We start from the raw sequence: 56641 nt of genomic DNA, 5'->3' as shown, positions 1-56641 counted from the left end.
GCCACCAGCGAGCGGAAGACCGCCATGAGGATCACCAGGCACAGCAGCACGACGATCCCCACGTAGAGCGGGATGGAGCCCTGCAGCCGGTCGGCGACCTCGATGTTGGCCACCGTCTGACCGGTCAGGCCCACAGACTCCAGGCCATGCTCATCGGCCAGGGCCCCGCGCTCGTCGAGGAGCCGATCCACCAGATCGGCCGTGGCGATGGCCTCCGGCCCGTGCTCCGGCACGATCTGGATCAGGCGCATCTCGCCGGCCTCGTCGGAGGCCGCGGGGACGGCTCGCGCGACGCTCTCCCGAGCATCCAGGTCCTCCGCGACGTCCAGTGCCCGCTCACGCTGCTCGACGTCGTCGAGCCCCTCGGGCAGGGTGATCAGGGCCAGCAGCGGACCGTTCTCACCGGCTCCGAAGGACTCCCGCACTTCGTCGTAGGCCACCTGTGCCGTGGTCCCCTCCGGCTCCGAGCCGCCGTCGGGCAGTCCCAGCCGCAGATCGGCCGCGGGCACGGCCAGAGCACCGACCAGCACCAGCGGCACCAGGATCGCCGCCCACGGGTGGCGGGTCACCACACGGCCCCACCCCCGGTCCATGATCCGCTCCTGGGCGGACTCGGAGAGCCGGCTGCGCTCGGCGGCGGTGAGGCGGTTCTGCTCGGGAGTCGGCAGCGGTGATCCGACGTCCTCAGCCATGAGGCTGCCGGGACGCCGTCGGCGCGGCAGCAGGCGCAGACCGAGCAGCGCGGCCAGGGCGGGACCCAGGGTGAGGACTGCGGCCACCACCACGGTCACGGCCAGCGAGGCGGCCAGCCCCATCACGGTGAGGAACGGGATCCCGGTGACGGCGAGCGCGCCCAGGGCGATCACATTGGTCACCCCGGCGAAGAAGATCGCCGATCCGGCGGTTCCCGCGGCCAGCCGGATCGAGTCGGGGACGTCCATGCCCTGCAGCAGATTCTGTCGATGCCGGTAGAGCAGCAGCAGCGTGTAGTCGATGCCGAGGCTCAGACCCAGCATCAGGGCGAGGACGGGGTCCGTCTCGGTGAGGTCCACCACGGCGGAGAGGGCGAAGATCAGCGCCACCGAGATCCCCACTCCGAGCATCGCCAGGAGCACCGGCAGCCCGGCGGCGACGACGGTGCCCAGAGTGATCAGCAGCACCAGACCGGCGAAGGCGATGCCGAGCGCCTCACTGGTCCCGAGGATCCCGGAGACGTCCTGGACGAGTTCGAGGCTGAAGTCGGCGTCGACGCCGTCGGGCAGCCCGTCCTCCACCGCGTCGATGACCCGCTGCTGCTGGTCCGCATCGATGGTGAAGGCGTCGTCGACCAGCTGGACGTTCATCATCGCCGCGGTGCCGTCCTCGGAGACGGTGCGGGCCCCGTCGCCGAGTTCGGTCTCCCGTTCGGCGAGGTCGGTCTCCTCCACGCCGTCGGCGTGTTCGGCCCAGCCGTCGTCGAGCTCCTCCTGCTGCTCGTCCAGCTCCTCGCGCTGTTCGTCGAGCTGGTCCTGCCCGGCGTCGATCTCCTCCTGGGCGGAGACGACCTGGGGCGCATCGTCGCCGATCTGCTCGGCGAGCTGATCCACCTCCTGCTGCTGAGCGTCGAGGTCGTCCTGGGCCTCCTCGAGCTCCTCGCGACCGGCGTCGAGCTGTTCCTGCCCGTCCTCCAGCTCGGCCGCGGAGTTCTCCAACTCCTCACGAGCCTCGGAGATCTCCTCCTCGGCGGAGTCGATGTCCTCCTGCTGGACGAAGGGATCCTCAGCGCTGCGGACCTCGTCGAGGGTCTCCAGCTCATCGGTCAGGGCGGAGACGCCCTCCCGCTGCTCGGAGGTGAAGCTCTCATCGTCCTCGGAGGTCAGCACGACCAGCGCGCCTGCGCCGTCGAACTCTTCGATGCCCTCACCGAGGCGATCCATGACCTGTTCGTACTCGGCCTCGGGGATCTCGTAGCCGGCGTCCGGCTCCTCCGAGAACAGCGCCGCGGCGGAGACGGCACCGATGAGGAGTACGAGCCAGAGGGCGACGACGGTCTTGGCGCGCCGGGCGCAGAGCGCGCCGAGGCGGGCGAGCCATCGGGACATGCGGCTACCTCGCGGGGACGACGGTGGGACGATCTCCCCAGCCTACCGAGACGCGACGTCCCGGATCGCCCGACGACGTCCGACGCCCCGGTGCGCCGTCATCGGGAGTAGATCTCGACGGCCTCGTCCAGCGTGAGGATGTCGGACTCGTCGACCTCATCCGGGATCTCCGCGGAGTCCCAGTCGCTGAGGGTGCCTTCGGCGGTCCCGTCGTCGAGCGCGACCGTGAACTCCAGCAGCACCGGCTCGTCCTCGTCGGCCCGGACCACCAGCTCATCGGTGCCGTCGGAGTAGACCCAGACTGCCTCGCCGTCGCGCTCGTCGGCCTCTCCCTCGAGCCCGGAGCCCACACTGGTCGTCAGCGAGCGCACATCGGTCAGGAACATGTCGATGCTGATCTCGGCGTGCACCACTTCGGAGTAGTCGACGTACCGGCCGGCCAGGTCGTCGGCGAACTGGTCGGGATCGACTCCCTGCGCCCGCAGGCCCTCGGCCGAGGCTTCGAGGTCGTCCTCACCGGAGACCAGCAGGTGGTCGTCCTGCAGCAGATAGGTGGTCTCGCTGGAGCCGGCCTTCTCCTCGAACACGGCCCGACCGTCGAGGGCGCCGACGATCCGCTGGCTGATGTCATCACCGGGGTCGATGTCCAGGTCCTGCCGGAACTCCTCATCGGAGTGCTGCTCGCCGCTGAAGGGCAGCGTCATGTCGATGTCGACGCTCTCGGCGGACTCCATCGTCGTCCACATGTCGGCGCTGACCTCGTACCATTCGGGCACCTCGCCGTCCGCGCCGCCGCCGTCGGCCTCGGCGGTATCGGTCTCCGTCGGCTCGTCCTCCGTCGGCTCGTCCTCCGTCGGCTCGTCCTCCGCAGGCTCGTCCTCGGAGTCCTCCGTCGTCGCGTCCTGGTCGGGCTCGACGGCTTCGTCCTCCTCCGAGTCCGAACCGCCCCCGTCCAGGTCCACGCACCCGGTCAGGGCCAGGGCGACGACTCCGGCGACTCCGGCCGCCCTCACCGCCCGGCCACCGCTGCGACATCCGTCCATCACTCGCTCCCCCGCATCCGTTCCTCGTCCGACATCCCCCGACGGAGGCCCGTCTCGGCCACCGTACGCCCACCGGTGCTCACATGCTCATGTGCTCGATCAGCAGCTGCTCCAGGTCCGACTGGTCGATGGTGTCCGAGGGGGCCTCGGGCAGCTCGGTGTCGTTCCAGTCCGAGAAGTTCGCCGAGGAACCGTCATAGGTCACCGAGAGCATGTACGGCTCCTCCTCGTCGGCCGCGACGACGATCTCGACCTCGTCGTCGCCCTCCTCACCGTTGCTGTAGACATGAGCCTCGACTCCGTCACGGTCCTCGTTGGTGCCCTCCAGGTCATCGGTGCGGTCCTCCAGGTCCGAGCGGATCTCCTCGAAGGAGTCGCGGATCTCGAACGGCTCGCCGGAGGACGGCGCCTCGAACCATCTGCCGTCCAGCTCTGAGGCCAGCGCCTCCGTGTCGAACTCCATACCGGCCATGTCCTGGGTGCCGGTCTCCATGGCGTCGGTGATGATCGTGGCTTCGGTGTAGGCGGTCTCGTCCACCTGGACGGCGTCGATCTCCATGGAGTCGCCCATGGTGATGGTCATCGCGACGGCGGAGCCGTCCACGGCCCCCCGGATATCGGCGGTGACCTCGTCGCCCTCCTCGAGGCCCAGGTCTCCCAGGGCGGCTTCGGCGTCGGATTCGTCCAGTGCGCTCTCACCGATGAGTCCCCCGCCGTCGAGGGTCACCGACTCGGCCTCGTCCATGGCCGACCACATGTCCTCCTCGATCTCGGAGAACTCCGGGGTGCTCTCGCCGCAGGCGGTGAGGGCGAGCGCGGCGACGCCGAGCAGACCGACCCCCTTGGCGATGCCGGTGATGCTGATGTGCTGAGCTTCCATATTCCTGTCGTCCTCTCGATGTGAGTCCTGCGACGGATGCCGCTGCGCCAGCATCATCTCAGGGTTCGGCCGTTTCACGCGGCAGCGGCGCACTGTCGATCAGTGCCTGGGTGACTTCGTCCATGGTCAGGGAGTCCTCAGGGGCTTCGACCGGCTCGGTCTCGTCCCAGTCGGTGAGGGTGAGGCTCGTGTCTCCGTCGTCGACGCCCACAAGATGCGGCTCGTCGTCGGCCGAGACCACGTAGGTGGTTCCGCCGTCGGCCGAGGTGTACACCCAGACCTCCTCACCGTCCTGCTGTTCGGCCTCACCGGTGATGTCCTCCACGTCCTCGAAGAGGGTGTCCCGCCACTGCTCCAGCAGGCTCTGGGGCGAGAGCGAGGCCATCTCCTCGGCCGAGCCGAGGTCGATCCACCGGCCGGCCAGGACCTCGTCGATGACGCTCTGGTCGACGAACTCGGCGTTCTCGTGGCTCGAGCTCAGGGCGGTGATGTGGGCGAAGTCCTCGCCCTTGAGATAGGTGCGGCCGCCGACGGTGATCACCGTCAGATCGAGGTCCTCGCCGATGCGGATGTGGGACTCCGAAGCGCTGCCGTCCAGGGTGCCGGCCACGGAGAGCTCAGCGGGGGTGTCCTCGTCGACGTCCTCGACCACCTCGGCGAAGTAGTCGTCGAGCTGCGAGTCCCCCAGCGGGCTGGTCCCGGAGATAGTCACCGACTCGGCCTCGAGCATGGTCTCCCAGAGGTGGTCCTCGATCTCGGCGAGCTCAGGGGCCTCCCCCTCGGCCAGCCCGGCGGTGAGGTCCTCGGACGCCTCGGAACCGTCGACTGCGCCCTCGGCGTCGTCCGCGTCGTCGCCACCCGACTCCCCGTCGTCGTCGGCCTCTTCGGCGGCGTCATCCGCAGCGGTGGGCGACTGCGTGCCGTCGTCGGGATCTGAGCCGGACTCCTCCTCCGGATCGAAGAGGCCGCAGCCGCTGAGCAGCAGGGCTGCGAGCCCCAGGCAGAGGGCGCCGCGCCGCACGAACGGTCCGAGGGCACACGTCCGCTGCCCCGACCGGTGTCTCACATCGCTCATCGTCGCTCCTCCCCGACCCGTGTGGGGTGGTGGGCACCTCCCACGATTCAGCGTCCCGCCGGGACAGACTCTTCGTCGCCCCACGGATCGCCGCCCCCATCGCCGAAACCGTCCCCGAAGCTGTCGCCGGCGCCGCGCATCAGGATCTCCTCCAGCTCCCATTCGGAGACGACCTCCGACGGAGCCTCGGGGACCTCCTGCGCGTCCCACCCGGACAGTTCGAGTCGGACCTCATCATAGTCGGCTCGGCTCAGCAGCGGCTCCCCCTGCGCCGCGAAGCTGATGTCATAGCCTGTGCCGGAGTAGTCATAGACGTAGCCTCCCGCAGTCATCCGCAGCTCCCCGGGGATCTCCGAGGGGTCCTCTCCGTCGAGCTCCTCGTGGACCCCCTCGACGAGTCCCTCCAGGGAGAACCCGTCGAAGGTCGATCGGACGAAGACGTCCTGGACCCAGCGGCCGTCGAGCTCGTCCTCGATCTGACCCAGGTCGACGTCGGAGGGGTCGGTCAGCGGGTCCTCCTCCAGAGCGGACTCGACCAGCGTGAGGACTGTGGAGGGACTCATGTAGTTCGATCCGTCGACCACACGGGCCTCGACGACCTCGTCGTCGTCGACGGACACCCTCCAGTCGGAGGCCGAGGCGTCGACCGCACCGGCGACGGCGAACTCCACCGATGCGGCGTCGTCCAGCAGGGGATCCTGCCACTCCTGGAGGTCCCCGCCGCCTTCGACGACGACGTCGGCCCGGAAGGTCTCCCGGTCCGACATGGCCTCCTCCGCCTCGTCGAGCATCGTGCCCAGGTCGGGAACGTCCTCAGGACCCCAGCGCGGCGGTCCCGCGTCGCCGTAGACGGGGTCGTCCAGGGCCACGCACCCGCTGAGCACGGCCGGAGCGAGGAGCACCGCACCCGCCGCGGCGCCGCCGCGGCCGAGCTCCGGCATGCCCCTCATCGTCCCCACGGTCAGCCCTGGTGCGCGTCACGGTGGGCGTCACGGTGGGCGTCGCGGAGTCCGTGGTAGATCTCGGCGTTGCGGCGCAGGCCCTCGACCTCCTCCTCGGTGAGCTCCCGGCGCACCTTGGCCGGCACGCCGGCGACCAGTGAGCGAGGGGGGATCTCAGTGCCTTCGAGCACCAGCGCCCCCGCCGCCACGAGGCTCTGCTCCCCGACGACGGCGCCGTTCATGACCGTGGCGCTCATGCCGATCAGGCAGCCGTCACCGACGGTGGCCCCGTGCACCACCGCACCGTGTCCCACCGAGACTCCGACGCCCAGGGTGCAGGGGACGCCCTCGTCGGCGTGGAGGACGACGTTGTCCTGCAGGTTGGTTCCGGCCCCGACCCGGATGGCGTCGGTGTCGCCGCGGGCCGAGACGCCGTAGAAGGCCGAGGCTCCGTCGGCGAGCTCCACGTCTCCGGAGATCGACGCCGTCGGGGCGAGGAACACCCCCTCACCGATGCGCGGCGTCCGGTCCTGGACGGTGATGATGTGTGCCACTGTGTGTCCTCTCGTCGACGGTCCGGGCTCAGTAGCCGTGGGCCGGGTCTGCGATGCCGATCGGTGTGCGCCCCTCGCGGAGAAGCCGGTGATTGGTGAGGATCCGCTCGCGCAGCAGCGGGATCACCATCGCCGAGGTGTCTGCGGTGTGGGGAGTGATCAGGCAGTTCTCCTGAGCCCACAGCGGGCTGTCCTCGGGCAGGGGCTCCGGTGTGGTGACGTCGAGCCCGGCACCGCGCAGCCGACCCGAGCGCAGGGCCTCCAGCAGCGCGTCCTGGTCGATCAGGGCTCCGCGGCCGACGTTGGCCACGACCGCGCCCTCGTTGAGCAGCCCGAGCTGTCGGGCCCCGATCATGTGCCGGGTGTCCTCGGTGACCGCGGCGGCGAGGGCGAGCACGTCGGCACCGTCGAGGACCTCGTCGAGACGGTCCCGGGTCACCGTCTCATCGGCGTCCTCCAGGGGCGCGGCGGTGCGGCGGACGACGGTGACGTGGGTGTCGAAGGCCTTGTAGAGCCGCACGATCTCGGCGGCCACCCCTCCGGCCCCGACGACGACGCAGCGCAGGCCGTTGAGCGAGATCCCGCCCTCCTCGCCCCAGCTGGTGGCCCGGGCGCGCTCCTTGAGGTGACGCAGCGCGGCCAGGGTCAGGACCAGTCCGTGCTCCCCCACCGGGGCCGCGTAGGCTCCCTTGGCGGAGGTCCAGGTGATCTGCGGGTGCTCGGCCATCGTCGCCGAGTAGGCCTCGATCCCGGCGCTGGGCAGCTGCACCCATTCGACCTGGGGGTTGCGGCGCAGGACGTCGTCGAGGTTCAGGTCGGCGAACATCTTGGTCAGCACGATGCCGGTGGGGTCCTGGTCCACTCCGACGAGCTCGGCGCCCTGGGCGAGGAGACCGTCGACGAGCCTGTCCTCCCCGTCGGGAAGCAGGTGGATGCGGTTCGTCATATCTCCTCCGTGGCGTATTCGGCGGCTCGAGCTGGCCACCATCCTACGAGACCACGCAGACCGCCGCCCCCGCCGGCGACCTCCACGAGACTGTGGACGACACCTGCGGGGGCGGCGGGGCGAGCGTGCCCTCGGGGTTCAGCGCTTGAGGTCCTCCAGGACCGCGTTGAGCGTCGCCGAGGGACGCATGACCTCGGCGGCCTTGGCGTCGTCGGGACGGTAGTAGCCGCCGATGTCGACCGACCGACCCTGCACGGCCAGCAGCTCCTCGACGATCTTCTCCTCACCGTCGGTCAGCGCCTTCGACACCGGACCGAAGACCTCGGCCAGGTCGGCGTCCTCGCTCTGCTCGGCCAGCTCCTGCGCCCAGTAGAGCGCGAGGTAGAAGTGCGAGCCGCGATTGTCGATGCTGCCCAGCTTCCGGCCCGGCGAGCGGTTCTCCATCAGGAAGGTCGCCGTCGCGCGGTCCAGGGCCGACGCCAGCACCTTCGCCCGGGGAGCCTCCGCCTGCTCGGCGTACTTCTCCAGGGAGGGGACCAGGGCGAAGAACTCCCCCAGGGAGTCCCACCGCAGGTAGTCCTCCTCCACCAGCTGCTGGACGTGCTTCGGCGCGGAGCCGCCGGCACCGGTCTCGAAGAGCCCGCCGCCGTTGATCAGCGGCACGATGGAGAGCATCTTCGCCGAGGTGCCGAGCTCCAGGATCGGGAACAGGTCGGTGAGGTAGTCGCGCAGCACGTTTCCGGTCACCGAGATGGTGTCCTCGCCGCGGCGCATCCGCTCCACAGCGTGCTTCGTCGCCTCCACCGGGGGCTTGATGAGCAGCTCCAGCCCCTCGGTGTCGTGGTCCTTCAGGTAGGTCTCGACCTTGGCGATCAGGTTGGCGTCGTGGGAGCGCTCCGAGTCCAGCCAGAAGACCGCCGGTGCGCCGGTCTCCCGGGCGCGGGAGACCGCCAGCTTGACCCAGTCGCGGATCGGCTCGTCCTTGGTCTGGCATGCGCGCCAGATGTCACCGGACTCGACCTGGTGCTCCATGAGCACCGTGCCGGAGGAGTCGACGACCTGCACGGTGCCGTCCTCGGGGATCTGGAAGGTCTTGTCGTGGGAGCCGTACTCCTCGGCCTTCTTGGCCATCAGTCCGACGTTGGGCACCGTGCCCAGGGTCGTCGGATCGTAGGCGCCGTGGGCCCGGCAGTCGTCGATGACGGCCTGGTAGACGCCGGCGTAGGAGGAGTCCGGGATGACGGCGAGCGTGTCGTCCTCCTCGTCGGAGGGACCCCAGAGCTGTCCGCCGTTTCGGATCATCGCCGGCATCGAGGCGTCGATGATCACGTCGGAGGGCACGTGCAGCCCGGTGATGCCCTTGTGGGAGTTGACCATGGACAGGCGCGGGCCGTCCTCCTGGGCACGGCGGATCTCGGCGACGATCCCGTCGTGGACCTCGTCGCCCAGCTCCTCCGCCCCCTTGAGGATCCCGGCCAGGCCGTCGTCGGCCGACAGACCGGCTTCGGCCAGCTGGTCGCCGTACTTCTCGAACAGGTTCGGGAAGTAGGCCCGCACGATGTGGCCGAAGATGATCGGGTCGGAGACCTTCATCATGGTGGCCTTCAGGTGGGCGGAGAACAGGACGTCCTCCTCCTTGGCGCGTGCGACCTGCGCGGCGAGGAACTCGTCCAGCGCCTCGGCGCTCATGAAGGTGGCGTCGAGCACCTCACCGTCCTCGAGGGCGATGGACTCCTTCAGCACGGTGGTCTCGCCGGAGGCGCCGACGAGTCGGATCGAGACCGTCTCCTCCCCCTCCATGACCACCGACTGCTCGTTCGAGGCGAAGTCGTGCTCACCCATGGTGGCGACGTCGGTGCGGGAGTCGGAGCTCCACTCCCCCATCCGGTGGGGGTTCTTGCGCACATAGGCCTTCACGGACTCCGGTGCGCGGCGGTCCGAGTTGCCCTCACGCAGGACCGGATTCACCGCCGAACCCTTGACCTTGTCGTAGCGGGCCCGGACGTCCTCCTCCTCCTCGGTGCTCGGCGACTCCGGGTAGTCCGGCAGGGCGTAGCCCTGGGACTGCAGCTCGGCGATCGCGGCCTTGAGCTGCGGGACCGAGGCCGAGATGTTCGGCAGCTTGATGATGTTGGCCTGCGGGTCCTTCGCCAGCGCGCCCAGCTCGGCCAGCGCGTCGGACTCCCGCTGCTCCTCGGTGAGGCGGTCCGGGAACTGGGAGACGATCCGCCCGGCCAGGGAGATGTCGCGGGTCTCGACCTCGACGCCGGCCGGGGCGGTGAACGCTTCGACGATCGGCTTGAACGAGTAGGTGGCCAGCATCGGGGCCTCGTCGGTGTGGGTATAGATGATCGTGGTCATCGGTGTGTGGACTCCCTCGGTCTCGGTCACGGACTTCCTTGCGTCAAATCTACCGGAGCGGTCCGGTCAGGTCAGGTGCGGGCCGGGTGCAGGTCAGATGCCGAGCACCGCGCGGGCGATCAGGAAGTACACGATCAGACCGGTGGCGTCGACGAAGGTGGCGATGAACGGGTTGGAGAACACGGCCGGGTCGACGCCGAGCTTCTTGGCCACCAGGGGCATGAGGCCGCCCACCGAGGCCGCGAGCACACAGATCGACACCAGGGTGAGGCCGATGACCGAACCCACGTCCCACCCGTAGATGATCCCGGCGAAGAGGAACCCGAGGACCCCGAGGCAGGATCCGAGGGTGATGCCGACGCGGAACTCCCGCCACAGCACCTTCACCACGTCCCGCGGGGTGACGTCGCCCAGGGCCAGCGCGCGGGTGATCGTCGTGGCCGCCTGGTTGCCGGTGTTGCCTCCGGTGCCGATGAGCAGGGGCACGAAGAGGCTCAGGACGATGACCGACTCGAGGGTCTCCTCGAAGGTGTCGAGCACCTGGACGGTCAGGGTGGCGCCGATGGCCAGGACGAAGAGCCAGACGATGCGCGAACGCATGATCGTCAGCACCGGGGTCGACAGGTACGGGCGGTGCAGCGGCTCGGCACCGCCCTGACGCGCCGCGTCCTCCGACTCCGCGCGCTCGAGGATGTCCAGGGCGTCGTCGACGGTGAAGATCCCGACGACGCGGTGCTCCTTGTCGGTGACCGGCATCGCCAGGTGCTTGCGGTCCGCGCAGAGGCGGGCCGCGTCCTCGGCGTCGTGGTCGGCGTCCACCGAGTCCGCGTCCGCGATGAGATCGATGACCTGGGCGTCGGCGGGCGCCGAGATGAGCGAGCGCAGCGAGACCACACCCTTGAGAAGCCGCTGACGGTCGACCACCGGCAGGGTGTACAGCGTCTCGGCGTCGTCGCCGGCGCGACGGATCTTCTCCATCGCCTGCTCGACCTTCCAGTGCTCGGGGATCGCCACGAACTCCGGACTCATCTGACGGCCGATGGTGCCGGAGGGGTAGCCCAGGACGATGTTGGTCAGGCTGCGCTCGCGCGGGGACAGCTCACGCATCATCTTCCGCGCGACGGAGGCCGGCATCTCGTCCATCAGACGGACACGGTCGTCGGGCTCGAGCGAGTCGAAGAAGTGCGCGACGTCGGCGTCCTTCAGGCCGTCGATGATCTCCGACTGCAGGGCCTGGTCCAGCATGTCGAACGCCTCGACGGCGACGTCCTTGGGGAGCAGGCGGAAGGTGACCGCACGGTCCTGCACGCCGAGCCGTTCGAGGAAGTCGACGACCTCCCCGACGGGCATCTCCAGCAGCTCGGCGCGCAGCTCGGCGATCTTCTCGTCGCGGATCATCTCGGCGAGCTCATCGAGCCTGACCGACATGAGGCATCACCCCGTTCACGGGTCGGAGCCGCCGAGGCGGCGCGGAAGGGATCAGTGGAAGAAGTGACGGACTCCGGTGAAGTACATGGTGAGACCGGCCTCCTCCGCCGCGGCGACGACCTCCTCGTCGCGCTGGGAGCCGCCCGGCTGGACCACGGCCCGCACACCGGCGGCGATGAGGCTCTGCAGTCCGTCGGCGAAGGGGAAGAACGCGTCCGAGGCGGCCACCGACCCCCGGGCCCGCGCCACGCCGTCGCCGAGCGTGTCCGCCCGCTCCACGGCCAGGCGGCAGGAGTCCAATCGGTTGACCTGACCCATGCCGATGCCGACGCTGGCGCCGTCGCGGGCGAGCAGGATCGCATTGGACTTCACCGCGCGCACCGCCCGCCAGGCGAAGGCGAGATCGGCGAACGTCGACTCGTCGGCGGCCGGGCCGGCCGCCAGACGCCACCGGGCCGGATCGTCACCGGCGGCGTCGAGGGCGTCGGACCCCTGCAGCAGCATCCCTCCGGAGACCTGCCGGTACTCGACCCGGTCCCGACGGTGGCCCTCCGGGAGGCGCAGGAGGCGGATGTTCTTCTTCTGCGTGAGGATCTTCAGGGCCTCGGGCTCGAAGTCGGGCGCCACGACGACCTCGGTGAAGATCTCCGCGATCGCGGTCGCGGCCTCGGCGGAGATCGCGCGGTTGGCCGCGACCACCCCGCCGAAGGCTGAGAGCGGGTCGCAGGCGTGGGCGCGGCGGTGGGCCTCGGCGACGTCTGCGCCGACGGCCACACCGCACGGGTTGGCGTGCTTGATGACGGCCACCGCCGGCTCGGCGAAGTCGAAGGCCGTGCGGACCGCGGCGTCGGCGTCGACGTAGTTGTTGTAGCTCATGGCCCTGCCGTGCAGCGTCTCGGCCTGGGCGACCCCCGGGGAGGCCTGCTGCTCGGCGTAGAGCGCCGCAGGCTGGTGGGAGTTCTCCCCGTAGCGCAGTGCGGAGACCCGCTGCAGCGCCAGGCCGGCGAACTTGGGGAACTGCACCGGACGCTCCCCGCCGCTGTGGGTGGTCTCGGGGACGGCGGCGGCGTCGAAGTCGTCGTCGAACTGCTGGGTCGTCCAGCGTGCGACCGCGGTGTCGTAGGACGCGGTGTGGGCGAAGGCCAGGGCGGCCAGCCGACGCCGGGTGCTCAGTGGGAATCCGCCGCGCCCGGCGGCGGAGACCACCTCGGCGTAGCGCAGCGGATCGACGACCACGGCCACGGCCGCGTGGTTCTTCGCCGCGGCACGCACCATGGAGGGTCCGCCGATGTCGATCTGTTCGACGATCTCGTCCTCCGAGGCGCCGGAGGCGACGGTGTCGGCGAAGGGGTAGAGGTTGCACACCACCAGGTCGAAGGGCTCGATCTCCAGCTCTTCGAGCTGGGCGGTGTGGTCCCCACGCCGTCGGTCGGCCAGTATCCCGGCGTGGATGCGCGGGTGGAGGGTCTTGACCCGCCCGTCGAGGCACTCGGCGAAGCCGGTGACCTCGGCCACCTCGGTCACCGGCAGCCCGGCCTCGGCGATGCGGCGTGCGGTCGAGCCGGTGGAGACGAGCTCGACGTCGTGCTCGTGCAGACCCCTCGCGAGGTCCTCGAGGCCCGTCTTGTCATAGACGGAGATCAGAGCGCGACGGATCGGGCGCCGCCCATGGGCGTCCTGCGTCGACGGGGCGTCGGCCGGGTTCTGAGCGGACTCGTGCTCCGAGGTCACACCTGACTCCTTCATCTGCCGCGGGCGGGACCCACGGCGCTCCGTAGGGGGTGAGGACGATCCTCAGCGAGTCTAGCGGAGGCGTCCGCCGGCTCAGCCTTCGAACTTGTAGCCGAGGCCGCGGACGGTGACCAGGTGCTGGGGACGCGAGGGGTCGGGCTCGATCTTGGCGCGCAGGCGCTTGACGTGGACGTCCAGGGTCTTGGTGTCTCCGACGTAGTCGGTCCCCCAGACCCTGTCGATGAGCTGCCCGCGGGTGAGCACCCGTCCGGCATTGCGCAGCAGCATCTCCAGGAGCTCGAACTCCTTCAGCGGCAGGGCCACGGCGTCGCCGCCGACTTCGACGGTGTGCCGCTCCACGTCCATGCGGACCGGGCCGGCCGCCACCGACGTGTCGTCGAGCGGCTCGGCGTCGCCGCCGCGGCGCAGCACCGCACGGACCCGGGCCAGCAGCTCCCGCGAGGAGTAGGGCTTGGTGACGTAGTCGTCGGCGCCGAGCTCGAGTCCGACGACCTTGTCGATCTCCGAGTCCTTGGCGGTGAGCATGATCACCGGCACTGTCGAGCGCTGACGGATCTGGCGGCAGACCTCTGTGCCGGGCTGGCCCGGCAGCATCAGGTCCAGCAGCACCAGGTCGGCACCGTGTGCGTCGAAGAGTTCGACCGCGGTGAAGCCGTCCTCGGCCACAGCGACCTCATACCCCTCCTTCTCCAACGTGTATGACAGCGCCTCGGAGAATGAGGCCTCGTCCTCGACGAGCAGGATCCTGGTCACGCGTGTCCTCCTTCAGGGGTATGACGTCGTTCGGGATTGCGACGGGTCTGGGCGCCGCCGGACTCACCGGCGCCGGCGGTCTCGCGGGTCTCACGCGCCTCACGCATGTCCCGGGCCTGACGCACCGGCTCGGAGCCGTCGAGGTCGCGGAGGTCGAGCAGTCCGTCGGCGGTGGTGGCCACGACGGACTCGTCGATCTCCGGCAGTCGTACGGTGAAGGTGGATCCGCGGCCGACCTGCGACCAGAGCTGGACCTCACCGCCATGGTTGGTGATGACATGCTTGACGATGCTCAGCCCCAGCCCGGTGCCCCCGGTCTGGCGGGACCTGGCGGAGTCGACGCGGAAGAACCGCTCGAAGACCCGCTCGCGGTTCTCCGGCGCGATGCCGATCCCCTGGTCGGTGATGGTCACCTGCGCCACTCCCCCGCGGGAGCTGAGGCCCACCCCGACCCGCGTGTGCTCCGGGGAGTAGCGCACGGCGTTGTCCACCAGATTCCGGAACGCCATGGTCAGCTGGTCGTGGTCGCCGTGGACCGGACGGGGCAGGGTCCCGCCGACCCTCAGCTCGATGTGCTTGGCCTCGGCGGGCAGCCGCGCACGGTCCACCGCTTCATGGATGACGTCGTTGAGATCGGTGGGCTCACCTGCGTGGACCACGTTCTTCCCCTGCACGCGGGAGAGTTCGATGATGTCCTGCACCAATGAGGCCAGACGCTGGGACTCCTTGCGCAGGCGCGGGGCGAACCGTCGGACGGCCTCCTCGTCGTCCGCGGCGTCCTCGATGGTCTCGGTGAGCAGAGAGATCGCCCCGACCGGGGTCTTCAGCTCGTGGGAGACGTTGGCCACGAAGTCGTGCCGGACGGCTTCGGTGCGGGTCAGATCGGTGCGGTCGTCGGCCAGCAGCAGGATGTACTCGTCGCCCAGCGGGGCCACCCGCAGGTGGACCACGATGCTGGTGTCCTCCTGCAGGCCGCGGGGCAGCTGGAAGTCTCGGTCGATGATGACGCCGTCGGCCCGCACCCGGCGGGTCAGCTCCAGCAGCTCGCGGTGGATCAGGGTGTGCCCGCGCACCAGGCCGAAGGCGTAGGCCGCCGGGTTCGCCCGCACGACGCCGTCGACGGTGTCGACCACGATGTACGCCAGCCCGAGCGACGCCAGGACCTCGGCCGCGCCGGCCGGGATGGCGGGCTCGTCGACGTCGATCCCTGCGGCCCTCTCACGCTCGCTGACGCGGAACGCGTACATGCAGGCCATGCCGAGCATCAGGCCCAGCAGACCCACGATGATCACGAGCGTCAGGGTGTCCACGTCAGACACTCTAGGACGAAGGGGGCGTCGACGTCGCCGCAGGACCTGGGTGCGACCGGGGGTTCACCCGCCATTCACCTGCCGATCACACCGGACTTCCCCGGCTGTTCACCTGTATGCGTCATCGTGTGCAGTCGGGACTGGCAAGATGTCCCCTAAGAGGTCCCTGACAAGGGGCCCCTCGAGTGCGGCCTCGGTCCGTGCGACGACGACGAAAGGACCCCCTCGGTGCGCAAGATCTTTCAGGAAGACCTGCAGAACGTCGGCGACCTGCTGGTGGAGATCTCTCAGTACGTCTCCGCGGCCATGACCGACGCGCGCAGCGCCTTCGAGACCGCCGACGTGCAGCTGGCCGAAGAGGTCATCGCCGCGGACCGCCGCATCGACGCCATGCAGAACGACATCGACGAGCGGGCCATCGACCTGCTCGCCCTGCAGGGTCCGGTGGCCACCGACCTGCGCACCGTGGTCGGGGCGCTGCGCATGAGCGCCTCCCTGGAGCGGATGGGCGACCTCGCCCGGCACATCGCCCAGCTGGTCCGTCTGCGCTACCCGGACCAGGTCACCCCCGAGGCTCTGCGTCCGACCTTCGAGAAGATGGCCCAGCACGCCATCGACATCTCCGAGCGGGTGACCGAGCTGCTCCGCACCCGCGACATCGCCCTGGTCGCCCAGATCACCGCCCTGAACGAGCAGATCAACGAGCTGCACGCCTCGGTGTTCGCCACCCTGGCGGACGAGGACTGGGACGCCCCGGCCGCGACCACGGCGGACTGCACCCTGGCCAGCCGCTACTTCGAGCGCTTCGGCGACCACGGCGTCTCCGTGGCCGCGAAGGTCCACTACCTGGTCACCGGCGAGTGGGACTCCCGCGGCGACGAGGACCAGGCCCGGTCGGCCATCTCTCCGGTCCAGTGAGCGTCTGAGCCCGGCTCGCCGCCCGGGACTCATCTGCGCCTGGTCACCGGCTGCGCCTGGTCACCGGCTGCGCCTGGTCACCGGCTGCGCCTCATCACCGACCCTGGTTCGCCACCGCGGCGATGGCGTCCTTCGCGGCGTCGGGGTCCAGGTAGGTGCCGCCCGGGTTCTGCGGAGCGAGGTCCTCACCGAGGCGGTAGTGCAGCGGGATGCCGGTGGGGATGTTCAGCCCGGCGATGTCGGCGTCGGAGATCCCATCGAGGTGCTTGACCAGCGCACGGAGGGAGTTGCCGTGGGCGGCGAGCAGCACGGTGCGGCCCTCCCCCAGGTCCGGGACCACTGAGGCCTCCCAGTAGGGCAGCATCCGCTCGACGACGTCCTTGAGGCACTCGGTGCGCGGCGCGGCGTCTCCGAGGTCCGCGTACCGGGGGTCGCCGACCTGGGAGTATTCGTCGTCGGCGTCGAGTTCGGGCGGCGGGGTGTCGAAGGAGCGCCGCCAGGTCATGAACTGCTCCTCGCCGTACTCCTCGCGGATGGCCGCCTTGTCCTTGCCCTGCAGGGCCCCGTAATGGCGCTCGTTGAGCCGCCAGTCCCGACGGACCGGGATCCAGAGGCGGTCCGCGGCCTCCAGGCAGAGGTGGGCGGTGGTGATGGCGCGCTGCAGCAGCGAGGTGTGGACGACGTCGGGGAGCAGGTCGTGCTCGGCCAGCAGCTCACCGCCGCGGGCGGCCTCCGCACGGCCCTGCTCGGTCAGCGGCACGTCGACCCAGCCGGTGAACAGGTTCTTCTCGTTCCAGTCGCTCTGTCCGTGGCGGAGGAGGATGAGGTCGTAGGTCACGTCGCGTGCCTTCCCTTCGTCAGGTGCGGAGATGGTCGTCAGGCGTGGTCGTGGGTCGGGTCGGCCGGCTCAGCCGCGCACCTCGGGTTCGACGTCGGCGAGGTACACCGAGGCCATGATCACCCCGATCACCGGGAACAGGAAGCTGAACGGGCTCCCCGGGAAGATGCCGAACAGCGTGAGCAGGACCGCTCCGCCGGTCATCGCCAGCCAGAACCCCTTGGTCCGCTTGAAGGACATCTCGAAGCGCTGGGAGTCCTTCGGCACGCACCGCACCAGCGCGAGCACGGCCACGCCCAGGCAGACGATGGCGAAGGCGGGCATGATCCAGAGCACGTCGAGGCATCGGACGACTCCCGTCAGAGAGTCCTGCTGGAAGCACTGCCCGGAGAAGAGGAACTGCATGGTTCGATGCTAGCCGCTCGGCTGGGCCGTGTCCGACTCCGCCGCGGCCGCACGCAGGGCGGTGAGGAGATCCTCGAAGAGGTCGTCGACGTGCTCGATGCCGACGGCCAGTCGGATCAGCCCCTCCGGGACGGTCGGCGGCTCGTCGGGGTACCGGGCGCGACGCTCCGCCAGGGACTCCACTCCCCCGAGGCTGGTCGCCGGCGTCCACACACGCAGCCGATCGACGACGTCGTCGGCGAGCGCGGCGTCGTCCAGCTCCAGGGTCAGCACCGCGCCGAAGCCGAGGCGGGGGCGGCCGTGCTCGTCGGGGTCGGTGCCCAGCTGGGCCGCGGCCCGCTCATGCTGCGGGTGGGTGGGCAGGCTGGGGTGACGGACTCCGCGGATCCCGGGCTCGCCGGCGTCGTGCCGCCGCCGCAGGCGCCCGGCCAGCTCCGCGGCGTTGCGCTCGGCCTGGTCCAGCCGGATCGCCAGGGTGCGCAGTCCGCGCAGGGCGAGGAAGACGTCGAGCGATCCCGGCGTGGCGCCGTGCAGGGCCTGGTGATCCTTCATCCGGCGGTGCAGCTCGGGGTCGCAGGTGACGGCCGCACCCATGATGAGGTCCGAGTGCCCGGAGAGGAACTTGGTCACCGAGTGGACGACGACGTCGGCCCCGTGCTTCAGGGGCTGTTGGCGCAGCGGGGTGGCGAAGGTGTTGTCCACCACGGTGAGCATGCCGCGCCGCCGGGCCTGGGCGATCAGTTCGGGCAGGTCGGCGACCTCGAGCATCGGGTTGGTCGGGGACTCCAGCCACAGCATGACCTGCTGCTCCTGCGCCTGGGCGAGGGCCGCGACGTCGGACAGCGTGGTGACCACCTGGTCCGTGTGGGCGACGTCGACACGATGGACGGTGAGCACCCCCCGGTCCGCCATCTGCTGAGCCAGTCCTCCGAGCCCCTTATAGCTGTGCCTGGGCAGGATCAGATGCGCCCCGACGGGCAGCAGATGCAGCGCCGCGGAGATCGCCGCCATCCCGGAGGAGAACAGGACTGCGGGCTGGGGCGTCACCGGAGCGTCGTGGGCGGTGACGACCATTCCGTCCCCGGACCAGCTGCTGCGGGTGCCGCCCTCCAACGCCGCGAGCACCTGCTCGAGCGGCTCCCAGGAGGGGACACCCTCGCGGGCGTACTCGTAGGGAGACTCGGCGCCGTGCCGGTGGACGAAGGTCGAGGTGAAGTCGACCGCGCGGTTCACCGGAGAGCCTGCGACGTGTCCGCCGTCGGTGGTGTGCGGCCCACGTCCGCCGGAGACCAGGAAGGTGCGCTCATGGGTCATGATCCTCAGCGTAGGGCAGGAGTGCTCCGCGCGGACGGACTGGGACCTGTGGGGACGGCGGACGGTCGTCCGGCAGGAGGCCTATAGGCTGGGGTCCGTGGATAGGGACGAGGGTGCACGCGGTCTGTTCGTCGTGTTCGAGGGCGGCGACGGCGCAGGGAAGACGACTCAGCTCGACATGCTCGAGCGCCGGCTCCGCGCCGACGGCCGCACCGTAGAGCGCACCCGTGAGCCCGGCGGGACCGACATCGGGGAGCGCATCCGGTCCCTGGTGCTGGACCACGGGCAGGGCGAGGTGGACCCGCGCACCGAAGCGCTGCTCTTCGCCGCCTCCCGCGCAGCCCATGTGACCCAACGGATCCTTCCCGCCCTCGAGTCCGGTGCCGTGGTGCTGTGCGACCGATTCGTGGACTCCTCGATCGCCTACCAGGGAGTCGGCCGCGGACTCGGCGCCGACGACGTCGCGCGCGTCAACGCCTGGGCCACGCAGGGGCTGCGACCCGATCTGACGGTGCTGCTCGACGTGGACCACGAGGTCTCAGCCGCCCGACGCACCTCCCGCGGCGGCGCCGCGGACCGGATGGAGTCTGCGGATGCGGCATTCCACAGGCGTCTGCGTGAGGCGTTCCTCGACCGTGCCGCCGAGGACCCCACCCGCTACCTCGTGGTCGATGCCTCGGGACCGGCCGACGACATCCACGCCGCCGTAGTCGACGAGCTCCGGGAGGTGTGGACATGACTCGACGGACCGATGGGGGGATGCCGCCCGGCTTCGCCGAGCTGGTCGGGCAGGACGCGGTGGTCGGCGAGCTCCGCACCGCGGCCGCCGCGGAGACTCCGTCGCACGCCTGGCTGCTGACCGGTCCGCCCGGCTCCGGCCGCTCCAATGCGGCGCGGGCCTTCGCCGCGGCGCTCAACTGTGAGGCCGAGGACCCGTGGGAGCGCGGATGCGGGACCTGCAGATCATGCCGACTCGTCGAGGCCGGCTCCCACCCCTCCGTCTCCCTGATCTCCACGGAGAACGTGACCTATCGGATCGAGGACGTCCGCGCCCTGGTCTCCACCGCCCAGGACCGGCCGCAGGGCTCTCGGCGGCGGGTGATCGTCGTGGAGGACGCCGACCGGATGACCGAACGCGCCACCAACGTGCTGCTCAAGGCCGTCGAAGAGCCTCCCCCGCACACCGTCTGGGTCCTCTGCGCCCCGAGTCCGGCCGACGTCCTGGTGACGATCCGCTCCCGCTGCCGACAGGTGAGTCTGCGCATCCCGCCCGTGGACGCCGTCGCCGAGCTGCTGCAGGCCCGCGACGGGGTGGACGCAGAACAGGCGGCCCTCGCCGCACGGGCGTCGCAGAGCCACATCGGGGTGGCTCGGCGTCTGGCGCGCGATCCGGAGGTCCGACGTCGTCGTGAAGAGGTGGTGACCCTGCCGCTGCGGGTGCGCCGCGCCTCCGACGCCGTCCAGGCCGCCGGCAGGCTGGTCGGGATGACCAAGGAGGACGCCGACTCCGCCGCCGAGGCGCGGCTGGTCGAGGAGCAGGCGTCCCTGCGGCGCTCCCTCGGCCTGGATCCTGAGGAGAAGGTGCCACCGAAGCTGCGCAGCCAGTTCAAGCGGCTCGAAGAGGACCACACCCGACGCGCCAAGCGCGCCGTCGCGGATGCGTTGGACCGCTCGCTCATCGACCTGACCGCCGTGTTCCGGGATGTGCTGAGTCTGAAGCTGCGCGCCGACGGGGAGCTGATCAACGAGCACCTGCGGGCTGAGCTGACCGACTACGCCGAGGCGATCTCGGCTGAGAAGGCCCTGGAATGTCTGGATGCGATCTCCCAGGCCCGGATGCGCATCGGCCAGAACGTGCCGCCACTTCTGGCCATGGAGGCGCTGATGACGCGGTTCCTGCCCACCGTCCGTCCGGCCCCCGCCGGTGGCCCCGGGGGTCGCGGATGAGGATCTCCGTCCTGTCGGCCCTGCTCACCGTCTCGGCCCTGCTCCTGACCTCCTGCGCAGCGGTGGAGGACGACGAGGCCGCAGACGAGGGCACGGCGTCGGGACCGGCCGCCGACCATCCGGAGGAGCTGGCCGCCTTCTACGAGCAGGACCCGACCTGGGAGGAGTGCGAGGGGGATCTCGAGTGCACCACCGTCGAGGTCCCGATGGACTACTCGGACCCGGAGGGTGAGACCCTCGAGATCGCTCTGGTCAGCGCCGCCCCGGAGGAGTCCGGCGGGTCCTCGGACGACGAGGCGGACGATGATGCCGAGGACGACGGGGAGGACGAGGACGTCGAGTTCCTCCTGACCAATCCTGGCGGGCCCGGCGAGTCCGGCTACGACCTGGTGGCGGAGATGCGCGGCTACGCCTTCTCCTCACGGCTGCAGGAGAACTTCGCGCTCGTGGGCTTCGATCCCCGGGGCGTGCATCGTTCGGCACCGGTGCAGTGCTTCACCGACGAGGAGATGGACTCCTACCGTGAGGGCGACGACGCCTTCGATGAGGACACTGACACTCCGACCGGGGAGATGGACGCGGCCAGGCAGCAGGCCCGAGAGATCGGCGAGGACTGCCTGGAGCGGACCGGGGACTCGCTGGAGTTCGTCGACACGGACTCGGCCGCCCGGGACATGGACGTCATCCGTGCCGCACTCGGTCAGGAGCGGCTCCACTACCTGGGATTCTCCTACGGGACCCACCTGGGCATCACCTATGCGGAGCTCTTCGGCGACCGCGTCGGCCGCTTCGTGCTGGACGGGATGATGGACACCTCCGTCGACCTCCAGGAGATCAGTCTGGCGCAGGCCCGCGGCTTCGACTCCGTCCTCGACGACTTCGCCCAGTGGTGCGAGGACCTCGAGGACTGCGCCGTCGACGGCGATGCCGACGACATCATCGGATCGGTCGAGCAGATGCTCCACGACGTCCACCTGGAACCGGTGGAGATGTCCGGGGACCGCACCCTGACGGTCGAGATGCTGATCTCGGGATTCATCCTCCCGATGTACAGCTCCGAGGGGTGGCCGCTGCTCGCCCAGGCCCTCGGGGCGGCCGTGGACGACGGGGAGTACGACATGTTCCTGGCATGGTCCGACGCGGCCGCGGGGCGGGAGGCCGACGGCAGCTACTCCTGGCAGGGGACCATGGCCCGCCAGGCGATCATGTGCGCCGACTACCCCGTCCCCGAGGCCGACGGGGAGATCCGGCGCGAGTTCGATGCGATCGCCCGTGAGGCGCCGGTCCTGGGGCCGTATCTCGGCCACCCGGCGATCATGTGTGACGAATGGCCGATCGAGCCCCGCGATGAGCCAGAGGAGCCGGAGCTCGACGACGTCGACGAGATCCTGTTCGTGGGGACCTCCGGGGACCCGGCGACCCCGGTGGAGTGGGCCGAGAGCATGCATGAGATGGTGCCGGCGTCGTCGCTGCTGATCTATGAGGGCGAAGGTCATACCGCCTACCGAGCGGAGGGGGGATGCGCCACCGAGGCCATGGACGACTTCCTGGTCGACGGTGAGCTCTTCGACGGGCGTTCCGAATGCTCCTGAGTCCGCCAGCGCGGCGGGGGCGGACGGGATAGACTGGAGGTGCTCGGCGGAGGTCGCCTCCTCACCGAAGGCGGACGGCGCTTCCGCATCGGTCACTGCCCGTGAAGGAGGCCCCACATGACCAACTCTCCCGACTCCAGCCAGCAGGCCGACCTCGGTGTCCTGCTCGGATACGACGGTTCCCCCCATGCCCGGCTCGCCCTCACCTGGGCGGCGCGCACGGCGTCGGCCCGAGGGTCCAAGCTCACGGTGATGACGGCCTACACGGTGCCCTATGTGGTCTCCGGCATGGCCTCCGAGGCGGTGGATCCCCACGCGGACAGCCCCTCGCGCCGCGGCGCTGAGACCACGCTCGACGGCGCACGCGAACTGCTGGCCGACCACGACGGCGTGGTCGACTATCGGCTCGAGTACGGCGACGCCTCCGGGGTGATGCTGGACCTGTCCTGGCGTGCGGAGATCGCCGTCGTCGGCAGCCGCGGCCGCGGCGGATTCGTCGGACGGCTGCTGGGATCGGTGGCGTCGGCCATCCCCGCCCACTCGAAGTGCCCCACGGTGGTCGTCGCGGCGGAGGGTGAGGACCTCCCGTCGCCGGACCTGCCGGTCATCGTCGGTGTGGACGGTTCCGAGCACAGCCGCGTAGCCTGCCTGGCCGCGGCGGATGCGGCGAAGAGCCTGGGAGCCGAACTGCAGCTCCTGATGGCTCTGCCCCCGCTGGACGGGGCGCTGCTGTGGTACCCGGAGCTCTCCGCCCGCAAGGACGAGGTGCGTGATCGGTACGCCAAGTTCTCCCAGGAGCAGCTCGACGACCTGGTGACCACGCTGCGGGAGCAGCGGCCCGACGTCGAGTTCACCTCGGAGCTGCGCGACGGCACGCCGACCCAGGTCATGCTGGAGGCCACGAAGCAGGCCCAGCTGACCGTGGTCGGGACACGCGGCCAGGGAGCGGTCAGCGGGACCCTGCTCGGATCGGTGTCACGCAGCGTGCTGCACCGCGCCCACGGGCCGGTCATGGTCGTCCACGAGGACGATCACCTCGCCTGAGCCGACGTCTGCGAGGGCGTCTGAGAGGGCGTCTGAGAGCACTCCGAGGCGTGGCCGCCGCGGGTTTTGACCGGCGCGGCGGCCACTGCGTAGACTCCTTTTCTGCGCGTCTGCCGCCGGTCAGATCCCGATCCTTCGGGCACCGACGGACGCGCGGAGGCCGCCTTAGCTCAGTCGGCAGAGCGATTCACTCGTAATGAATAGGTCGCCGGTTCGATTCCGGCAGGCGGCTCCATCGAAACCCCTGGTCAGAGCGATATCTGGCCGGGGGTTTCGTCATGTCTCGACCTCGGCGCTATGCACGGAATATGCACGAGGCTCCATCCGGTCCCCCAGCTCCGCGTAGTCGTCCTCGAAAACGTCGCTGTACTGGTTCAAGGTGATCCCCGCGTCAGCGTGGCCCAGCGCCTTCTGCAACTGCTTCACGTTCGCGCCGGCATGGATCGCCAGAGTGCTATAGGTGTGCCGCAGATCGTGGATCGTGCGCTGCGCAGCATCGGGGACACCAGTACGCTCCAAGGCCGGACGCAGCACCCGCGGCAGCCAATTAGTGCCCCGCAGCGGTCCACCCTGGGCGGACGTGAACACGTCGTCGTCCGGTGACTTCCCCTCGATCTGCTCCCGCAGCAGGGTGACGAGGAACGGAGGGAACGGCACCCATCGAGCCTCGTGGGACTTCGGAGTCTCCTCGCGGATCGACCCGCCGGCCTCGGAGTAGGTTCGCCGGACGTGGACCCGGCGACGGTCGAGGTCGACGGAGCGGACCTGCAGCCCGACCGCCTCGCCCCACCTGAGCCCCGTATACCCCAGCGTCAGCGTCAGCGTCCGGTCGCCGCGTGTCGGCATAGCATCGGCCAGAGCGTGCAGCTGGTCGCTGGTCAGACTCATGCCATGCCGGGCTTCACTCTCACGCGGCAGTCTGACGTGGCGCATGGGGTTCTCTCGGATGAGGCGGTCCTGAACGGCGACGTCTAGGGCCATCGACAAGATGCGGCCGGTCTTACGTGCCGACCCCGTGCTGAGGCCCTGGCGGCCCCGCTTAGTCTCCGCGTCGGGGTCGCCGCGCTGCATGTCCACCAGCCACGCCCGCACCGCAGAGGGGGTGACGTCAGCGACTCGGACACTCCCCCAGCGTGGCGTGATCTGGGCCTTGATCGCGGACTTGTACGCCAGCCGCGTCGAGTGCTTCACGTCGACGCCGGCGATGAACTTGTCCATCACGTCCCGGACGAGCACATCCCCGGCCCGCTCGTGGACGTACTGGCCGGACACCAGTGACGCGCTGACATTCTTCACCCACTCGTCAGCGTCGATTCTGCGGGCGAACGCCTTGGTACGCGGCCGCCCCTCGACGATGATGTTGCCCCGCCACCGGCTCCCCCGCCCGTATGCCTTCGAGCGGACACGCCGGCCCGTGTCGGGGTCGCGGACATGCCACAAGTCCTGCACCCAGGACGCCCCTTCACGACGCCGGGGCATCATCCACCGCGTTGCTCGTCGTGGCGAGGCAGGCGGTGTGCCAATTGAAGCTGTGCGAGCAGCGCATCCGCCGAGTCGATCGCCGCCCACCGCTGGAGCGCGCTGACCGCTTCCTCGAACACCTCACGGTCACGCTCGGTCAGCTCGCGCTTAGCATCCACGCCTGCCGCCAGTCGAAGGTAGGCGGGGATATTAGCCTGAAGGTCTAGCCACTGCTCCACGAAGGCTCTGGCCTTGCCGCTGGCTTCAGCCAACGCGGCAGCGTGCCCATAGATGTCTGATAGGGACTCCACTGCCGACGACCCCTGGGTCAGCCGGTCCAACGGCAGACCGAGGATGTCTGCAATCTCCGCCGCCTCGTCGAACTGCAACGATCGGTCGCCGCTCTCGATCTTCTGGACGGTCTGCTGACGAAAGACGTGCCCCCTAGCGTTCATAGCGTTCGCCAGATCGGTCTGCGTCATGCCATCCGCTCTACGCCGAGCAGCCTTCATGTTCTCTCTGAAGTTCTTGAGCTGCTGCGCTCCACTTGGTCCCGGCGCGGCCTCTGTCTGTCCCATACCTCCCAGACTACACCGCCAGCGGTGTTGAAACGGCATGACCAACGCTTGCCACGGGTGTATTCTGCCTATACACTCATTTGTGAGTCGCAAAGCGAGCGACTAACACCGCGCAGGGTGTAATAGGTCAGGAGGAATCAATGGAACTGGACGAGCTGCCCCCGCTCCCGACAGAGCGCCAGGTCAGTGCCGCGACAGGCGTACCCACCGGGACGCTCCGCTACTACAGGCACCGCGGCCACGGCGGCCCCGCGAGCTTCAAGCTGACGCCGAGGCAAGTCCGCTATCGCCGGGAGGACGTTTTGAAGTGGATCGAGCAACAGTACGAGGCATCACAGGCGCAACGAACCGCATGACAACAAGGAGGAAGCGCAGATGCGCCTGAGACCCCCGAAACAGAGAAAGCGGCCAGCGCCACCGACGTCCAATCTCGGCGCTGACCGCTCGCAGAACCCCCAGAAAAGAGGAGGGACCAACATGTCACTACAGGATATCACCACCGATCCCTACGCTCTGGTCGAGATGGTCAGCAGGTGGGCCGGTCGTCCGGTTTGGGATCTCGCAGACCTCGACGCCGTCGCACAGGAGCGTGGGATGCGGATCGACGAGGCGCTGCGCCAGGCGCTGGGGCTGAACGGCGGTGGTCAGCGATGAGCGGCGCAGCACATCCCGACTTCTGTACCAAGCACGATTGTTTCCGCGACGGGGGCGGTGCCCATCACAGGGACTACAGCCGCCGAGGCCTCGTGCATCGCTACGGCGACTGTGAGGCCGGACCCTACGGAGACGACGGCGAGGGCTTCACCGTGCATGTTTCCTGGCACGTGATCGACGACAAGCTCCTCTTCCACCGGAGCGAGGAATGGTCGCTGACGGCTGGAGTCTATGTCCTCGACGGGGACACCGGGCAGAAGGTCCGGATCCGTACCAGCATCGGGGACCTGCGAAAGATCGCCGAGTACCTGAACGACGAGGCGGATGCACTGGAGTCATGGCGGATCGGCGAGATCGCCCGACGAGCCGAGGGCGGTGATGGTCAGTGAACGAGCACGAGTTCATGCGACACCTGATCGATCACCGCCCCGTGGTGGTGACCGAGATCCGGTCCAAGTCCGGGTCCCCGACGTTCCGGCGTTCGGTTCATTTCAGCCTCGACGCCGCGGAGAAAGTCCTTCAAAGGGCCGAGCGGCGAGGACTGAAGGCAGAGATGTTTATCTGCAGGCTGGTCCCGGTGACGATGGGCCGACGCTCCGAGGAGGCCGCATGACCTCCGCCGAGATCTGGCCCCGATTGCCGCGCTGTACCTGCTCGGACTGGTTCGAGGGCTTCGCCGCAGGCCACGTCCACGGAGCACGGGACGCCCGCGCCGAGCTGGCCGAGCGGCAGCTGCAGCATCAGCAGCGGATCGCGGCGCAGATGGAACCTGCGGCGACTGTGATCGCTGGGCTGCGGGCACTGAGGGCCCGAAAAGATGCACGACGCAACGAAAGGAGGACGGCTGCGTGAGTGAAGTCAGCGATGCGGGGGCCCTGCGGGTCACCTACGCTCATCAGATCACCCCGAAGCGGCAGGCGTGGCTGTTCAAGCTCGACGACGTCGGAGTGATGCCGCTGGGCACTGCGACGATCTGCGCGGGTAATGGTGGGGAGGGTAAGTCGACGTTCGCCCTTTACACCGCCGCGCTGCTCACCCGCGGTGAGCTGCCCGGTGACTTCCTCGGCAAGCCTCAGACCGTCATCTACTTCGGCCCGGAAGATGACTGGTCGACCGTGACGGTGCCGCGCCTCACTGCTGCAGGTGCCGATCTGAGGCGGGTCGCTCAGGTGCAGGCGGAGACCACGATCGACGCGGTGACCCTGCAGCGCGAGCTGCGGTTCCCCCTCGACATGGGACTGCTGCGGCAGGCGGTCGAGGAGACCGGGGCCCGACTCATCATCCTGGACCCGGCACCGTCGATGATGGGCACCGCAGATATGAACAAAGTGCAGGATGTCCGCCGCGCATACGAGCCGCTGATGGCCCTGGCGCAGCGGCACGAACTCGGTGTCGTGATGATCAATCACTTTGGAAAGGGTGCCGGCTCGGTCAGTCACAAGCTTTCCGGCTCGCACGCCTGGCGCGACCTGACCCGGTCGTTCCTGGCCTTCGCCACCGACGAGGACACCGGCGAGCGTGTCATCACTCAGGACAAGTCGAATTACGGTGCCGGTAGTACGTCCTGGAAGTTCATTCTCGAATCGGTCGACGTGCCGGTCGAGGACGGTGTCACCTCCGTCGGGCGGGTCCGGTTCCTCGGTGAGTCCGATATCAGCGTCGGAGACATCATCAATCGCGGGGCTGACGACGAGGCCGACGACGAGGACCGCAACGCCGCTCAGGGATTCGTACTCGACTACCTCCGCGGCTGCGAAGGCTGGGAGGCCAAGGCCGCTGCCGTCATGAAAGCGGGACTCGCTGAGGGATTCTCCAAGGACGAGATCAAGAACGCCCGCAAGCGGTCCAAGGCTCCGCGGATCACCTCGGCTAAGTCGGGGTACGGGGCCGGATGGGTCTGGCAGATCGACCCCGACGAGACGGACACCGACACCTCCGATCCCGCCGAAGGTGTCACGAAAGTGTCCAAGGTGTCAGCGTTCGCGGACGCGACACCTTCGACACCTTCGAGCGTAGAAGTGACACCTTCGAGCCCCTGCCCCAACCACGGCACCGACTACGTAATCGGCGGCTGCTACACCTGCGACGCGATCCACGGCGACCCCTGGGCCGCATGACTGAGAGGACAACACGATAATGAGCAACGCGATGCACGCAGCCGATGGGTCACCGGAACCCGAGCTGCCCAACATGATTCCTGACGATGCCGACCAGCCGCCCAGGCCCTCGACCACCCCACGCCCCGGCCCACCACCAGAGCAGGGGGTCAATGAGCTGCGATCAGAGATTGGTCTGTGGAAGGCCCGAGCGCGTCAGAACCTCGCAGAACTCAAGCTCGCACGGATGGAAGCTGAGGCTGACCGCCGTCGAGTCGACGAGCTGCTGGACAAGCTGCGCGACACACGCTCGGAGGCCCGCAAGTGGCGTCAGAAGTACCAGGCCGAGGGGGCATCATGAGCCGCTACCAACTGACCGACGCCGACGCCGCCGAAGGGCTGCGCAACGCGGCCGCCGCCGTGAGACACCTCCATCGTGGAGACGTCGACGCAGCCTTCCGAACGATCACCTACGCCCCTTCATTCGCCGCCGCAGTCCACGGCCTGCTGCGGCTCGCATCGGTCGGACTCGGCGACAACAAGACAACCGACGAAATCCTGGACCGCATCATCGCGGCCCAGAGCCTACGAGCCAACCACACGGAGGACGCCACCGATGAATGACTCCATCCCCGCCCCGCCGCCGTGCGGAGAATGCGGAGGTCAGTGGCTGCGCGACCTGCTGCACCAGCACCGCACTCACTGCGGCCGGTACGCCGCCGAGACCAGCACCATCGAACGCGACCACCGCACCTATGCCGGCATCCGACCGGCCACCGACACCGAACGAACGATCATTGAGGAGCACGACTATGAGCGACCCCCAGAAGGACTCGACTATCGAATCCGATTCCGTCACTCCGGAGGACTCCACACCCGCGACGTCCTCATCGGAGACGAATACGGATGGGACTACGCCCGACGAACCGCAGCCGCCGACACCGGAAGCTGAACACCCCGACGACGCCGCCGACGCCGAGGCTCAGGACGACACCGGGGACGACGAGACTGGCGACGTCTCGAAGCTGCGGCGGGAGGCGAAGCGTCACCGGCTCAAGCTCCGGGAAGTTGAGGCCGAGCGCGACGCGGCCGTTACCAAACTCAACTCATTGAGCGAGGTCGTCCTCGGCGATCAGGTCGCCCGGCATGGCCTCGGCCTGGCGGCGCTGCGAGCGGCGGGACACGACCCGGCGGGGTTCTTCACCGACGAGGGCACCTATGACCCCGAGGCCGTCGACGCGGCAGCGCGGGAGACCGCCGAGCGCTTCGGGATTCGACGGCCTGGCGGCGTTCCTCAGTGGGCCGGCACCGGGCCCGAGCGGACCCCCTCGACAGGCTGGAAAGACGTCATCCGCGACCCGCACTAGATACGGGGCTGGGGTATAATCTAAGTGTCGTCTTCAACGAGAGCGACACTCGGTGTCAGTCCGCCCCGTTCGTCCCGGCGTCGCACGGGGCGGGCTCACCACCAGCTCACCGCCCCAGGCAGGGCACCCGGTAGAGGCCGCGCCTCCCGGTCCGAGCACCGTAACGGTTCTCAACGCCCATGCCTTCTGAAAGGGGCAAAACATGTCTACCATGCTGACCACCAACGTCCAGGCACTTGCCACCGACGACCGCTCATCCCTGGTCCTGCAGCCGCTGCTCGACACCAGCATCGCCGCCCGGGCCGAGGTCGCCCAGGTATTCACGACCGGGTCCACCACCTACCGCGTCCCCGTCGTCCGCGCCGGAGCCGCAGCCAAGTGGACCGCCGAGGGCGAGGAGATCCTGCCCAGCGGCGTCGACATCGATGAGGTCACCATCGTGCCCTCGAAGGTCGCCGGGTTGATTCCGATCAGCCGCGAGCTGGCCGAGGACAGCGCACCGTCCGCTATCGAGACGGTCGGACATTCCCTGGCCAACGCGATCATTTGGCGCACCGACGAGGCCTTCTTCGGCAACGCCGAAGCGCCGGGGCCGGCAGGCCTGGCCGGACTCAGCGACGTGCACGAGGTCGACGGCGGCACCCTGGACAACCTGGACCCGCTGCTGCACGCCCGCACTGAGGTCGCCGTCAACGGCGGTACTCCGACCGCGATCCTCGCACACCCGCGAGACGTGATGCGTGTCGCCCAGCTCAAGGACTCCGAGGGCTCCAACAGGGCGCTGATCGAGGACGTCACCACCGTGCTCGGCCTGCCCGTCATCGCCTCCGAGCACGCCACCGAGGGCACGCTGTGGGTCATCGACAGCAGCGCCATCGCCACCGTTGTGCGTGACACCGTCACAGTCGAGTCGTCCCGTGACGTGTTCTTCAGCTCGGACCGGGTCGCAGTGAAGGCCACCGCCCGCGTCGGATTCGGATTCATCCACCCGGAGAAGCTGGCGAAGGTCAACGTGACGGCCTGACACACACTCCCACGCACGCCCCGGTCGGACATTCGCGCCGGCCGGGGCTCCGTGTGTCTGTGAGCTGACGCCCCGCTGGTCCCGCGGCCCGGGAGTCGCTCGAATGCCCCTCCACGTATCAATCGCCGTCGCACCCTCTGGCATTGCGATCTCTATTCACAGCATTTTTCGCTGATGGGGATTTCCAGTAACGACATTCAAATGCCCCTCCCCCCAGCCCAGCGTGGCACCCCTCGGGCATTGGCACATTCTCACACAGCCCAGAAATAGGCCGGTCTACCAAACCGGCCCAGATGGCCCTCCCCGGGCCCTTGGGTGGCACCCCCGTGGCATTAGCCGGCGCCTCTCTCTGCGGCAGGGGCGGTGGTGTCATAGCTGACCTGCGGGGAAGCGTTACGCGCCGGGCCCCCTCCCAGTAGTGTAGTATTACTAACTATGGAGACTACATATAGAGAGGCAGCCGCCCTACTGTGGGGAGAGGCCGGCGACTACGTCCACGACGCCTACCAACGGCATCGGCACCTCTTTCCCGGCATCCCTGAAAGCGTGCCGATGGTGATCGGACTGACCGCCTATGGCCGCTGCATCGGGCTTACGCGCCTCGACGCCGAGCTGCTGCGGACGCCTCGCATCAGCATCGCCTCCACTCTGTTCGAGAGAGGCCGCAGGGCCGTCGATGACGTCGTCGTCCACGAGATGATGCACCTTCACCTAGCCCATACGGGGAAGCGGACGGATCACCGCTCCGCAGACTGGTACGCCGAAGTCCGCCGCCTGGCCCCGGAGGTGCTGGGCCGCGAGCTGGACGTGAGGCACGGAGGCGACCGCCGCTCGGTACGGGTGCCGAATCCGGCCTACGAGCCCGGCAACGGAGAGCCTAAGACGCTGGTCCGCAAGGAACGGGTAGAAGCTGCCGTGCAGCACGGGGACGTCGCCCACTTCCCGCAGGCATTCCGACCCGAAGGCCACGACCAAGGGGCTCCGATAGAGGTCTACACGTACTAGTGTGCCGTTATAGCTAGGGTGACTACATCATCAACTGGGGGAAAATCCCCCAGTTGCAGATGCAACTGCCCGCGTTTCGGACAGTTGAGCCCACCTGAGGCACAGGGACGATTCGGGGTGATCCATCTGGGCCCCTAGGGCCCAGTTGCAGACGCAACTGGATGAAAATCATCCAGTTGAGCCCCACGCGGGCACCGGGTCACGCCGACACTATGCACAAAATATGCACGAGAGTCGGATCAACCCATCTTTAGCCGTCCTCCACCAACCTAGTAAACCGCCCTGACCTGGGGATTCTCATAGAACCGCATGTCAGCGGGCAGCCTTCCACGTACTCGTAATGAATAGGTCGCCGGTTCGATTCCGGCAGGCGGCTCCGATGAGACCCCCGTCCAGGGACTTCTGGATGGGGGTCTTCCTCTGCCCATCCCCCTCGTCGAGGGAGCAAGAGTCGCCCCGACACGCCGGGGCGGGCCACCAGGACTGCTCCCTCGACGGTGTGGGGCTCGGGGCATGCGGACTCGGCCGAGGGTGACCTCCCAGGGTCGGGTCGTGAGAGGTTCGGCTCAGCGGGGAGTGAGTCGGGCGGACCGGATCGGGACGTCGTCGGGATGACCCACACGGAAGTAGGCCACCGGATGCGACGCCGTCGGGCTCCCGCCTGAGGCCGACGACACCATCTCCCGCAGAGCGGCCTCTGTGACGGGACAGTCGATCACCTCGCTCAGCGGCCTGACGGAGGCTCCTGCCCGATGCAGGCTCAGCCAGATGTGCTGCAGACGGCGCCCGGCTCTGATCAGAGCCTCCGGTTCGAGCGACTCCGCCGACAGCACGACGGCGACGCCCCGGCCCTCCCCTCCCCCGGCGTCACGGAATCTGCGTGCGCTGCGCCGCAGCGCGGCCTCCGAGGCCCGGGGCGTCACAGCGGCGAGGATCCGAGCCGCGCCCCCGGGAAGCCGGGTACCTCGGGACGCCCGCAGTCCTCGTCCGAGGACTCCGACGCCGCGCGGCAGGAGCAGACATTCGGCGCTGAGTCCGTCCCGGTGGTGATCGGGGTGGCCCCGGTCCAGTCGCAGCCAGTCGACGAGTTCCTCGATCAGGGCGGGCGACCCGGTCAGGTGTCGGGCGGCGGTGCTCTCCAGGGAGCGGGCCGAGGGTTCTTCGATCTCCCGCAGGTCTGCGCAGTCGGCCAGCACGCCGGACGCCTCCCGGCCCGGGTCCGCCAAGCGTCCTCGGTGGACCCGGCGGGTGAGCACGTCGTCGACGGTGTGTGCGCACGGGCGCGTGCGACGGATGATTCCGAGGTCCACGGATACCTCGGCTCCCCCGCCGGTGACCGATCGGACCTCGATGCCCCGACCCTCGGCGGAGGCGGCGATGTCGAGGGACTCGGTCCACGCGCCGAGGGACAGATACAGGTCCCGATGGGTCGGATCCGCCGCCGGCAGGGTCCGCTCCGGATCTGCGGCGAGCCGGATCCCGGTGACCGCACCGACCTCATCGGTCACCGGGTGCGGCACCCACGGCTGCGTGTTGTGGGCGCTCGGCGCACGTCCGGCGATCTCCACCCACCGGGAGGCCTGCTTCGTGCTCGCTGATGCCCCGTCCCCTGACTCGGCGGAGACGGGATCCGCTCGTCGGCGGAAGAACGCCGTGCGATGCAGCCGACGACCGCCCGCCCGGGCGAAGACCGCGGCCGAGGCCGGGTTGTCCTCCCCGATGAACGTCACCCGCATGGTTCCGTACCCGCCGAGGTGCAGTGCGGCGAAGACCTCCCTGGACACCAGGGACAGCAGCCCGCGGCCCTGCATGTCGGGGCGCGTGCCCTGCACGATGAGCACTGCGTCCCGCGGCGTGCTCGCAGAGCTGCGACCGAACCTCCACCGGAACAGGTCCGGCAGGTCCCGCGGACCGAGCCGCCCGTGCGTCCGGCGGAACACACCGACGGGGTCGGGCACCACCAGGGCGAAGCTCGCCGGAACACCGGAGCCGCGCACATCGAAGTGGCCGTCGGGATCCTGGGGATCCTTCGGGTCCTCCAGCAGGACGACGAGCGACGGGTCGGTCAGCAGCTCCAGGCCGGCGGTCTGTCGGCGCATCTGCGCCCGCGTGATGGACGTGTAGTAGGGCAGCTGGGAGAACGAGGCGTTGAGGCCTCGGCGCAGGGCTTCGACGACGCCGCGTCGGCCCCGCAGACCGGCACGCGTGACCCGACGACGCCTCACTCCCGCGGCCGCGTACTCGGCGGCGCTGGGTGGCCGTCGGCGGTCCGGCGGCACCGCGGCCACCGGCACCTCCCAGGTGCTGCCCGGATACCACTGCTCGAATCCGCGGGCGGTCAGCACCGCCGGCAGTGCGGCACCGTTCCAGAACGCGTCGAAGAAGCCCGGCTCCCGGTGCCCCTCGACCACGGCCGCCCCGACCTGGTTCGGGAGCAGGAGCACCGGTCCGAAGATCTCACCCGCACCGAGGCGGCGGGCACGCTCCTCGACGTCTGCGAGGACGGTGCGGCACTCGGTCTCATCGAGGTCGTCGAGCAGTCCGAAGAACAGGGTGGGTCTGAGGTCTGCGGCATCGGGCTCCGACGTCTGACCCGCATCCGCCTCGTCCGCCGCCCGGAGCCGGGCCTGCAGCTGCGACGAGGTGTGGACGACGAACCGACCCCGGACCTCACCCTCGGCATCGACGAGGACGCAGGCGTGCAGCCGGTCGACGCCGGGATGGTCTCCGCCCAGCCAGGCGGAGACGTCGTCGCGCAGCACCGGAGTCCGCCGGTGGGCCGCCGACGGCCTCCGCGCTGCGGGGTCGGCCCGCAGGAACGTCTCGACGTCGCAGTCCTGGGGGACCTCCAGGACCCGCAGCCGCCCGGCCATCGGGGCTCACCGTCCCAGGGGGCCGGGCAGCATCGAGCGCACCGTCCGTCGGAGCGCCCCGACGCCGGTCACCGTGCGGCGCAGCGCCGCCGGAAGCGTTCCCGGGGGAATGTCCTCAGCCCGCTGAGCCTCCCATCGGCGGATCATCTGCAGGTCCGGCCTGTCGGCACGCCACGCGCCGTTGGCGTACCCCACAGGGTCGGCCTCAAGGATGCGGATGAAGCCCGCCTTCGCCGGCGCGCGGGAGGCGTCGGCCGAGTGCGACTCCGAGTCCGCGTCGGTGCCGACCAACCAGTGCATGATGGCGTGGTGCTCCGGCGTCTTGGCGAACTCCATGAGGGACTCCCGGGAGTCGAAGCAGACGATGAGCCCGATGCCCCGCGGGAATCGGAGGTAGCTGCGGTGCCAGAGGTACCCCTGGGAGGACTTCAGACGGCGGGCCAGCGGTGGCCAGCGCAGCAGCTGACCGGCCATCGCCTGAGGTGTGCGGTACTCGTTCTGACCGAGGAACATGGACCCGACGTGCGCCTGTGGGGGTTCGCAGGCCGAGAAGTCACGGGTACGCATGTCATGACCCCTGGCCCGGATCAGCATCGGCCGGGCGTCCGACCGCGCCGCCCTCCATCGACTCATCCGCGCCCACAGTGGTGCGCAGGTAGACGTCCTTGATCTTCGACGCGCCCTCGGCGAACGGCCCCTCGCCGTGGTCGTGCACGACCACCGCGACCTCGGCGGTGCTCGGATCCTCCTTCAGGGACTGGGCGAAGTCCCGGGAGACCTCGGCCAGATGGGCGACTACGCCGTCGGCCACCGCCCGTGCCGTGCGTCCGCGGGCGGCCTCGTCGAGGGCGGCCTCGGGGAACACCGACGGGTCCCGCAGCTGGATGTGCAGAGTGGGGCGGTGCTCGTGCTCCTGGTCTGCGACCGGTGTCAGTTCGATCTGGAAGGAGCTGATCAGGCGTGCGGTCCCGACGTCGCGGTAGATCCCGTTCTGCACGTCGAGGGGGTAGATGTTCGCCCCCATGTAGGAGATCGTCGAGTCGCTGCGTCCGAACAGCAGGAGGAAGGGCAGCTTCATCCGCTGCCGACGGTAGGCCTCCTTCAGCCGTCCGGTGAGGGCGGGGAAGTCCTCGGCCAGCGAGACCATCTCCGGGAACGAGACGATGCGGGCCTCGTCACCGATGTTGTACCGCAGACGCGGGCTCATGACGGAGGCCGAGTTGATGGTCGCGATGAGGTCCCCCGACTCGTCGACCTCGAGGTAGGTCTCCAAGGGGTTGTACTGGAAGATCATCGGCGTGCGGTGTTCGTCCCGACCGAGCAGCCTCTCCCGGAAGGCCGTGTCACGTTCCAAGGCCTTGCGCAGCGTGACCGTCAGGTCCGTCTCGCCTCCCATGCCGATGGTCAGGTCGGAGGCGCCGTAGCCGGAGTAGACCCGGTCGAATCGGCGCTCGACGTAGTCCCGCAGACCCTCGGTCATCGCCTCACCTCCGACGAAGCCGTTGAGCCGGAACTCACGGAACTCGTCCCCGGCGGCCTCGAGCCGGTCCACCAGGTGCTTGAGGAACGGCGGGTAGGCGGTGATGAGGTAGGTGTGCCGCGGGCCGAAGTGCCGCAGCGTGTTCAGGATCGTCTCCAGGTCCGGTCCGGTGTTCTTCACCATCGCGATCTTCGCCAGGGCCTGGCCGGTATTGGTCCCCGTGGCCCAGGCGCCCATGGAGAACGCGTTGATGCAGAACAGGTCCTCCGTGCCGAAGAGCATCGAGACGTAGCCGGCCACGTTCTTGTGGACGGTGTCGAGCTCGAGCTTCGAGCGCATCCAGTTCGACGGCGTGCCCGAGGAGCCGGAGGACTCGTCCACGACCGTGCCGGGCATCTCGATCCGCCCGTCCCAGCATCGCTGCTCCTCCGGGTACACCTTGACGTAGTCGTCCTTCGACGTCGGCGCATACGCCTGCAGGTCCCACCACCGGAACTCGAATCCGTGGCGTGCCAGATGGTCCTGGTAGGCGGGGACGTCGAGGGATGCGTGCTGACAGATCATCCAGGCGTTGAGTCGGGCGAACCGTTCGAGGCCCGGGTGATAGTGCCGGGCGGTGAACCGCCACAGGGCCGGATCCGCCCGGTAGACGCCGTAGGCGGCCGTCAGACCCAGATTCGCGGTGCGCAGTGCGGCCTGACGCAGGACGTTGACCGGGCCCGAGCGGATCGGCAGCTCCAGGAGATCCTTGCCGCCGCGCCGCGCGCCCGGTCGCAGTCGCAGCGCCCTGATGGTTCTGGTGATCCCCGTTCCGACCATGGCGCTCAGTCTACGGTCGGCATCTTCCGGGCATAAGGGGCGCCGTCGGCAGACGCGATCACTTGGGCGCCATGCGGATGGCTCCGTCGAGGCGGATGGTCTCTCCGTTGAGCATGCGGTTGGCGATGATGTGGTCCACCAGGTCGGCGTACTCCTCCGGCTCACCGAGCCGAGACGGGAAGGGCACCTGAGCCCCGAGCGAGTCCTGCGCCTCCTGCGGCAGGCCGGCCATCATCGGGGTCCGGAAGATCCCCGGGGCCACGGTGACCACGCGGATCCCGTGCCGCGCCAGTTCACGCGCGATCGGCAGGGTCATCGACGCCACGGCTCCCTTGGAGGCGGAATAGGCGGCCTGACCGATCTGACCGTCGAACGCCGCCACGGAGGCGGTGTTCACGATGACCCCTCGTTCACCGTCCTCGCCCGCGGGGTTCTCGGCCATGGCCTCGGCGGCCAGCCGGATCACGTTGAAGGCGCCGATCAGGTTGATGTCCACCACGGTGCGGAAGGCGTCCACATCGTGCGGTCCGGATCGTCCGAGCACCTTGTTCGGAGTGGCCACGCCGGCGCAGCTGATCACTCCGGAGAGCGGCGCCAGCTGCTGCGCCCGGGCGACGGCCGCACCGACCTGATCCGGGTCGGTGACGTCGGTCTCGACCAGCTCGGCGCCCTCAGGCGCCGGCCCGCGCAGGTCAGCGACGACGACGTGCGCCCCCCGGGAGAGGAGCTTCCGAGCCGTCGCGGCCCCGAGTCCGGATGAGCCTCCGGTGATCAGAAAGCTGCGCTGTGCGATGTCCATGCCTGAAACCTCCATGACGTCGTCGTCCGGCGAGAGTCCCCGCTCATCGAGGGTAGCGCAGTCGCCGGATCGGCTTCCGCGGATCACCGCGGAGGGTTCAGTCGAGGAAGACCTCATGGGCCCAGACCCCGAAGCCCGTGGCGGCCGCTCCCCAGACCACGGCCGCCGCTACGTTCCACCAGAACGTGCGGCCCCGGTCCAGTCCGGCGGCGACCATGATGAAGGCCGTCAGGGAGATGGCCATCAGGGTCGGCGCCAGCAGGGAGGCCACCGGGATCCCGAAGCGGTTGGTGCGGTCCAGGACCTTCTGCTGACGGTGGGTCAGTTCGCGTCCGCCGCGGCGTGACGCGACGCGCGCACCCAGCGGCACGGCGACGATCAGTGCGAGGACGTTGCCGACGACGCCGGCGAGCAGGGCCAGCGCCCACGGGAAGCCGAGCAGGGCTCCCATGAAGCCGGCGATGTAGCTCTCAAGGAACGGGATGAATCCGATGATCACACCGCCGAGGGCCTGGAGGAGGACGGGCAGGTCGACGAACCACTGTAGGAGATCAGCCATACCCTTCACCCTAGGGTGACCTGTCGATGGCCGCATCGTCCGATCGGGTGACTCGTCGGCTCCTCCGTGCGGCCGAGCCGCCGAACTCAGGGGCCGCAGGATCGGGGGCGCTGGTACTGTGCCTGCATGGACCTGCGAGTCGGCGCCTATGCGGTGATCACCGAAGGCGGCAAGCTGCTGCTGCCCCATCTCGACGACGAGGTCGGCATCGGGTGGACCCTACCGGGCGGCGGCCTGGAGCCCGGTGAGCCGCCTGATGAGGCAGCGCTGCGTGAGGTGCTCGAGGAGACGGGGTACGACGTCGAGCTGACCTCCACCCTCGGAGTGCGCAGCTTCGTCGTCTCAGGCGACCGGCGGCTGCGTGCCGAGGACATGGGCAGGGACCTGCAGATCCTCCAGATCATCTATCGTGCGCGGGTCGTCTCCGGGATGCTGCGCGTGGAGTCCGAGGGGTCCACCGACGACGTGGCCTGGCACGACTTCGAAGCCGTGGACTCGCTCCACCGGGTGTCGTTGGTCGACCACGCTCGTCGTCTGGCCGGGCTGCCGGTCGGCGAAGGCGCGACGGCACCGCAGCGCACGGTCTGAGCCCCGGCCCCGTCGGCCTCTGCTCAGCCTCTGCTCAGCGTCCGACCCTGGCGGCCTCGGCGGACGCCAGGGTCTCGAAGACCCGCTCGGACCGGCGGTGGACTGCGGTCCGCTCGGCCGCGCCGAGTCGGACCATGGCCACCGCCTCGGCCGTCGTGGCCAGGTGGTTCGCAGCCTGCGAGAGCCCCGCGTGCAGGTCGGCGGCGTCGCCGGGGATCAGCATCCCCTCCCCCGGATGGGCGCGGTGAGCCTCGCCGCAGAGCTCGCGCACGGTCTCGAGCTGCTCGGCGAGCCGGTCTCCGAGAAGCACGAGGTCGTTGTGGACGGCGTCGTCGGCGATGCCCTCCAGCACCTGGTGGTACCGGTCGAGCCCCCGCACGTAGCGATCGTGGGCGCGTCGCCACAGCCCCTGGCCGAGCTCCTTGTCCAGTCGGCGGGTGCGGGAGCGGAAGAGCCTTCCGATCATGGGGTGATCAGCACCTTGCCGATGTGGGTTCCCGCGTCGAAGTGGGCGTAGGCCTCGGCGGCCTCCGCCAGGGGGAAGGTCGCATCGATCGGTACTCGGATCCGCCCGGCGGCGATGAGCGGCCAGATGTCCTCATGCACCGCCGAGACGAAGCGGGCCTTGGTCTCGGCGTCGCGGCTGCGCAGCGTGGTGGCGATGATCCTCAGCCGCTTGGTCAGCATGCGCCCGAGATCGGCCTCAGCACGGCGTCCGCCCTGGAGCCCGATGACCACCAGGCGACCGTCCTGGGACAGCGAACGGAGATTGTCGTGGAGGTACTTCGCACCGACGACGTCGAGGATCACGTCCACGCCGCGGCCCCCGGTGATCTCCTCGACCCGGGCGGCGAAGTCCTCGGCGCGGTGATCGATCACGTGGTCGGCCCCCAGCTCCCCGGCGGCATCGAACTTCTCCGGGCCGCCGACGGTGGTGATGACGCGGGCACCGAGGGACGCGAGCATCTGCAGGGCGAAGCTGCCGATGCCGCCGGCCCCACCGTGCACGAGGACGGTGTCACCGGCACGGACGCCGGCCTCCCCGATGAGGTTCGAGTGCACGGTGACGGCCACCTCGATCAGCCCGGCGGCCTCGACGACGTCCACGCCGTCCGGGACGGGCAGCACGTGGCGGTGGTCGACGACCACCTTCTCCGCACAGCCTCCGCCGGCCAGCAGTGCGACGACGTCGGCGCCGATCAGCTCACGGGCCTCCCGCGGGCTGTCCGGGCCGACGTCGACGACTCGACCGGAGACCTCGAGACCGGGGACTTCGGTGACGCCGGCGGGCGGCGGGTACACACCGAGGCGCTGCATCACATCGGCTCGGTTGAGCCCGGCCGCGGCGACCTCGATCAGCACCTGACCGGCGGCGGGAGCGGGGTCCTGCACCTCCGAGACCGTGATGACCTCGACTCCGCCGGAGCCTTCGTACTCGACAGCTCGCATGGTCCTCCGTCCTGGGTGGGCGTGGGCCCAGCCTAGCCGGAGCCCCTCTGACTCAGAGTCGATCCTTCGGCGGCGGCTCACGTATAGTCGTCCCCTAGAGTTTCGCAACCGGTGGGGATCCTCCGGACGGAGCTTCGCTGGAGGGCTGTCCGAGCGGCCGAAGGAGCCGGTCTTGAAAACCGGTGTGCGGCAACCCCGTACCAAGGGTTCGAATCCCTTGCCCTCCGCCCCTGAACCCCCGCCTGACCTGGGATAACAGGTCGGCGGGGGTCTGTTGTCGGCGTGAGAGGCCGATTTGTTGGCCCCGACCGCACCTCGACGCACCACCGCCCCCATCACCTGGTGGTGATGGGGGCGGCTCCCTGCCTCTGGAGGCAGGTCCTACTTCTGTCCTACGCCGGTGACATGCAGCGGTCGCTCCGGATCATTCGTCTCCTGCACCTCGAAGCCTGCGCTCTCCAGGCGGACCTTCGCGGGGCCCACGCCGGCTCCGTCCGGGGCCATGACCGAGACGACGTACGCGTAGCCGTTCTCGCCGTGGTCTCCGTCGAAGCCGGTGATCGTCTCACGCTCGACGGGGTCGTCCTTGTTCAGCTCGCTCTCGGTGGAGGTGTCGATCTCGACGTCGGACGTCACGATGACGTCGTAACGCTCAGGCATCCTCAAGCTCCTTCTCGACTGTCTTTCACATTATCGATGTGAACGTATTTCGATCACATATGATCTTTCTAGAATCCTATTAGGGCGGATCCGTGGTGGTCAGCGACCGAGGCCCCCGCCGGAGTCCCTCTCGAGGGTCAGCGGGGGCCTTCGTCGCGCGGCGAGGCCTCAGGCCTTACGTCCGCCGAGGATCAGGCTCCACAGGAACGAGAAGAGGACACCGCCTCCGATGGCGGCGACCCAGGTCCCGATGTCGAAGAACTGCTCGTTGACGTTGATCCCGAACACGGCCGAGGCGATCCAGCCGCCGAGCAGGGCGCCCACGATTCCGGTGAGCAGCGTGCCCAGGAAGCCTCCCGGTGCGCCCGGGCGGATGGCCTGGGCGATGGCACCGGCGATGAGGCCGAGCACGATCCAAGCGATGAATCCCATGATGTCCTCCTTGTTGAGGGGCGTGTGACGGCTCAACAGTAGTCCTCAGAAGGCACGAACGGAAACACCTTCGCCCGGCTGACCTGGGATTCTTCCGAAGCTTCTGCGGACGCCCCACGAGAGACCTGCTTCCTCGGAGGGGTTCGGTGCTCCACAATGAGGTCATGATCGGATCTCTACGCCGCCGAGGCGGACCCGGCCGCAGCATCTCGACCGCAGTGATCACCGGCGCAGGAAGCGGCATCGGCCGGCTCCTGGCCCTGACACTGGCCGCCCGGGGGACGCGCGTCGCCCTCTGGGACCTCGACGCCGACTCCGCAGAACAGGTCGCCGAGGAGATACGCGGGCAGGGCGGTGAGGCCCTCGCCCTCCGGTGCGACGTCTCCGACCGGACCGACGTCGAGGCGATGGCCGAGGAGACCATCCGCAGGCTGGGGCCGGTGGACCTGCTGATCAACAACGCAGGGGTGGTGACCGGGTCACGCTTCGAGGACACCGCCCCGGAGCAGGTCGAGCGCACATTCCGCGTCAACTCACTGGCCATGTTCTGGACGGTGCGGGCGCTGCTGCCGGGCATGCGTGAGCGCGACCGCGGCCTGATCGTGAACGTCGCCAGCGCAGCCGGCATCGTCGGCGTCGCCCGTCAGACCGACTACGCGGCCTCGAAGTTCGCCGCCGTCGGGTTCAGCGAGTCGCTGCGCGCCGAACTCCGGACCGAGGGATCCGCGGTCGGAGTCATGGTGGTCTGCCCGTACTACATCTCCACCGGCATGTTCGAGGGCGTGACCACCCGCTATCCGGCGCTGCTGCCCATCACCGAGCCTGAGGACGCCGTGGAGAAGATCATGAACGGCATCGACGCCGGTCGCGCCCGCGTCGTCTTCCCCCCGGCCGTGCTCTCCACCTACGCCTTCCGACTGTTTCCGGTCCCCTGGGCCGATCGGGCGATGGACCTGTTGGGGGTGAACCGGGGGATGGACGGGTTCCGCGGACGGAGCCAGGTAGGCTCGCGGCATGCAGATCCCGGACGACGTCTCTGACCGGACACCGCCGATACGCGACGCGGCTTCGGTGGTGCTGATCCGGGACACCCAGGACGGCCCGGAGGCCTTCACCCTGACCCGGGCCTCCACCATGGCCTTCTCCGCCGGAGCCACCGTGTTCCCCGGCGGCGGCGTGGACCCCGGCGACGCCCTGCCCGACGCCGACTTCGATGCGGTGGACCTCCCCTGGTGGGCGGCGGCCTTCGACGACGATGAGGACGCCGTTCGCCGCCTGCTGGTGACGGCCGTGCGGGAGACCTTCGAGGAGTGCGGTGTGCTGCTGGCCCGCACCTCGGACGGCGGCGGCGTCGACCCCCGAGCCTACGACGCGGCACGTCAGGCACTCGAGGCCCACGAGACGACGCTGGCCGAGGTCTTCGAGGATCACGACCTGCGCCCGGACTTCTCAGTGCTGCGGCCGTTCTCCCGCTGGACGACTCCGGTCGACCAGCCCCGACGCTACGACACCCGGTTCTTCCTGGCCGCGCTGCCGTCGGGGCAGCAGGCCGTCCACACCACCGGTGAGGCGGTGGCCACCCGGTGGATGGGGGCGCGACGGGCCGCCGAGCTGTTCCGAGACGGTGACACGGACCTGATGCCGCCCACCTGGTCCCAGTTCCGGGAGCTGGGCCGTTGGGACTCGGTGGAGACCGCGCTGGCGGCGGCCGATGAGGCACCTCCGCCCCGGGTGACACCGACGATCGTTCCGGACTCCAGCCCGAGGAGGGTGCGGTTCCCGCACGACGAGGAGTACTACGCCGACTCCCCGGCGCACCTCACTCCTGGTTCCTGAACACCACCAGGAACTTGTGCGCCTCCTCCTGCGTCAGCGGAGAGTGGGCGGCCAGCAGTTCGGAGGCCTGCTCCAGCTCGTCATTGCGCACCAGGGCGTACAGCTGGTCGTGGACCCACGGCTCCAGATCCTCGTGGGAGAGGCTGATCTTCTCGTCACCGCGCTGGACCTCCAGGTGGAATCCGCCGAGGTCGTCCTGGGGTTCTTCGGTCCACTCGGTGGGGACGGTCAGTTCGGCGTCCTGGTCGAAGCCCGACTCCTCCATGAGCCGGCGGGCCGCGGCGTCGACGTCGTCGGACTGCTCCGCCTCCGTCTCCGTCTCCGCGTCCGTCTCGCCCTCCTCCGCGGGCGCGTCGTCCGAATCCGCCGTCTCAGAGCTCTCGTCGACGCCGTCGATGACGTCCTCCACGTACTCGTCCCGAACTGAGTCGTCGGCGTCGGTCGGCTCCTGCTCCGAGGAGGCGACGTCGTCCGGAGTCGCCGATTCTGACCCAGAAGCGTCGACGGCCTCGGCGCCCATGCCCTCGATGTCGGGGGCGCTGGTCGTGTCGTCCTCCAGGTGCAGCTCCGAAGGCGTCGGCTGGGGATAGGCGTGCAGCGCCTGGACGGCGACGATGCAGTCCTGGATCTTCGCACCGGTGGCCTGCCGGAAGACGGCGAGCGCCTGACGTCCGTCGTCGGCGGCGATCGCCCGGTAGACCTCCTTGTGCTGCTCGTCGGTCAGCGTCTTGGCGGCCATGCGGGCGTTCTCCGGGGTGACGGCGTCCTTCAGACGTTCGTTCATCCGCTGTGCCTGACGCTGCAGCAGCGCCCGCACCAGGATGAACAGCAGGATTCCGACGGCGACGACTACGAGAAACTCCACGCCCCCAGTCTAGAGGACCGGCCTGTCCTCAGTCCCGCGGCAGCACCAGGGCGGCCAGAGAGGTCGCTGCGACCACTAAGCCGAGGACCATGGCCACGGTGCCCGCCCAACCGGCCAGGGCGAGGAACGTCCCCCCCAGGAACCCGAAGACGGAGGAACCGGCGTAGTAGCCGAGGTTGTACAGCGAGGCTGACTGGGCGCGGCCCCCGACCGCCCGGACACCGGCCCATCCGGCGGCCACCGAATGCGCTCCGAAGAACCCGGCGGTGAAGACCACGGTGCCCACCACCACTGCGGACAGGTGCGGCACCAGGGTCAGGGCGACGCCGACGAACATGACCGTCGAAGAGCCCAGCAGCACGTGCCTGCGGCTGAATCGGGCGGCCAGCCGTCCCGCCCGGGGCGAAGACCAGGTGCCGGCGAGGTAGGCGAGGAAGACGAAGGAGACCAGCCACAGGGGCAGCCCGAACGGCTCTCCGGCGAGGTGGAATCCCACGTAGTTGTACATCGCCACGAAGCCGCCCATGAGCAGGAACCCCTGCAGGTAGATGACCCAGAGCTCCTTGACCTTCAGATTCCCGGTCAGGGCCGTCACCGCGGGGCGGAGCCGGAACGTCCTCGGCGTGAACCCCTGTGCCCGCGGTGCGAGGCGGAGGAAGATCAGCACGCAGGCCACGGCGATCAGCGTCACGACGAAGACGCCGACCTCCCACCCGAGCTGCTCGCCGATCGGGGCGGCGATGATGCGCCCGGAGAGCCCGCCGACCGTGGTCCCTGAGACATAGGTGCCCGCGGCGACGACTGTGGCCTTCGGGGTGACCTCCTCCGAGAGGTAGGCGACTGCCAGCGCCGGCACGCCTCCGAGCATGAGCCCCTCGAGGAAGCGCATGACCAGGGTCAGCTCGAACGTCGGCATCATCACCGAGGCCAGGGCGAAGAGGCAGGCCAGGGACACTGCGGCGAGCATCGCCGGCTTCCGTCCCCGAGAATCCCCGATGTAGGACCAGGGGATCACCCCCAGAGCCAGGCCCAGAGTCGCCGCGGAGATCATGAGCGAGGCCGAGTCGGCGGTGACGCCCTGATCCGCGACGATCAGCGGCAGCAGGCCCTGAGGCGAGTAGAGCTGGGCGAAGGTCGCCACCCCGATGAAGAACAGCGCGACCAGGAGCCGTCGATACGCCGCGGTTCCCGGTCGGAGTCCGCGATCCTCCGGAGTGGGCCGCGTGGGCCCGCCGGCGTCGTCAGTCATCACCACTCACCCTACGCGCGCCCGGGATCGGAGGACGCGTGTCCTACGATGATCTCCGTGACTATCGACCTCTCTGCTTCCTTCAAGGCCTACGACGTCCGCGGACTGGTGGGCGAGACCATCACCGCCGACTCCGTCCGAGCGGTCGGCGCCGCATTCGTCGACGTGCTGGAGCTGACCGGCCGGCAGGTGCTGGTCGGCGGCGACATGCGCCCCACCTCCCCCGAATTCGTCGAGGCGTTCGCCGAGGGCGCTACGGCCCGCGGCGCCGACGTCGTCGACCTGGGGCGGATCTCCACCGACATGCTCTACTTCGCCTGCGGGACCCGACAGGCCCCCGGGGTCGTGTTCACGGCCAGCCACAATCCGTCCCAGTACAACGGGATGAAGATGGCTCGGGCCGGGGCGGTGCCGATCTCCTCGGACACCGGCCTCGCGGAGATCCGGGACGCCGCGCAGACGTATCTGGAGACTGAGGACGCCCGGATCCCCGCAGTCGAGCGGCCCGGGACCGTCGAGCAGTCCGACGTCCTGACCGGCTACGCCGAGTATCTGCGCCGACTGGTCGACCTGCGAGGCGTCCGACCGCTGAAGGTCGTCGTCGACGCGGCGAACGGCATGTCCGGGCTGACGACGCCGGCGGTGCTCGGCGACGAGCTGCTCGACCCGCTGCCGCTGGAGGTGGTGCCGCTGTACTTCGAGTTAGATGGCACGTTCCCCAACCACCCGGCGAACCCCCTGGAGCCGGAGAACCTGCACGATCTGCAGGCCGCCGTCCGAGAGCACGAGGCCGACATCGGCCTCGCATTCGACGGCGACGCCGACCGCTGCTTCGTGATCGACGAGCGCGGCGAGGCGGTCCCGCCCTCAGCGGTGACGGCGCTGGTCGCTCGGCGCGAGATCGCCCGGGCACGCGCCGAGGGCGAGCAGACTCCGGTGATCATCCACAACCTCATCACCTCCAAGGCGGTGCCCGAGCTGGTGGAGCGGGAGGCCGGGCGTGCGGTGGAGACCCGTGTCGGCCACTCCTACATCAAGGCCGTCATGGCCGAAGAGGGTGCGGTGTTCGGCGGTGAGCACTCGGCCCACTACTACTTCCGGGACTTCTTCAACGCCGACACCGGAATGCTCGCGGCCATGCACGTGCTGGCGGCACTGGGGACCCAGGAGCTGCCGCTGTCCCAGCTCGCCGCCGAGTACAGCCCCTACGTCGCCTCCGGGGAGATCAACTCGGAGGTCGAGGACAAGGACGCCGCCGTCGCCCGAGTGCTGGAGGTCTTCTCCCCGCAGGCGCCGGAGCTGGTCGACGGCGTCGAAGCCGCAGAGACCTCCGTGCACCGTATGGACGGGACCACGGTGTCAGCCGCCGACGGCAGCTGGTGGTTCAACCTGCGCCCGTCGAACACCGAACCCTACCTGCGGTTCAACGGTGAGGCCCACGACGGCGACGTCCTCGACGCCCTGAGAGACCGGGTGCTGGAGCTCGTCCGCGGCGAATGACCCCGGACGAGCTCCGGAGTCAGGCCGTCTCGGCGGCCCGCACCCGACCGCGCAGCTCATCGAGCTCGGCCACGATGGACTCCGGCAGGGAGTCGCCGAACCGGGCGAACCAGTTCTCGATGTCGGCGAGCTCCTCGGTCCACTCGTCTCCGTCGACTGTGAGCGCATCCTCGAGGTCCGCGTCTGCGATGTCCAGCCCGGTAGTGTCCAGGGCCTCAGGGGTCGGAGTCAGCCCGATGGGCGTCTCCACGGCCTCGGCGGTGCCCTCGATGCGCTCGACGACCCACTTCAGGACCCGTGAGTTCTCGGCGAAGCCGGGCCAGGCGAATCCGCCGTCGCGGTTGCGACGGAACCAGTTCACCAGGAAGATCTTCGGCAGCTTGTCCTCCTGGGCCTGGCCCGAGACCCGCACCCAGTGGTTGAGGTAGTCGCCGGCGTCATACCCGATGAAGGGCAGCATCGCCATCGGGTCGCGCCGGACCTGGCCGACGGCGCCCTCCGCAGCCGCGGTGGTCGCTGAGGACAGGGTGGCGCCGAAGAAGATGCCGTGGTTCCAGTCGCGGGACTCGGTCACAAGCGGGACGGTGGTCTTGCGACGTCCGCCGAAGAGGATCGCGTCCAGCTTGACCCCGTCCGGGGCGAAGTACTCGTCGGCCAGCATATCGGTCTGGTCGATCGGGGTGCAGAACCGTGCGTTCGGGTGCGCCGCAGGGGCCTCGGAGTCCGGGGTCCAGTCCTGGCCGCGCCAGTCGATCAGATGGTCGGGGGCCTCCTCGGTCATCCCCTCCCACCAGACGCCGCCGTCGTCGGTGAGGGCGCAGTTGGTGAATATGGAGTTGCCCTTGGCGATGGCCCGCATCGCGTTGGCGTTGGTGTGCCAGCCGGTGCCCGGAGCCACGCCGAAGTAGCCGGCCTCAGGGTTGACCACCCGGAATTCACCCTCCCTGCCGGGGCGGATCCAGGTGATGTCGTCGCCGAGGGTCTCTGCGGTCCACCCTTCCAGCGTCGGGTCGATCAGCGCGAGGTTGGTCTTGCCGCAGGCCGACGGGAAGGCTCCGGAGATGTAGTAGCTCTTCCCCTGAGGGCTGGTGAGCTTGAGGATGAGCATGTGCTCTGCGAGCCAGCCCTCGTCACGGGCCATCACCGAGGCGATGCGCAGCGCGTAGCACTTCTTGCCCAGCAGGGCGTTGCCGCCGTAGCCGGAACCGAAGGACCAGATCTCGCGGGTCTCGGGGAAGTGGACGATGTACTTCTCGTCGTTGCACGGCCACGGCACGTCGGCCTGCCCCGGCTCGAGCGGGGCACCCACGGAGTGGACCGCCGGGACGAAGAACGCGTCGAGCTCGTCGATCTTCTCCATCACGTCGGTGCCGATGCGGGCCATGATCCGCATGGAGGCGACCACGTAGGCGGAGTCGGTGATCTCGACGCCGAACTTGGGGTCCTCGGCGTCGAGGTGACCCATGACGAAGGGGATGACGTACATCGTGCGACCGCGCATGCAGCCGTCGAAGACTCCCCGGAGGGTCTCACGCATCTCTGCCGGTTCACGCCAGTTGTTGGTGAATCCGGCGTCGCGCTCCTGTTCGGAGCAGATGAACGTCCGCGACTCGACCCGGGCGACGTCGGCGGGGTCGGAGAATGCTGCGAACGAGTTCGGGAAGTCCGGGCTGGTCAGACGGGTCAGAGTCCCGGCTTCTACGAGTTCGTCGGTGAGCTGCCTGTGCTCCTCCTCGCCTCCGTCCACCCAGTGGATCGTGTCCGGGGTGGTCAGTTCGGCGATCTCGGCGACGAAGCGGAGCAGCCGCTCGTTCTTCGTCGGGGCGCTCTCTCCGATGTCCGCACCGGGCTCCATTGCGACGGTGGTGGCCATACGTTCCCTCCATTGGGCGATCAGGTCGGTGAATGCTCCCTGCACTGACCCCGGGCGGACAGCACCGGTTCGCCGTCGAACCGGTCCGCGCGACGTCCACCTCATCGTGGGCATCGCACCCTGCGGGGCGCAGAGGATGCATGTAGTCCCAACTGTAGCGCCCATGGAGCGCCCGCGCGTGGGCGCATCTCACACTGCGAGCCGCGTGTGAGGCAGATCTCAGTCCTGTCGGGAGGGTGCCGCGGGCACACTCCGGGATTTGTCGAGGTGTGCGGGGCGCGTGTAATGTAGACGGAGTCGAAAGCGCGGAATGCACTCTCGACGACCAACAGAATCATGCGCCTATAGCTCAGCTGGATAGAGCGTCGGTCTACGGAACCGAAGGTCTGGGGTTCGAATCCCTATGGGCGCACATAGAGCGGAAGAGCCCCGCTCCTCGTCGTTGCGAGGAGTGGGGCTCTTTCCATGCGATCAGACGGTCGAAGGCACTCAGACGGCCAGCGGTCTCGAATGAGGCTCGAGGCCGGACCGCACCCTCCGACCTCATCGTGTCGCTCCTCAACTGTCCCCGTCGACCCGCCTCCGTTAGTGTGCCTTATGTCACGCCACGCACTGAGGAGGGGCGATGTCCACGACCACCCAGGACGAGCGATCGCCGGCGATGCGCCGGATCACCGCCAGACCGGGCTTCAACCGGTGGCTCATCCCACCTGCCGCACTGGCCATCCACATGTGCATCGGCCAGGTCTACGCCACCAGCGCGTACCGCGATGCGATCCAGGTCCACTTCGACGCCAGCCACACCGCCATCGGGATCATCTTCTCCCTCGCCATCGTCATGCTGGGCCTCTCCGCAGCCCTGTTCGGCACGTGGGTGGACCGCAACGGGCCCCGACGGGCCATCCTCGCCTCGACGATCTTCTGGGTCTCCGGCTTCCTGATCGGCTCGCTAGGGATCTTCACCTCACAGCTGTGGCTGGTGTACCTGGGCTACGGATTCGTCGGGGGCATCGGTCTGGGGATCGGCTACATCGCCCCGGTCTCCACCCTGATCAAGTGGTTCCCCGACAGGCCCGGCATGGGCACCGGAATGGCCATCATGGGCTTCGGCGTGGGTGCGATGATCGCCTCGCCGCTGTCGGAGTTCTTCATGAACCTCTACGACGGAGGGGCTCCGGGTGACGGCGACGTCCACTCCGGGCAGTCCGTGGGTCTGCTGTTCCTGACCCTGGCGGGCCTCTATCTGGTGATGATGCTCTTCGGCGCCTGGATCGTCCGTGTGCCGGCGCCGGACTGGAAGCCGGACGGGTTCGACCCGGACACCGCCAAGAAGTCCTCGATGATCTCGCAGGGCAACGTCCGAGCCAACACGGCCATCAGGACCCCGCAGTTCTGGCTGCTATGGGTGGTCCTCTTCGTCAACGTCACCGCCGGCATCGGGATCCTGGAACAGGCGAACCCCTTCGTGCGTGACTTCTTCCGAGCCGACGACGGCACCACCTTCGTGGCCGCCGCCGCTGCGGCCGGATTCGTGGCCTTCCTGAGCCTGACCAACACGCTGGGTCGGTTCATCTGGGCCTCGACCTCAGACAAGATCGGTCGCAAACCGATCTACATGGTCTACCTCGGCCTGGGGGCGGCGCTGTACTTCGTCCTGGCCACGTGGGGCAACACCTCGATGGCGCTGTTCATCGTCCTGGCCGGCGTCATCCTGTCCTTCTACGGCGGAGGCTTCGCCACCATTCCAGCATACCTGCGGGATCTGTTCGGCACCCTCCAGGTCGGGGCCATCCACGGTCGGCTGCTGACGGCGTGGTCAGCGGCCGGGATCGCCGGGCCGCTCATCGTCAACAGCTTCCTGGACCGTGCGGGCGGGGAGCCCGGGACGCTGACGGCGGATGCCTACCGGCCGGCCCTGTTCACGATGGTGGGCCTGCTGGTGCTCGGCTTCGTCGCGAACCTCCTGGTCCGCCCGGTGAACGAGCGCCACCACGAGGAGAGCAAGCGGGACGCCACGCCTGACAACGACGACGGCAAGAAGGCGGGAACCTCCGAAGAGGGCGACGCCGAGCAGGTGGATCGCGCGGCGAAGCCCCCGGTGCCGGTCCCGGTGGCGTGGGCCGTGGTCGCCACACCCATCCTCTACGGATTGGCCTACACGTTCTTCAACGGCGCCCAGCTGTTCATCCACTGACCGTCGAGCCATCGTCGGCACCCGTCACGGTGCTGCCGTTGAGGCGACATTCCATGCGACTCACCTTCCGAACCATCTGTCCACCGGTCCTGGGCGTCATGGCGCTGACCGCCTGCTCCACCGGGGACGCGGAGAGGGTCGACCAGTTGGAGGCCGAAGTCTCCGAGCTTCGCTCTCAGGTCTCGGAACAGGCAGCAGATCCCTCCGAAGCACCTGAAGACGCCGAGGAGGCTTCCGAGGCCGAGGACCCCGACGAAGCCCAGACGACGGAGTCTCCCGCGGCAGAGGACTCGGGGGACGACCCCGGCGAGGAGTGGCCGCGACAGACCTCATCCGAGAGCGTCGAATATGCTCCGAGCCGCTCAAGCATCTTGGACCTGATCGACACGATGGAGGCCAGTCCGTACGCCTGTGAGGAGTATTGGATGGACGACATCGTCTTCGACATCATCCCCGTCGACCCGAATCTCGACGGCGAGATGGCGGTCTGCGACGATTACCTCGAAATGTACTGGTTCAGGCATTCGGCGGCCAGAGCACAGTTCGAAGCTGATATGGAGCTCGCTCGCCGCGGAACAGCCATGAATGAGGCCGTCCTAGCGAGCATGATCGGGGACGATTGGGCGTTGTCCATCACGGTATGGCCCCAAGTGCTGGACGAGTTGGGGCACGCTTCGCCCGAGGGCGTCATCGATGATCTGCGGGAGACGGCCGACGCCGTCGGCCCCCACGAGGAGCTCGTACTCTGGAACTGATGCTGAACACAGCGGCAGGGGGCGGGCCCTCACCCCTCCGAGGGACCGCCCCCTGCACTGCTGAGGCTTGGTCGGACTTCTCAGGACCGGTGCCCTATGTCTGCTCCTCGAGCAGCCGAAGGACACCGTGGAAGCAGATCACTTCTTGCCGTCGCCCTTGAGGCCGTCGAAGGCACCCTTGACCGAGTCCTTGGCGTCCTCGACCTTGTCCTTCATCGCACCCTTCGACTGCTGGGCCTTGCCTTCGGTCTCCTGCTGCTTGTCGCCGGTGACCTTGCCGGCGGCCTCGTTGAACTTGCCGCCGACCTTATCCTTGGTGTTCTCGAACCGGTCCTCGTCGCCCATGGCTCCTCCTGATCGTCGTGCTCTGCGCCTGAGGGTCATCCTCGGCCCCTCCGACGATACTCCATCGCCCTCCGAACCGAGTCGCTGACCTGGAGCTTCAGCGTCACCTCAGTGGCCGCCCCATCCCGTCGGGGGCCAGACGGTGACGAACACGCGCCCGACGACGTCCTCTCGATCGACGAACCGCGCACACTCGTCGTCGGCCTCGTCCTCGTCCAGACCGCGGCAGGCGATCACCGAGTCGGCGGAGTTGGATCGGTGGTCCCCGAGAACGAGCAGCTGCCCCTCCGGCACGGTGACCGGTCCGAAACACCGCATCGACATCGGCTCACCCGAGCAGTCCTCCTCGCCCGGAGTGAAGGGCAGGTCCTGAAAGACGTACGGTTCGTCCAGCGGTTCACCGTCGACGGTGATCCGACCGTCGTCGTCGCAGCATTCGATTTCCTCTCCGGGCAGCCCGATCACACGCTTGACCAGCGCCTGTTCGTTCGAAGGACCCAGACTCGTGACATCCCCGAAGGACCGCACGGCATCTCCGAAGGCAGACGGCTCCGGACTGGGGAGGTCCCCCTCCCATTCCTCGTCGGCGTTGTAGACCACGACGTCCTGACGCTGAGGCATCTCCTCCTCCGAGTAGGCGGTCCGGTCGGTGAGCATGCGGTCTCCGACCTCCAGCGTCGTCTCCATCGATCCCGACGGCACCGCGTACACCTTCACCCAGAAGTGCTGGATCACGGAGAGGACGACGAGGGCCACCAGTATGTTGAGCAGCAGGCTCAGCGCGAACGGCATCCTCCGACGACCACCGCGAGCGGCGGACTTCTCCTCCCGCTCTCGGCGCCGCCCCTTCCGGCTGCCGACCTCCGGCGCCCCATCTGTGCGGTCCTCGGCCACTGCGGACCCTCCTCACCGTGCCGCCGCGCTGGGCGACGCCTTCCTGAACACGTCCGAGCATACGCGCCGGCCCATCCCGGCGAAGGGTCACTCAAGGACCTCGCTAGACCACATTGAGCGTTGCATTCACAGATAAACACAGATAAAGTCAATCTAATCCACATTGGTGTGTCTGCCGTCACAGCGTGACGCGGCACTGCAGAGTCCCGGAGGTTCCCATGTCGCTTCTGGCCGCGGAACGGCACGACCGCATCGTGGGTCGTCTGCGCCGTGACGGCACCGTGTCCGTGGCACAGATCGCCGAGGACTGTGCTGTCACTGCAGAGACAGTGCGGCGGGACCTGGACCGGCTGGCCCGCGACGGCGTCCTGCAACGGGTCCACGGCGGGGCGGTGGCCGCCTCCAACGGGTCCAACGGGGCCTCGCGGGCGGAGAGCTCCTGGCGGGACCGGCAGTCCCACCGCGCACCGCAGAAGCGCGCGATCGCCGCCGCGGCCATGGAGTTCGTGCCGGATTCGGCCAGCTCCAGCCTCATCCTCGACGCCGGCAGCACCACCGAGGTGCTCGTCGACCTACTCGTCTCCCAGACGCCGACCCCGACCGCCTCCACACGGCCGCGGTACGTGCTCACCGACGCGGTGCCGATCGCCGGCAAGCTCGCCGACGTCGAAGGCTTCGACGTCGAGACCTTAGGGGGACGGGTACGCCGCCTCACCGGCGCCGTCGTGGGTGACGCCGCCCTGCACACCCTGGCCGACCGCCGATGCGACGTCGCCTTCCTGGGGACCAATGGGATCGACGCCTCTTTCGGCCTCTCCACCCCCGACCCGGCCGAGGCGGCGGTCAAGTCCGCCATGATCGCCGCCGCCCGCACCGTGGTGCTGCTGGCCGACTCCACCAAACTCGACCGATGCTCACTGGTCCGCTTCGCCCACCTCGAGGAGGTCTCCGTGCTCATCACCGACACCGACCCGCAGCCTCGACTGCGCGACGCTCTGCACGCCGCAGGCGTCACCGTGATCCGTGCGGAGGCCCCATGATCGTCACCGTCACCCCCAATCCCAGCCTCGACAAGACCGTCGAACTCGCCGACGCCCTGATCACCGGTGCGGTCCAGCGGGCGGTCCGCGCCACCGCGGAGCCCGGCGGCAAGGGTGTGAACATCTCTCGCGCCCTCTGCGCCGCCGACCGCGAGACCTTGGCGCTGCTCCCGGGAGATCCGAGCGACCCGGTGCTCACCGGCCTGACCGAGGCTGGCGTCCCTCACCGCTCGGTGTCCGCCGGGGCACCGCTGCGCACCAACATCACCGTCACCGACCCCCGCGGTGTGACCACCAAGATCAACGAGCCGGGACCGACCTTCGGCGACGCCGGCACACGTGCGCTCATCGAGCTGACCGCCGCACTCTCCGGTGGAGCCTCCTGGGTGGCGCTGGCGGGGTCGCTGCCGCCCGGAATGCCGGAGGACCTCTACGCCCGAGTCATCACCGAACTCCGCGACGCCCTGCTCTCAGCCGCACCGAAGGTGGCCCTGGACTCCTCCGGAGCAGCCTTGGCGGCCGCGGTCGCCGCCTCCCCCGATCTGATCAAGCCCAATGCCGAAGAGCTTCTCGAACTCGTCACCCGGCTCACCGGGGCCGCCCCCGACATCTCCCCTGAGGCGCTGGAGGCCGAACCCGAGCAGGTCCTGGACCTGGCACGCCGGGCGCAGTCCTGCGGGGCCCGCACCGTCCTGGTCACCCTGGGCGCTCACGGTGCGCTGCTGGTGCCCCCTCGCGACCAGCAGGGCCACGGTGTCCTGCGCGCCACAGGACCGACCCTGGTCGCCCGCTCCACCGTCGGCGCCGGAGACGCCTCCCTGGCCGGCTACCTGCTGGCAGACGAGTCCGGGTCGACGGCCGAAGAGGCGCTACGCCGAGCGGCCGCGCAGGGCCGCGCCGCCGCCTCGCTCCCCGGATCCGTGATGCCGCGCCCGGAGGACCTCAACCTCGAGGCCGTGGACGTCACGGCCTTCGCCCCCCGACGAAGCGTCTGTGCAGGCCACCCCCACCCCACTCGTGAACGAACTGTGAGGACACCATGAGCAGCATGATCACCACCGACCTGGTCACTCTGGACACCCTCCGTGCCACGGATAAGCACGAGGCGATCCGCGCCCTGGCCGCCATGGTGCAGACGGCCGGACGCACCGACGACGCCGAGGCCCTGGCCGCCGACGCCTGGACCCGCGAGGAGAAGTCCTCGACCGGCATGCCCGGCGGGGTGGCCATCCCCCACTGCCGGACCGAGGCCGTCGACGAGCCGACCCTGGCCTTCGCCCGCCTGCCGGAGTCCCTCGACTTCGGCGCCAAGGACGGCCCCGCCGACCTGGCCTTCTTCATCGCCGCACCGGCCGGTGCCGACTCCGATCACCTCAAGATCCTCTCGGCCCTGGCACGGTCCCTGGTCCGGAAGGACTTCGTGGGGTCCCTGCGAGAGGCCGCCGAGGAACAGACCGTGGTCGACCTGATCTCCCAGGCCGTGGACGGGGCACTGAAGCCCAAGGAGACCATCGAGAAGTCCGTCCCCGCCGGTGAGACGGCCGGCGAGACGGCCGGCGCGGGGTCCCGCCGGCTGGTCGCGGTCACCGCCTGCCCCACAGGGATCGCCCACACCTACATGGCCGCAGACTCGCTGTCTCTGGCGGCCGAGGAGATGGGTGTGGAGATCGCCGTGGAGACGCAGGGGTCCTCTGGGGCCTCCAAGCTCTCGTCCTCGGTGGTCGATGCCGCCGAGGCGGTCATCTTCGCCTCCGACGTCGACGTCCGGGACAAGCAGCGCTTCGCCGGCAAACCGGTCGTCGCTGTGCCGGTCAAGCGGGGCATCGACGAACCTCGGCAGCTGATCGAACGTGCCCTGGCCGCCGCCCGGGACCCCCAGGCCAAGGTGGTCGGCACCGAGGCCGGTTCTGAGGGCGAGGCGCAGGAAGAGGGCCAGGAGGGGTTCGGCAAGAAGGTCCAGCGCGTGCTGATGACCGGCGTCTCCTACATGATCCCGTTCGTGGCCGCCGGCGGTCTGCTGATAGCCCTGGGCTTCCTGCTCGGCGGATATAACATCACCGACGTCGCCGAGGACGTCGCGGGGAACAATGCCCTGTGGAACCTGCCCACCGAGGCCGACGTTCCGGACCCCTTCCGGGGCTTCGGCATGCTGGGCGCCTATCTGGGCTCGGTGTTCTATGTCATCGGCGGTACCGCGATGGGCTTCCTGGTCCCCGCACTCGCCGGCTACATCGCCTACGGCATGGCCGACCGCCCCGGGATCGCCCCCGGGTTCATCGCCGGTGCCGTGGCCTATGGGATGGACGCGGGGTTCATCGGCGGCATCGTCGGCGGTGTCATGGCCGGAGCGGCGGCGTACTGGATCCGGCAGCTCTCAGTGCCCCGCTGGCTGGCCGGCCTGATGCCGGTGGTGATCATCCCCCTGGTGGCCACCATCCTCTCCTCCGGCGTCCTCTACCTCTTCCTGGGCGGACCGATCGCGTCCCTGACGGGCGCGCTGGAGAGCTGGCTGTCGGGGATGACCGGCACCGCCGCTATCCTGCTCGGTGTAGTGCTCGGCCTGATGATGTGCTCCGACCTGGGCGGACCTATCAACAAGGTCGCCTACTCGTTCGCCGTCGCCGGACTCGGCGCCGCCTCCATCACCGAGAACACCGGTCCGTTCATGATCATGGCCGCGGTGATGGCCTCCGGCATGGTGCCCCCACTGGGCATGGCCCTGGCGACCTTCGTCGACCGGAGGCTGTTCACCGCCGCCGAGCGCGAGAACGGCAAGACGGCGGTGCTGCTGGGTGCGGCGTTCATCTCGGAGGGAGCGATCCCCTTCGCCGCCGCGGACCCTCTGCGCGTGCTGCCCGCCGCGATGCTGGGCGGCATGACGACTGGTGCCCTGACCATGGCCTTCGGGGTCACCTCACAGGCCCCGCACGGCGGAGCCTTCGTCTTCTTCGCCATCAATGCGTTCGCCCTGTTCGCACTAGCGGTGGTCATCGGTGCCGTAGTCACTGCCACTGTGGTGGTCGCACTGAAGCGCTTCACACGCAGCTCCCCGGACGGGGGGGGG

Annotated in this window: 55 protein-coding genes and 3 tRNA genes (1 of these 58 cut by a window edge); 27 read left to right on the top strand and 31 right to left on the bottom strand. The window is 69.1% G+C overall.

Annotated elements, in window-relative coordinates; translation table 11 throughout:
• From N7E59_RS07895 to N7E59_RS07840, 12 genes are all read right to left on the bottom strand, one after another.
• Positions 1-2081, bottom strand: partial view of an MMPL family transporter gene (locus N7E59_RS07895; RefSeq protein WP_261624382.1) — the 5' portion only. Its footprint begins 589 nt before the window's first position; the window shows 2081 of its 2670 coding nt (coding positions 1-2081); it begins with the start codon at positions 2079-2081; its stop codon lies beyond the left edge, outside the window.
• 98 nt (positions 2082-2179) lie between these two features.
• Positions 2180-3124 (bottom strand): hypothetical protein, encoded by a 945-nt coding sequence (locus tag N7E59_RS07890; protein ID WP_261624381.1) that lies wholly within the window; start codon positions 3122-3124, stop codon positions 2180-2182.
• 79 nt (positions 3125-3203) lie between these two features.
• Complete coding sequence (locus N7E59_RS07885; protein ID WP_261624380.1) at positions 3204-4004, bottom strand: hypothetical protein; 801 nt, start codon at positions 4002-4004, stop codon at positions 3204-3206.
• Between the two features lie 58 nt (positions 4005-4062).
• Positions 4063-5079, bottom strand: a complete 1017-nt coding sequence (locus tag N7E59_RS07880) for a hypothetical protein (protein ID WP_261624379.1) — start codon at positions 5077-5079, stop codon at positions 4063-4065.
• A gap of 47 nt (positions 5080-5126) precedes the next feature.
• Entirely contained in the window at positions 5127-6020 is an 894-nt protein-coding gene (locus N7E59_RS07875; protein WP_261624378.1) for a hypothetical protein, read from the bottom strand.
• A gap of 20 nt (positions 6021-6040) precedes the next feature.
• Positions 6041-6574 (bottom strand): gamma carbonic anhydrase family protein, encoded by a 534-nt coding sequence (locus N7E59_RS07870; protein ID WP_261624377.1) that lies wholly within the window; start codon positions 6572-6574, stop codon positions 6041-6043.
• 28 nt (positions 6575-6602) lie between these two features.
• Positions 6603-7520 (bottom strand): NAD(P)-dependent oxidoreductase, encoded by a 918-nt coding sequence (locus N7E59_RS07865; RefSeq protein WP_261624376.1) that lies wholly within the window; start codon positions 7518-7520, stop codon positions 6603-6605.
• Positions 7521-7658: 138 nt separating this feature from the next.
• On the bottom strand, positions 7659-9881 hold the full coding sequence (locus tag N7E59_RS07860; protein ID WP_261624437.1) for an NADP-dependent isocitrate dehydrogenase: 2223 nt from the start codon (positions 9879-9881) through the stop codon (positions 7659-7661).
• A gap of 93 nt (positions 9882-9974) precedes the next feature.
• Entirely contained in the window at positions 9975-11309 is a 1335-nt protein-coding gene (mgtE, locus tag N7E59_RS07855; protein WP_261624375.1) for a magnesium transporter, read from the bottom strand.
• Between the two features lie 51 nt (positions 11310-11360).
• On the bottom strand, positions 11361-12950 hold the full coding sequence (purH, locus tag N7E59_RS07850; RefSeq protein WP_390905031.1) for a bifunctional phosphoribosylaminoimidazolecarboxamide formyltransferase/IMP cyclohydrolase: 1590 nt from the start codon (positions 12948-12950) through the stop codon (positions 11361-11363).
• A gap of 183 nt (positions 12951-13133) precedes the next feature.
• Positions 13134-13814: a response regulator transcription factor gene (locus N7E59_RS07845; RefSeq protein WP_261624374.1), complete on the bottom strand. Its 681-nt coding sequence runs from the start codon at positions 13812-13814 to the stop codon at positions 13134-13136.
• Positions 13811-15124, bottom strand: a complete 1314-nt coding sequence (locus N7E59_RS07840; protein ID WP_261624373.1) for a sensor histidine kinase — start codon at positions 15122-15124, stop codon at positions 13811-13813. Before N7E59_RS07840 ends, N7E59_RS07845 begins: the two co-directional genes overlap by 4 nt.
• A 228-nt stretch (positions 15125-15352) precedes the next feature.
• Here N7E59_RS07840 and phoU point away from each other — a divergent pair, with 228 nt between their 5' ends.
• Complete coding sequence (gene phoU / locus N7E59_RS07835) at positions 15353-16042, top strand: phosphate signaling complex protein PhoU (protein ID WP_261624372.1); 690 nt, start codon at positions 15353-15355, stop codon at positions 16040-16042.
• Between the two features lie 94 nt (positions 16043-16136).
• On the opposite strand, the gene N7E59_RS07830 is transcribed toward phoU, so the two are convergent.
• The 3 genes from N7E59_RS07830 to N7E59_RS07820 all read right to left on the bottom strand — a co-directional run bounded on the left by N7E59_RS07830 (position 16137) and on the right by N7E59_RS07820 (position 18599).
• Entirely contained in the window at positions 16137-16880 is a 744-nt protein-coding gene (locus N7E59_RS07830) for a phosphoglyceromutase (protein WP_261624371.1), read from the bottom strand.
• Positions 16881-16949: 69 nt separating this feature from the next.
• A complete protein-coding gene (locus N7E59_RS07825; protein WP_261624370.1) occupies positions 16950-17285 on the bottom strand; it encodes a DUF2516 family protein in 336 nt (111 codons plus the stop codon).
• A 9-nt stretch (positions 17286-17294) separates the two neighbouring features.
• Positions 17295-18599: a trans-sulfuration enzyme family protein gene (locus tag N7E59_RS07820; RefSeq protein WP_261624369.1), complete on the bottom strand. Its 1305-nt coding sequence runs from the start codon at positions 18597-18599 to the stop codon at positions 17295-17297.
• 97 nt (positions 18600-18696) lie between these two features.
• On the opposite strand from N7E59_RS07820, the gene tmk reads away from it, so the two are divergent.
• The 5 genes from tmk (at position 18697) to N7E59_RS07795 (ending at position 23417) form a co-directional block, all read left to right on the top strand.
• Positions 18697-19338: a dTMP kinase gene (gene tmk / locus N7E59_RS07815; RefSeq protein WP_261624368.1), complete on the top strand. Its 642-nt coding sequence runs from the start codon at positions 18697-18699 to the stop codon at positions 19336-19338.
• The gene (locus N7E59_RS07810) at positions 19335-20546 is read left to right on the top strand and encodes a DNA polymerase III subunit delta' (RefSeq protein ID WP_261624367.1); all 1212 of its coding nucleotides are present in this window, start codon (positions 19335-19337) and stop codon (positions 20544-20546) included. Before tmk ends, N7E59_RS07810 begins: the two co-directional genes overlap by 4 nt.
• Positions 20543-22138, top strand: a complete 1596-nt coding sequence (locus N7E59_RS07805) for an alpha/beta hydrolase (protein ID WP_261624366.1) — start codon at positions 20543-20545, stop codon at positions 22136-22138. Before N7E59_RS07810 ends, N7E59_RS07805 begins: the two co-directional genes overlap by 4 nt.
• Positions 22139-22255: 117 nt before the next feature.
• Positions 22256-23182: a universal stress protein gene (locus N7E59_RS07800; RefSeq protein ID WP_261624365.1), complete on the top strand. Its 927-nt coding sequence runs from the start codon at positions 22256-22258 to the stop codon at positions 23180-23182.
• A 159-nt stretch (positions 23183-23341) separates the two neighbouring features.
• A tRNA-Thr gene (locus N7E59_RS07795) sits at positions 23342-23417 on the top strand.
• A gap of 41 nt (positions 23418-23458) precedes the next feature.
• Here the strand turns inward: N7E59_RS07795 and N7E59_RS07790 are convergent.
• Both N7E59_RS07790 and N7E59_RS07785 read right to left on the bottom strand, forming a co-directional pair.
• Positions 23459-24478: a tyrosine-type recombinase/integrase gene (locus tag N7E59_RS07790; RefSeq protein WP_261624364.1), complete on the bottom strand. Its 1020-nt coding sequence runs from the start codon at positions 24476-24478 to the stop codon at positions 23459-23461.
• 182 nt (positions 24479-24660) lie between these two features.
• The gene (locus tag N7E59_RS07785) at positions 24661-25221 is read right to left on the bottom strand and encodes a helix-turn-helix transcriptional regulator (RefSeq protein WP_261624363.1); all 561 of its coding nucleotides are present in this window, start codon (positions 25219-25221) and stop codon (positions 24661-24663) included.
• A gap of 140 nt (positions 25222-25361) precedes the next feature.
• Between N7E59_RS07785 and N7E59_RS07780 the strand changes: the two genes are divergently transcribed.
• From N7E59_RS07780 to N7E59_RS07735, 10 genes are all read left to right on the top strand, one after another.
• Positions 25362-25577, top strand: a complete 216-nt coding sequence (locus N7E59_RS07780) for a helix-turn-helix transcriptional regulator (RefSeq protein WP_261624362.1) — start codon at positions 25362-25364, stop codon at positions 25575-25577.
• A 121-nt stretch (positions 25578-25698) separates the two neighbouring features.
• Positions 25699-25875 carry a hypothetical protein gene (locus N7E59_RS07775; protein ID WP_261624361.1) on the top strand — a complete coding sequence of 59 codons (177 nt, stop codon included), beginning with the start codon at positions 25699-25701 and terminating at the stop codon, positions 25873-25875.
• Entirely contained in the window at positions 25872-26264 is a 393-nt protein-coding gene (locus N7E59_RS07770; protein WP_261624360.1) for a hypothetical protein, read from the top strand. The genes N7E59_RS07775 and N7E59_RS07770 overlap by 4 nt, the downstream gene beginning before the upstream one ends.
• The gene (locus N7E59_RS07765) at positions 26261-26488 is read left to right on the top strand and encodes a hypothetical protein (RefSeq protein ID WP_261624359.1); all 228 of its coding nucleotides are present in this window, start codon (positions 26261-26263) and stop codon (positions 26486-26488) included. The genes N7E59_RS07770 and N7E59_RS07765 overlap by 4 nt, the downstream gene beginning before the upstream one ends.
• The gene (locus N7E59_RS07760) at positions 26485-26727 is read left to right on the top strand and encodes a hypothetical protein (RefSeq protein ID WP_261624358.1); all 243 of its coding nucleotides are present in this window, start codon (positions 26485-26487) and stop codon (positions 26725-26727) included. The genes N7E59_RS07765 and N7E59_RS07760 overlap by 4 nt, the downstream gene beginning before the upstream one ends.
• A complete protein-coding gene (locus N7E59_RS07755) occupies positions 26724-27992 on the top strand; it encodes an AAA family ATPase (RefSeq protein ID WP_261624357.1) in 1269 nt (422 codons plus the stop codon). Before N7E59_RS07760 ends, N7E59_RS07755 begins: the two co-directional genes overlap by 4 nt.
• Before the next feature lie 336 nt (positions 27993-28328).
• Complete coding sequence (locus N7E59_RS07750; RefSeq protein ID WP_261624356.1) at positions 28329-28595, top strand: hypothetical protein; 267 nt, start codon at positions 28329-28331, stop codon at positions 28593-28595.
• 188 nt (positions 28596-28783) lie between these two features.
• Entirely contained in the window at positions 28784-29338 is a 555-nt protein-coding gene (locus N7E59_RS07745) for a hypothetical protein (protein ID WP_261624355.1), read from the top strand.
• Between the two features lie 202 nt (positions 29339-29540).
• Complete coding sequence (locus N7E59_RS07740) at positions 29541-30362, top strand: phage major capsid protein (protein ID WP_261624354.1); 822 nt, start codon at positions 29541-29543, stop codon at positions 30360-30362.
• A gap of 435 nt (positions 30363-30797) precedes the next feature.
• Positions 30798-31367, top strand: a complete 570-nt coding sequence (locus N7E59_RS07735) for a SprT-like domain-containing protein (protein ID WP_261624353.1) — start codon at positions 30798-30800, stop codon at positions 31365-31367.
• Between the two features lie 566 nt (positions 31368-31933).
• Here the strand turns inward: N7E59_RS07735 and N7E59_RS07730 are convergent.
• The 5 genes from N7E59_RS07730 to N7E59_RS07710 form a co-directional block, all read right to left on the bottom strand.
• Complete coding sequence (locus N7E59_RS07730; RefSeq protein ID WP_261624352.1) at positions 31934-34240, bottom strand: hypothetical protein; 2307 nt, start codon at positions 34238-34240, stop codon at positions 31934-31936.
• A 6-nt stretch (positions 34241-34246) separates the two neighbouring features.
• Entirely contained in the window at positions 34247-34807 is a 561-nt protein-coding gene (locus N7E59_RS07725; RefSeq protein ID WP_261624351.1) for a hypothetical protein, read from the bottom strand.
• A 1-nt stretch (position 34808) separates the two neighbouring features.
• A complete protein-coding gene (locus N7E59_RS07720) occupies positions 34809-36539 on the bottom strand; it encodes a phenylacetate--CoA ligase family protein (RefSeq protein ID WP_261624350.1) in 1731 nt (576 codons plus the stop codon).
• 58 nt (positions 36540-36597) lie between these two features.
• Positions 36598-37338 (bottom strand): SDR family NAD(P)-dependent oxidoreductase, encoded by a 741-nt coding sequence (locus N7E59_RS07715; RefSeq protein WP_261624349.1) that lies wholly within the window; start codon positions 37336-37338, stop codon positions 36598-36600.
• Positions 37339-37435: 97 nt separating this feature from the next.
• A complete protein-coding gene (locus tag N7E59_RS07710) occupies positions 37436-37897 on the bottom strand; it encodes a hypothetical protein (RefSeq protein WP_261624348.1) in 462 nt (153 codons plus the stop codon).
• Between the two features lie 126 nt (positions 37898-38023).
• Here N7E59_RS07710 and N7E59_RS07705 point away from each other — a divergent pair, with 126 nt between their 5' ends.
• Positions 38024-38485, top strand: coding sequence for an NUDIX hydrolase (locus N7E59_RS07705; protein ID WP_261624347.1), 462 nt, complete (start codon positions 38024-38026; stop codon positions 38483-38485).
• Positions 38486-38519: 34 nt separating this feature from the next.
• On the opposite strand, the gene N7E59_RS07700 is transcribed toward N7E59_RS07705, so the two are convergent.
• Complete coding sequence (locus N7E59_RS07700; protein WP_261624346.1) at positions 38520-38951, bottom strand: hypothetical protein; 432 nt, start codon at positions 38949-38951, stop codon at positions 38520-38522.
• Positions 38948-39934, bottom strand: coding sequence for an NAD(P)H-quinone oxidoreductase (locus tag N7E59_RS07695; protein ID WP_261624345.1), 987 nt, complete (start codon positions 39932-39934; stop codon positions 38948-38950). Before N7E59_RS07695 ends, N7E59_RS07700 begins: the two co-directional genes overlap by 4 nt.
• Before the next feature lie 139 nt (positions 39935-40073).
• Between N7E59_RS07695 and N7E59_RS07690 the strand changes: the two genes are divergently transcribed.
• Positions 40074-40161: transfer RNA gene (locus tag N7E59_RS07690), tRNA-Ser, on the top strand.
• A 154-nt stretch (positions 40162-40315) separates the two neighbouring features.
• Here N7E59_RS07690 and N7E59_RS07685 read toward each other — a convergent pair.
• Positions 40316-40594, bottom strand: coding sequence for a hypothetical protein (locus N7E59_RS07685; RefSeq protein WP_261624344.1), 279 nt, complete (start codon positions 40592-40594; stop codon positions 40316-40318).
• A gap of 168 nt (positions 40595-40762) precedes the next feature.
• Entirely contained in the window at positions 40763-41026 is a 264-nt protein-coding gene (locus tag N7E59_RS07680) for a GlsB/YeaQ/YmgE family stress response membrane protein (protein WP_261624343.1), read from the bottom strand.
• A gap of 164 nt (positions 41027-41190) precedes the next feature.
• Between N7E59_RS07680 and N7E59_RS07675 the strand changes: the two genes are divergently transcribed.
• A complete protein-coding gene (locus tag N7E59_RS07675) occupies positions 41191-42066 on the top strand; it encodes an SDR family oxidoreductase (protein WP_261624342.1) in 876 nt (291 codons plus the stop codon).
• Entirely contained in the window at positions 42041-42862 is an 822-nt protein-coding gene (locus N7E59_RS07670) for an NUDIX hydrolase (protein WP_261624341.1), read from the top strand. Before N7E59_RS07675 ends, N7E59_RS07670 begins: the two co-directional genes overlap by 26 nt.
• Here the strand turns inward: N7E59_RS07670 and N7E59_RS07665 are convergent.
• Positions 42846-43727: a hypothetical protein gene (locus N7E59_RS07665; RefSeq protein WP_261624340.1), complete on the bottom strand. Its 882-nt coding sequence runs from the start codon at positions 43725-43727 to the stop codon at positions 42846-42848. The two genes, N7E59_RS07670 and N7E59_RS07665, sit on opposite strands and share 17 nt — an antisense overlap.
• A 28-nt stretch (positions 43728-43755) precedes the next feature.
• The gene (locus N7E59_RS07660; RefSeq protein ID WP_261624339.1) at positions 43756-44976 is read right to left on the bottom strand and encodes an MFS transporter; all 1221 of its coding nucleotides are present in this window, start codon (positions 44974-44976) and stop codon (positions 43756-43758) included.
• 48 nt (positions 44977-45024) lie between these two features.
• On the opposite strand from N7E59_RS07660, the gene N7E59_RS07655 reads away from it, so the two are divergent.
• On the top strand, positions 45025-46476 hold the full coding sequence (locus tag N7E59_RS07655) for a phosphomannomutase/phosphoglucomutase (RefSeq protein ID WP_261624338.1): 1452 nt from the start codon (positions 45025-45027) through the stop codon (positions 46474-46476).
• Positions 46477-46495: 19 nt separating this feature from the next.
• On the opposite strand, the gene N7E59_RS07650 is transcribed toward N7E59_RS07655, so the two are convergent.
• On the bottom strand, positions 46496-48331 hold the full coding sequence (locus tag N7E59_RS07650) for a phosphoenolpyruvate carboxykinase (GTP) (protein ID WP_390905030.1): 1836 nt from the start codon (positions 48329-48331) through the stop codon (positions 46496-46498).
• Positions 48332-48687: 356 nt separating this feature from the next.
• Here N7E59_RS07650 and N7E59_RS07645 point away from each other — a divergent pair.
• From N7E59_RS07645 to N7E59_RS07635, 3 genes are all read left to right on the top strand, one after another.
• Positions 48688-48761 (top strand) — tRNA-Arg (locus N7E59_RS07645).
• Positions 48762-48974: 213 nt separating this feature from the next.
• On the top strand, positions 48975-50543 hold the full coding sequence (locus tag N7E59_RS07640) for an OFA family MFS transporter (protein WP_261624336.1): 1569 nt from the start codon (positions 48975-48977) through the stop codon (positions 50541-50543).
• Between the two features lie 53 nt (positions 50544-50596).
• Positions 50597-51298 carry a hypothetical protein gene (locus N7E59_RS07635; RefSeq protein ID WP_261624335.1) on the top strand — a complete coding sequence of 234 codons (702 nt, stop codon included), beginning with the start codon at positions 50597-50599 and terminating at the stop codon, positions 51296-51298.
• A gap of 138 nt (positions 51299-51436) precedes the next feature.
• Here the strand turns inward: N7E59_RS07635 and N7E59_RS07630 are convergent, their stop codons facing one another.
• Complete coding sequence (locus tag N7E59_RS07630) at positions 51437-51643, bottom strand: CsbD family protein (RefSeq protein WP_261624334.1); 207 nt, start codon at positions 51641-51643, stop codon at positions 51437-51439.
• Positions 51644-51751: 108 nt separating this feature from the next.
• Positions 51752-52537, bottom strand: coding sequence for a signal peptidase I (lepB, locus tag N7E59_RS07625; RefSeq protein ID WP_261624333.1), 786 nt, complete (start codon positions 52535-52537; stop codon positions 51752-51754).
• Between the two features lie 218 nt (positions 52538-52755).
• On the opposite strand from lepB, the gene N7E59_RS07620 reads away from it, so the two are divergent.
• The 3 genes from N7E59_RS07620 to N7E59_RS07610 all read left to right on the top strand — a co-directional run.
• A complete protein-coding gene (locus N7E59_RS07620) occupies positions 52756-53577 on the top strand; it encodes a DeoR/GlpR family DNA-binding transcription regulator (protein ID WP_261624332.1) in 822 nt (273 codons plus the stop codon).
• Complete coding sequence (locus N7E59_RS07615) at positions 53574-54620, top strand: 1-phosphofructokinase family hexose kinase (RefSeq protein ID WP_261624331.1); 1047 nt, start codon at positions 53574-53576, stop codon at positions 54618-54620. The genes N7E59_RS07620 and N7E59_RS07615 overlap by 4 nt, the downstream gene beginning before the upstream one ends.
• Positions 54617-56641, top strand: a 2025-nt coding sequence (locus N7E59_RS07610; protein WP_261624330.1) for a PTS fructose transporter subunit IIABC, incomplete at its 3' end; no start/stop codon positions are given. The genes N7E59_RS07615 and N7E59_RS07610, both read left to right, overlap by 4 nt.

Source organism: Nesterenkonia marinintestina (assembly GCF_025420485.1).
Taxonomy (GTDB): domain Bacteria; phylum Actinomycetota; class Actinomycetes; order Actinomycetales; family Micrococcaceae; genus Nesterenkonia; species Nesterenkonia marinintestina.
The sequence above is the reverse complement of the archived record's forward strand: the minus strand, read 5'-3'. Positions and strand labels throughout refer to the sequence as shown.

Coding starts and splice junctions, on each gene's coding strand:
- N7E59_RS07890 (WP_261624381.1), bottom strand. CDS start 3,124: ATGGACGGATGTCGCAGCGGTGGCCGGGCGGTGAGGGCGGCCGGAGTC.
- N7E59_RS07885 (WP_261624380.1), bottom strand. CDS start 4,004: ATGGAAGCTCAGCACATCAGCATCACCGGCATCGCCAAGGGGGTCGGT.
- N7E59_RS07880 (WP_261624379.1), bottom strand. CDS start 5,079: ATGAGCGATGTGAGACACCGGTCGGGGCAGCGGACGTGTGCCCTCGGA.
- N7E59_RS07875 (WP_261624378.1), bottom strand. CDS start 6,020: ATGCCGGAGCTCGGCCGCGGCGGCGCCGCGGCGGGTGCGGTGCTCCTC.
- N7E59_RS07865 (WP_261624376.1), bottom strand. CDS start 7,520: ATGACGAACCGCATCCACCTGCTTCCCGACGGGGAGGACAGGCTCGTC.
- N7E59_RS07860 (WP_261624437.1), bottom strand. CDS start 9,881: ATGACCACGATCATCTATACCCACACCGACGAGGCCCCGATGCTGGCC.
- mgtE (WP_261624375.1), bottom strand. CDS start 11,309: ATGTCGGTCAGGCTCGATGAGCTCGCCGAGATGATCCGCGACGAGAAG.
- N7E59_RS07825 (WP_261624370.1), bottom strand. CDS start 17,285: ATGCAGTTCCTCTTCTCCGGGCAGTGCTTCCAGCAGGACTCTCTGACG.
- N7E59_RS07820 (WP_261624369.1), bottom strand. CDS start 18,599: ATGACCCATGAGCGCACCTTCCTGGTCTCCGGCGGACGTGGGCCGCAC.
- N7E59_RS07810 (WP_261624367.1), top strand. CDS start 19,335: ATGACTCGACGGACCGATGGGGGGATGCCGCCCGGCTTCGCCGAGCTG.
- N7E59_RS07805 (WP_261624366.1), top strand. CDS start 20,543: ATGAGGATCTCCGTCCTGTCGGCCCTGCTCACCGTCTCGGCCCTGCTC.
- N7E59_RS07800 (WP_261624365.1), top strand. CDS start 22,256: ATGACCAACTCTCCCGACTCCAGCCAGCAGGCCGACCTCGGTGTCCTG.
- N7E59_RS07785 (WP_261624363.1), bottom strand. CDS start 25,221: ATGGGACAGACAGAGGCCGCGCCGGGACCAAGTGGAGCGCAGCAGCTC.
- N7E59_RS07780 (WP_261624362.1), top strand. CDS start 25,362: ATGGAACTGGACGAGCTGCCCCCGCTCCCGACAGAGCGCCAGGTCAGT.
- N7E59_RS07775 (WP_261624361.1), top strand. CDS start 25,699: ATGTCACTACAGGATATCACCACCGATCCCTACGCTCTGGTCGAGATG.
- N7E59_RS07770 (WP_261624360.1), top strand. CDS start 25,872: ATGAGCGGCGCAGCACATCCCGACTTCTGTACCAAGCACGATTGTTTC.
- N7E59_RS07760 (WP_261624358.1), top strand. CDS start 26,485: ATGACCTCCGCCGAGATCTGGCCCCGATTGCCGCGCTGTACCTGCTCG.
- N7E59_RS07750 (WP_261624356.1), top strand. CDS start 28,329: ATGAGCCGCTACCAACTGACCGACGCCGACGCCGCCGAAGGGCTGCGC.
- N7E59_RS07745 (WP_261624355.1), top strand. CDS start 28,784: ATGAGCGACCCCCAGAAGGACTCGACTATCGAATCCGATTCCGTCACT.
- N7E59_RS07740 (WP_261624354.1), top strand. CDS start 29,541: ATGTCTACCATGCTGACCACCAACGTCCAGGCACTTGCCACCGACGAC.
- N7E59_RS07735 (WP_261624353.1), top strand. CDS start 30,798: ATGGAGACTACATATAGAGAGGCAGCCGCCCTACTGTGGGGAGAGGCC.
- N7E59_RS07730 (WP_261624352.1), bottom strand. CDS start 34,240: ATGGCCGGGCGGCTGCGGGTCCTGGAGGTCCCCCAGGACTGCGACGTC.
- N7E59_RS07725 (WP_261624351.1), bottom strand. CDS start 34,807: ATGCGTACCCGTGACTTCTCGGCCTGCGAACCCCCACAGGCGCACGTC.
- N7E59_RS07720 (WP_261624350.1), bottom strand. CDS start 36,539: ATGGTCGGAACGGGGATCACCAGAACCATCAGGGCGCTGCGACTGCGA.
- N7E59_RS07715 (WP_261624349.1), bottom strand. CDS start 37,338: ATGGACATCGCACAGCGCAGCTTTCTGATCACCGGAGGCTCATCCGGA.
- N7E59_RS07710 (WP_261624348.1), bottom strand. CDS start 37,897: ATGGCTGATCTCCTACAGTGGTTCGTCGACCTGCCCGTCCTCCTCCAG.
- N7E59_RS07705 (WP_261624347.1), top strand. CDS start 38,024: ATGGACCTGCGAGTCGGCGCCTATGCGGTGATCACCGAAGGCGGCAAG.
- N7E59_RS07700 (WP_261624346.1), bottom strand. CDS start 38,951: ATGATCGGAAGGCTCTTCCGCTCCCGCACCCGCCGACTGGACAAGGAG.
- N7E59_RS07695 (WP_261624345.1), bottom strand. CDS start 39,934: ATGCGAGCTGTCGAGTACGAAGGCTCCGGCGGAGTCGAGGTCATCACG.
- N7E59_RS07685 (WP_261624344.1), bottom strand. CDS start 40,594: ATGCCTGAGCGTTACGACGTCATCGTGACGTCCGACGTCGAGATCGAC.
- N7E59_RS07680 (WP_261624343.1), bottom strand. CDS start 41,026: ATGGGATTCATCGCTTGGATCGTGCTCGGCCTCATCGCCGGTGCCATC.
- N7E59_RS07675 (WP_261624342.1), top strand. CDS start 41,191: ATGATCGGATCTCTACGCCGCCGAGGCGGACCCGGCCGCAGCATCTCG.
- N7E59_RS07670 (WP_261624341.1), top strand. CDS start 42,041: ATGCAGATCCCGGACGACGTCTCTGACCGGACACCGCCGATACGCGAC.
- N7E59_RS07660 (WP_261624339.1), bottom strand. CDS start 44,976: ATGACTGACGACGCCGGCGGGCCCACGCGGCCCACTCCGGAGGATCGC.
- N7E59_RS07655 (WP_261624338.1), top strand. CDS start 45,025: ATGATCTCCGTGACTATCGACCTCTCTGCTTCCTTCAAGGCCTACGAC.
- N7E59_RS07650 (WP_390905030.1), bottom strand. CDS start 48,331: ATGGAGCCCGGTGCGGACATCGGAGAGAGCGCCCCGACGAAGAACGAG.
- N7E59_RS07640 (WP_261624336.1), top strand. CDS start 48,975: ATGTCCACGACCACCCAGGACGAGCGATCGCCGGCGATGCGCCGGATC.
- N7E59_RS07635 (WP_261624335.1), top strand. CDS start 50,597: ATGCGACTCACCTTCCGAACCATCTGTCCACCGGTCCTGGGCGTCATG.
- N7E59_RS07630 (WP_261624334.1), bottom strand. CDS start 51,643: ATGGGCGACGAGGACCGGTTCGAGAACACCAAGGATAAGGTCGGCGGC.
- N7E59_RS07620 (WP_261624332.1), top strand. CDS start 52,756: ATGTCGCTTCTGGCCGCGGAACGGCACGACCGCATCGTGGGTCGTCTG.
- N7E59_RS07615 (WP_261624331.1), top strand. CDS start 53,574: ATGATCGTCACCGTCACCCCCAATCCCAGCCTCGACAAGACCGTCGAA.